This window comes from Mucilaginibacter arboris, assembly GCF_009754915.1.
In the GTDB taxonomy this organism is placed as follows: Bacteria; Bacteroidota; Bacteroidia; order Sphingobacteriales; family Sphingobacteriaceae; genus Mucilaginibacter_A; species Mucilaginibacter_A arboris.
The window spans coordinates 288,358-329,678 of sequence record NZ_WPIK01000004.1 but is presented as its reverse complement, the minus strand read 5'-3'; the positions used below and the strand labels follow the sequence as shown (position 1 = coordinate 329,678).

The following is a 41,321-nucleotide window of genomic DNA, read 5'->3' as shown; positions in this document are numbered from 1 at the left end:
CTAATTAACTTTTTCGATTAAAGTTTTTGCAGCTTCAAAGACAGACTGAACAGTTATATCATTTATATCGAGATCTGAAATATGAAATTTTTGAACATTTGTTTGATACAGCTCGTTTTTATAAAAATTATCAATAGGGTAAAGTGTTATAATATTTTCTGCAAGAGTTGATGGATAAGGGTTAAAACGTCCAAAGTCATTTCCATTAGATATACAAACAGCAGGCGTTTTAAGTGCGGCAGCTATATGGACAGTGCCGGTTTCATTTGAAATTAATAAATCAGAATTATTAACTATTTCTATGGTTTCCAATAGCGTAGTTTTTCCTATTAAATTTTCAATTGTTACATGAGTAGGTATATTTCTGCATATTTGTTCACCAAGATGTATCTCACTTTTACTTCCGGTTAAATAAAAAATACATTTTTTATTATATTCATCATTTAAATTTATAATCAAATCCAAAATATTTTTAGTGCTCCACCTTCTAAATTCTGCAGAAGCACCCGGAACAATAACTATTCTAATTTTCGATGAATTGTTTATTTTTTCCTGTTTATTTTTTGCTAAAGCTATTTCTAATTTGTATTGACTATTATATAATTGTGTTAGGTTTTCGATAAATGCAACATTACGGAAAAATTCAAATGTTGCATCACCTGGAATGTCAATTAGCTCGGTATAACAGCTTTCAGATAATTGCTTTTCTTGGTTCGCAGGTTGCCTGGAATGCCCTTTACTTCCAATAGCTTGTTTTGCATTAATATATTTAATAAATAAATCATTATTAATGTATCTATGATGAACAGGATTGATGATTGTATGATAGGCGCGTAATTTCAACTTACATATTAAAGCAATCTTCTTTAAGTTATTGTTTAATATTTTAGGATCAATCCAAATAAAATTATCAATTTCCTTATTGTCAAAATTTTCGGCAATATCTTTAAATACTTTATTTCCTAATAAAGTAATTTTCCGATTTTTAAACCTATCACTAATTCTTATTTGCTTTAAACCATTTCTGAATAAGATATAATCACCAATATTGTCTAATCTTATAATTAATATATTATTTGTATAAAACGGAAGGTGTATTAAAAATAATGATCTGTAAGCTTTTGATAAAAGTTGTTTAATTTTCATTACTATATAAAGAGGCTAATTACTTATGTTAGTAGTAAGCTTTTTAGCGTAAAATAAATATTAGATTATGCAAGTAAGCCCAATAAAATTTGTAATTAATAAGTTTTAATCTTCAAAACAGCTCATCTACAGCTTTACAAAAAATATGTCCGATCAAAATGTGCATTTCCTGGATGCGGGCAGTAATATCAGAAGGGACAACAATATTCAAATCGCATAAACTATTCATTTTTCCGCCGTCACGGCCTGAAAGGCCAATCGTTTTGCAACCTGCCTTTTTTGCTGATTCCAATGCTTTGAGTACATTGGCACTGTTGCCGCTGGTAGAAATCCCTAAAAAAAGATCTCCCGGAACAGCTAAAGCTTCTAATTGCCTGCTGAAAACGTTTTCAAAACCGTAATCATTGCTAATTGCAGTTAGGGCAGAAGTATCGGTAGAAAGGGCAATGGCAGCCAAAGGTTTCCGTTCTTTCACAAACCTGCCGGTAAATTCGGCAGCAATATGCTGCGCATCTGATGCACTTCCGCCGTTCCCGGCAATTAACAGTTTGTTGCCTTTTAACACCGTTTCGATGATTATGGCGCAACCATTTTCTATCGGTAAAAGAAGCATCTCAATTACTTTGCTGATCGTTTCCTGATGGCTTTTTAATTCTTCTGCTACCATTTCTAATTGTTGTTTTGCTGATCGTTTTCCATGTCTTCCAAAATTTCTTTAACCGAAGTGGTTGCGCTTCCAACCCTCCTGATCACAATTGCTGCTGCGTGGTTGGCCAGTTCGCAGGCTTCTTCTACCGAAAAACCAAGCGCAATAAAATAAGCCAAAGTAGCCAGAACGGTATCCCCCGCGCCGGTTACATCAAATACTTCGGTTGCCTTAACGTCTAATAATTGGTAGCTTTCTTTTGTCAGGATAGCAATCCCTTCTTCCGACAAAGTTACCACCAGGTAAGCGGCATCTGTTAGTTCAAACAAAGCTGAAGCTGCGTTTTGCAGTTCCTGGGTACTGCTGATCTTTTCGAATTTAACCGCCTGCGCCAGTTCTTTTTTATTGGGTTTGATGATAAAAGCGCCTTTGTACTTGGCGAAATCAAGGCCTTTCGGATCAACAATCACTTTTTTATTAAGGGAATTGCAATGCCTGATCACGCGGGCACAAAGGGAAGGGGAAAGCACGCCTTTGTTATAATCAGAAAAAAGGACCATATCTGCTCCGGCAAGATGAGCGTGGATTTTATTGAACAGTTCGTCTTCGGAGCTTTTGCTGATCGGTTCGCTTACTTCGCGGTCGACCCTTACAATCTGATGGCTTCCTGCAATAATGCGTGTTTTGATGGTGGTTGGCCGTTCCGTATCGATCACAATGCCCGTTGGGTCTGCATTTTCATCTACCAAAACCGCCAAAAGTTCTTTTCCGGCCTGGTCATCCCCAATTAAGCCTGCAACAATCACTTCGGCCCCAAAAGAAATTAAGTTTTGGGCCACGTTTCCGGCGCCGCCCAAAGTGCTCGATTCTTTTTTTACGTTTACAATAGGCACCGGTGCTTCGGGCGATAACCGGTTGGCATCGCCCCAGATGTACTGATCGATCATCAGGTCGCCAATAATAAGGATCTTGGGAGGTTTTAAACCGGTCGGCAAAGAACGTATTTTATCGAGGAGCATGCTGTTTTTATCAAACAATTTTAATAATAATTGATGCACACAATATATCAAAGATTGTCGGTTCTCTAAAATTTACTTTAATTTTCAATAATCCTCCATTTTTAAAGGTATAAAACCTTTCCATTTCTAATTACCAGATTAAAACTTGTTAAGCAATTCTTATCTTGGTCACATTATTATTTTGGTAATGATAATAAGAAAGTATTTTTCCTTATGAAAATTATATTAGACATCATGGCTTTAGGCGCTTCATATTTGAATGATAGCAGAAGAACTGGTGTTTTTAGAGTAGCTAATGAACTTACAAAAGGTTTGGTAAATAGTTCTGATTGCGACGTTAGCTTTATTTCACCACATTATCCGTCAGAATCATCACAGTATTTATTAAATGAATATATTTCTAAGAAACCAATATCGTATCCAACTATAAAAGACAGGATAATTAATAAAATAAAAATCAGTATAGGTAATAATAAAATTATAGAAACAATTCTTCCTTCTACAAACATTAATACTTTAGTAAAAAAAGCTGATATATATCATTCTCCGTTTTTTCCTGTTTTAGAAGAAGTAACTGCTAATCAAAAAATCCAATCATTTTTAACTGTTCATGATCTAATTCCCATTATCTATCCTGAATATTTTGAAAATAATACTAATCCCCTTGTTAAAGCTGCTATATTAAGTAATCAAAAAAAGGGCTGGTACTTTTGTGTATCTGATTCAACTAAAAATGATCTTTGCGAGTATTTTTCAATTGATCCTGAAAGGGTTTTTGTAACACCTCTTGCTGCATCTAAAACGCGTTTTTTTAAATGTACAAACACTAAAGAAATTGAAACAGTTAAGGCAAAATATAACCTAAGCGATAAGCAGTATTTTTTAAGTCTGTCAACTCTTGAACCTCGAAAAAACATCGATCATATCATCAGATGTTTTATCAAACTAATTCAGGAAGAACATTTAAACGATGTTTATTTAGTTTTAGCAGGCACTAAAGGATGGGATTTTGATAAGATATTTAATGAAATAGAAAATGCTTCGGCAATTAAATCGAAAATAATACTTACAGGTTATGTTGCAGATGAAGATTTAGCTTTTTTATATAGTGGTGCATTAGCTTTCGTTTATATGTCATTCTATGAGGGGTTCGGGTTGCCACCATTGGAGGCAATGCAGTGCGGTACTCCTGTTATTGTATCAAATACATCCTCGCTTCCTGAGGTTGTAGGTAGTGCTGGCCTATTAATAGATCCTCGTGATACTAATACGCTTTGTAGCGCAATGCTTAATGTTTACGGTAATTCTGCATTAAGGGAAAAAATGTCTGTCGATTCATTAGTTCAGGCAGGAAAATTCAGTTGGGATAATTTTTTGAAAAGTAATGTCGATGGTTACAAACAGGTTTTAGAAAACACTTAAATCAGTTTAAGCTTCTATTTAATAGTTTACCATGCTTCTTTTACCTACTAAAATTAAATTAAATCAGTATGAAAGTTTTTTAATGCTAAAAGAAGCATTATTAATCAGAAAAGTTAAGGAGCTATCTGAAGTTTTATTATCCAAATGCTTTCTTCAATCCATAATATGTCCATCTCAACCCATTACTTAAAGCATGAAAAGGCTTGCCTGAGTAATAAGTGTCTAATAAAAGAAATTTAATCCCGTTAAAATACCTTTTTGCATAAAGACTAGATACAGCCTGATCGGCAATTAATAATTTTTTATGCTCTTTTTGAAGTTTTTGGATGAAGTCCTGGCTTAAATTCAATTTGTTTTCTTTAAGATAATTATTTGTAACCTTTATAATTTCTTTTCGGACTACAATCTTGGATTTGATCATTTCCATACCTTTATGCGTAGTGTTGTTTCCATGCGTTCGGGATAATAGTCTTACTCCTTCCCGGGGATCATGATAAAAAGAAAAACCTTCAAAAGCTATTCTGAAAAAATATTCCCAGTCTTCAAATCCATAACTTGCTTTCATAGTTCCTACTTTTTCATATATTATCCTTCTCATCATAACACAACCTGGCAAAAAAAAGTTAGTAGGTATCAAATTTGCAATAAGTGCTTCGCCTTTTCCTGAAATAAGCGGTTGTGTGAAAAAATTAGCAGGTGTTAGTTTTCTTGTAGGGTCCTTATCTAAAAATCCTAATATATCACTATAAACCAGATCAATGGCAGTATTTTCTTCCATAAGAGCTACCTGAAGATTTAGCTTTTCATTTTCAAGCATATCATCAGCATCTAAAAACTGTATGTACTTTCCTTTTGACGCCTTTAATGCCGTGTTTCGTGCTGCAGAATGTCCAGCATTTTCTTGATAAATATATTTAAAGCGGGAGTCACTATTTTCATACTTTCTTCCGATAACTTCACTATTATCTGTTGAACCATCATTCACAACAATACATTCCCAGTTAGAATAGGTTTGTGCCAATGCGCTGTCTAATGCATCAGATAAAAATTTTCCATAATTAAAACAGGGAATAATAATAGACACTAAAGGAGCAGAAGCCATTTATAAAGTTTAAATTTTTATAAGTTCAAATGTAAAGTATTACAGCGTTATTTATTAAGACAAAAGGTTTGTTTTTATTGATAACGAAGACAAAATATTTATAATGAGTAGAATTGGACTTTACTTTAAAGTATAAAAATGAATAACTGAGCTATTATTAAACAAAAAGCGGAAAGGAGCAGGAGGTTTTATTTGATATTTTTATATATTGCAAGTTGCACTGTTATTAGGATGTAATTAGACTTAAACATGAAAATTTTATATGACTTCCAAATATTTTCCAACCAAAATGTAGGAGGGATTTCAAGATATATTTATGAGCTTATTACTCAATTCGATCAGGATAATTTTATTGATTGGGAAATCCCTGTAATATACTCAAGTAATATTTATTTAAAAAAACATCCTTTTTTTAGTAAAAAATTACTACCGCATCCTTTTCAGTTAAAGGATAATGTCAATTTTATATCTAAAGCAGCATTTGTAAAAGAAAAATTATTATATAAGATCACTAACCAAATTCATAAAGAACGATTTCTGGTTATGGAATATGAGAAAAACAAGGCTCTGAATATTGAAAAAATAAAACAAGGTAATTTCGACATCTTTCATCCCACTTATTTTGATAGTTACTTTATGGATTATATTGGTGATAAAACTTATGTTCTAACCATTCATGATTTAATTAACCAAGTTTTTCCTGAAATGATGTTGTATCAACCGGATAAAAACAAAGCCATGATAGAAAGGGCCGACCGGATCATTACAGTTTCTGAAAATACAAAAAAGGACCTGATTAATATTTTTAATGTGGATGAACAAAAAATAGATGTAATTTATTTAGCAAATTCTTTAGAGGAAAAATCAGGGCATGTATCTGAAGAGTTTAAGAAAAAAATTCCCGAAAAGTATCTGCTGTTTGTTGGGGGAAGGCTTGATTATAAAAACTTTCTTTTTTTTGCGCAAATGTTTGCTTCGCTAAAGCTAAAAAATAACGATCTTAACATTGTTTGCACTGGCTCTCCTTTTAATGCATCTGAGCAATATTTGTTTAATAAATTAGGTATTCAAGATTGTGTTTACAATACATTTGTAAATGATGATGAACTGATTTATCTTTATCAAAACGCTATAGCTTTTGTATTTCCTTCTGTTTATGAAGGTTTTGGGTTGCCTGTGTTGGAAGCATTTAGCTGTGGATGCCCTGCTGTAATCAGCAATTCAAGTTCTTTATCTGAAATTGGCGAAGATGCCGCTGTTTACTTTGAACCTAAAAATCCGGAATCTATTTTAAATGCTTTAAAAAATGTTGTTAATAATCCGGCTTTACGCGAAGAAAAAATTGCAAAAGGATATGAACAACTTAAAAAGTTTTCATGGGAAAAAACAGCAAATCAAACAAAAGAGGTTTATAAAAAAGCTTTGTTAAAGGTATGATGTCTTAAAACTGCTTCCTTCAGGTTTCAATTATTGCTATAATCAATTATTTACTATTAGTTATAACTTACTTCAAGTAGAAATTTTAGTTTAAATTGCTTTGAAATGAAGTTCGGAAATAGTAATTACTGCATTATTATCATTTAAGTTAACTGTAAATTTGGCAGGGGTGCTTTTATTTGCAGAATTATCAAAAGTGGCCGATGTATTATACGTATAACCGGCATAACTAAAAGTGATTATTCCATTTACATTTTTAATGCTAAAGTCTTGCAATGGTTGGGTGAGTATAGTTAGTTCACCGTTAGTACCAGAATGAACAGTAGTGCCATTAAATACTATACCAGCAACATAATTATTGGGGGGATCATATTTTACAGTAAGGTTTGCAATTACCTTTCCGGCAGCATCTAAAACTTGAACATTTGTATTATTTGCGTTCTGGTAGCTTTTTAAACCGACCCATGCAATTTTGCCGGTTAACGTCCAATTGTTTGTATTATTCGTTCCTAAACTTCTGCTTGCCGTTTTGTTTACAAACTGTGTATTACTGTAAACGTATAGATCTGGAAATTGCTTTTTATAAGATAGGATGCTGGTTTTAACGTTCCAATTACCATCGAATGTAGAAGGTGAGAAAACCCATTGACTTCCTGCGTAAGTTGTGTTTTTATAAGGTACGTCAGCCATTAAGTAAGTTGCATCAACATATGGGGTAATTGGGTTGGCCAGGCTTACCGTAACAGCAACAGTTTGTGTACTGATGCTTGCCGTGTTTGATATGGTAAACTCGCCTACGCCACTGTGGTAGCTTTCATCACAATAAACGCCAGTATAGTTATTGCCATTCTTAGAAACTGCTCCTGAATAAGAATTTCCGGCTTCCCATACACCCGCCGTTACGCCTCCCGGGCTTCTTATTTCTTCTCCAAAGTTTTGAAGTAATAGCCCGTTGTCGCTAAACAGGTTCCACATATTTGGTTGTTCAGATCCGCCCTTATAAAACTCACCGTGATCGTGCCAGAAAATTAAATTATCAACATAAATAGCATCGGCGTTATCATTGTTTTTTGTATTTCCAATATCTAAAGTGCCATCTAAAGGATAAGAACCTGAGTAGGAAGTAAATGTTGAAGGTGTTGCCAGCCATTCCCATGTAGTCCCGCCAGCTTTAATGCTCCCTAAATGAAAGCCCTCATAATTAGTGCCTTTCCAGTATATCCATTTAGAGAGTGTTGAATTTACTACCCTTATATCCGTTGTACCATACCCCGGCTGATTGATAGTGGCCGGTGCAGTAGTAAAAACATAGTAACCAGAAGCATAGGTTGGATTGTTGCTTCCGTCAAAACCAGTCCTTAATTTTCTATAAGTTCGACTGGTTTGCCCATTTCCATAAGCGGGTTCACCATAATAAAGGTTTAAATTACTGTCAAACCTATTCCCGTCAGGATAAGCATTACGCAAACCTGTTGATGTCAGTTCAATTATTCCAGGACCACCACCACAAAGATTTGCATAGGTATGCCCATTTACTGTTGCAACCTGATAAAAACCAGCTTCCGAAGCGTTACTTTGGGCCGCCGTTAAACCATAATACCAGTTATTTGCCAAAGCCCAGCTTCCATTTGTGCCAGCTAAAGGCTTTGAGTAATCCCTTCTAAACTCTGAAAAATTAGCAAAAATCCGGGCAGGGTCATTCATATCTATGGTAACAGCCCTTGACCTTCCTAAATAAGCTATTTGCTCCTTATAGGTTTTATCGGCATTAAAATGTAAAGTCCTGAAATTGCCAATATCACCAAACCAAAATGAACCGTCGGGCTGATACGCTATAAATGGTTTTGTTCCATCCATAAAGCCTACCATCATGTATTTATCATAAGTTACGGCAGGGCCACTGGCATAACCTCCGGCCTGGCCTAAAGTAGAATTTAAGGCGCCGGTGGCTGTGTTATAAAACTTAATTTGCTCTGTAACTACATCTGTTAAGGCTAATTCTCCGGTGGTTGGCGAAATTGCAAATTGTTCTACATCTAAGTTAGTCCCATTTTTATAAATTGTATAGTTGTTTATAACCGTAGTGGTAGGCGTAATTGCCCCTGTGGAACTATTTACAGTGTATTTTGTAATCTTACCATTAGCGGATTGTGTTACCCCAAAGGTGCTGCTGATGGGAGTTGAAGTAGCTGTTCCTATCCAAACATTCCCACTATAATCGCATGAAATATAACCTATGTTACTAATGGTCAAATCCTGAACTGTTGCACCTGTGTTTTTATTAAGTATCAAAAGCCTGTTTAATTTATTAAAGGATAGAAACAAGAAATTACCGGATTGCTGAACGCTCAACCCATTTAGTGCCGCATTATATGTACCTGAAGATGTAAGCCCTATAATTGATTTATATACTGTACTTGAGGCGTTTGTTTGATAGGGCTGCCCTGATGAAAAAGAAACCTGGTTATTGTTTAAATCTGTTCCGAAAACAAATAGGTTCATATTGTTTCGCCCCGAATCTGTACCAGTTCCACTATTTGCATCCATGCCACCCCAGTAAACCTTAGTTCCGTCTGTTGCAACCAAATAAGTAGATTGTGTAGTATTTCCGTTTAAGGCATCGCCCCTAACTTGAATATTGTTTAAACTGCCAAAGTGGTTAGCAGATTGCGCTTCACTGTAACCAGAACCATAAAAGAACTTGTCCGAAGTTAAGGCTATACATTGCATTGGGAAGTAGCCTTTGTGGATGTATGGCCCGGTCAGGTTTAAAGAGGTATTGCCAACTGTGCCTTCCCAGGTAACGGCTATATTGTTAGATACTATTTTTACAGTATAAATACCAACAGGTGCAAGGGTGGCACCATCGTCCAGATAGCCATCCCATTGGCCATGATAACAGCTTGCATCATAATGCACTCCACTCCATAAGGTACGTACTAAAACACCGTTAGCATCATAAACGCCAGCAGAGGTATTAGCAGCAGCATCTAATTTGAAATCAAAACCACCATTAACAGTAGTATTGTTAACAAGGGAAGTACTCGCAGCGGTTGAAGCAGTACTATTACCATTAATAATGATGGTGGCCTTAGTTCCAATATCTACGCAACATCCAACATTTGTTACTTGCTGTGCTTTTACGGTTAATGATACAAAAATAAATGATAATAATACTACACAAAACGTTTTAATCGAATTTATATGTAAGCTTTTAATGGTATAATTTTGATTTTTAAACTTGAGTCTTGAAAACTTTATAATTAATTTCTCCATCTAATATCCGGCTCGTTATTAGTAATTTAAGAAAAGTTTCTTAAATTATTTGTTATGTTTTGTTTACTTCTTCTATTATTAAGTTCAAAAAACCTGCTTTCCTATAAGTTTCTATATGGCTAAACCTCTTTTAACGGCAGTTTTCAATAAAAAGTTATCCTATCTTTAGTTTATTAGTAAAAGGAGAGAGAGTATTAGAAACTGAATAACCCCCAGCTATATAAGATTATTTGTAGGAAAAGAAGCATGGAAACCCGATAGAAAATATAATAGATGTATAGGATGCTAAGAGATAAATAAGCTTAATTTATTAAATAAATTAAGCTTAGAAGTTATTTAAACTTATCCTTACGGGATTTTATAGAATGCTTCTTTTATGGGTAAAAATAGATTCATTGGACTTGCCCCCTTCAAAGGGGGAATTGCAGGGCGGCTATCTTTCTAACATTTTTAAGATTGGTTTAGGATAGATTCGTTTGCAAGTTCCCCTTTAAACGGGTTGGGGGATGATTTACTTTATTACTAAAAATCAATTTTTGAATAAAAAAGTTAAACAGCTTCTTATATTATATCAGCAGCATCAATAATCAATTAGTATATATTTACACAGTAAATTGAGATAGAACTTCGAACTTCAGTTAAGCAACGATGAATTATATTTAGCACACATGAGGTGCTGAAAATTAAGATTTGAAACAGCTAATAACTACTTTTATTTTTCACTAAATAATTTGTAATAATATCATGTACGCTTTCGCCCCATTTATCCCAGTTTAATTCTTCTAAATACTTTTTTCTGCTGTCCTGACTTAACTGAGCATAAAGTTCTCTGTCATTTACAATCTTCGTGATTGTATTAAAGTAATCATATTCAGTAGCATCAGGAGGTAGGCAGTAACCATTAATGCCATTTTTAACAATAGAAGAAATACCACCCGCATCTCTGCTGATAACCGGTATGCCATACGCAGCAGCTTCGCAAAATACAATTCCAAAAGCTTCTGCCTGGGAGGGTACAAACAGCAGATGAGATTTAGTTAACAAAGAATCAAATGCTTTAACACCCTCAGGTTTTCTTTTATCTATAAAAGGAATAATTGTGACATCTGTACTACTTAAATCTATTGGAGGAAGGCAGCCACAAATCGTTAAATGAACATCAATTCCCTTGGCTTTTAACAATAGATATGTTTTTAAAACAATATCACCCCCTTTTCTAACCCAGTCAACACCTAAAAAAAGAATTTCCAAAGTTTTATATTTTGCTTTTTTTTCTACATGATAATCAGGCAAAGTGTTGATATTAGCACCAAATGGAACAACATATACTTTATCGGGATTTGCACCATAGGTATTAATAGCAGAACTTGCTGCCCAATCCGAGCAGTATAAACACAATGTTGAACGATTAATGGCTAAGCGTTCAACCTCGTCGCCTTCTTTTTTAGAAAAATCAAAGAGGATTTCAAAACCATATTTTTCTTTAATCAAATCAAAAGTAATGTCAGAGGCATATAGAATAGGTATTTTAATTTTTTTAATCTGGCTTACTTCTCTAGATGCGGCAGGGGCATAGATAAAATCATAGGCACCATAAACCTTTTCTTTGACTTTTTTTAGATTTAATTTCCCAATTAGTTTAGAATGATTGGTATCATAAAATTTATTGAATAGCCTGTGATTTATAGAAGCGTATATTTTAAACATTAAATTCCAAAAACCTGATAAATTTGGGATGGGTCCTACGTTTGTTACCTCAAAATGTTTACTTAATTGTGCATTCATATAATATAATGTACCAGACCAGGCACGTTTATCTAGAGGATCTGCTTCAGATAAAAACAATATTTTATATTTCTTCATTAGTTGAATTAGTAGCTAAAAATTTATTTCACAACTTTCTTAATTATACTAATCAAAACAATAAGTGGCTACACGCTCGAGTAAACCATCCCTTAGTTTAAGCTTGTATTTAAAAACTTTTGTTTTCAAATTTATATTTATTGCTGTTATAATTAGTTTTTTTATAAACCTAACCTGCTTCATTGCATGCCAATAATTATCAATTATAAAATATTGCAGCCTTTCATACAATCCTTTTGTATGCTTTAATTATTTGGTTAGTTATTAATTCTGAACCTTTGATATCGCCTTTAGAAATATTCAAAAGTTTTAGATAACCTAACCCTATCAAATTTTATAAAATTAGGTTTGATGCCGTCGTTTTAATTTTTTTACTATAATTTAATACACGGTTTATTGGTAAAACTTTAATTTGCTCGACAAGAGATAAAGATTTACAATTCCCTATCCTTCATTAAGCGCAGTGAAAAAGCTAATTTTCTATATTTAAAAGTAGTCCCAGTGCTAAATCATAGACTTATATAAAGTCTAATATATTTTTTCAATTAAAATAGTTTTCCCTAAATAGGTTACAGTTAAAAATACTTAAGATTCCAAAAGTTAATTGTAAATTTCTAATGGACTTTATATAATTGTAAATTTCTAATGGACTTTATATAAGGTCTAATTCTAAGGGGATACTTAAAAAAAGCCTAACTATTTTATTTAGTTAGGCTTTTGTAGCAGTCGGGATGGCAGGATTCGAACCTGCGGCCTCCACATCCCAAATGTGGCGCGATACCGGGCTACGCTACATCCCGTTTGGGATTGCAAAAGTAGAATTTTTATCAGCAATCCAAAATAAAAAAATGAAAAACTTTGCAGAAAAATTTAAAGTACGCGTTAAAGGTTTGATTATTAAAATTTTAAATTTCTGTAAGTTTTAACCAAGGCTAATTAAAATACTTCTACTACTACAAATGTGCTTCCACCAACAAAAATAAGGTCGTTTGCTTGTGCCTGAACTTTTGCGGCTGCCAATGCTTCTTTTACACTGCTAAAATTGTTGCCGCTTAAATGAAAACTTTTTGCCTGCTCTTTTAATATTTCTGCCGGTAAACCCCGTGGCATGTCCGGCTTGCAAAAGTAGTAAGTTGCATCTTTTGGCAATAAAGCTAAAATTTTACTGATGTCTTTATCGGCAACCATTCCTAAAACAAAATGCAATTGCTGATGTGGTGTTGCCGCTATGTTTTTTAACACTTCTGCAATTCCTTCGGGATTATGGCCGGTATCGCAAATAATTAAAGGCTGATGGCTTAATGTCTGCCATCTGCCCATTAAACCAGTTAGTTCTTTTACTTTTTTTAAGGCAGTAAAAACAGCATCATCGGTTATTATAAATTCTTGCCGGCGTAATCCATCAATTGCTGACAGGACTGTTTTTAAATTTTTAAGCTGATAAGAACCGGTAAGGTCGAGGTTAAAGGTTAAAGGTTGAAGGTTGAAGGTTGAATCTGCAACTGTTGTCTGGGCTTGTACTTCAATAAAAGGATCAGTTGAAGTTTTGCTTTCAGTTTTTTGCGTAACCCATTCTTCCGAAGCAAACCTTAACGGCGCATTTTCCTGTTTCGCTTTCTCCGTAAAAACTTCGGCTACTTCTTGCTGGTACTCACCAATAACAACAGGAACATTTGGTTTAATAATGCCGGCCTTTTCCGCAGCAATTTCCGGTAAAGTATTGCCTAATAAGTTCATGTGGTCCCAGCCAATGTTGGTGATGATGGAAAGCAAAGGCGTAATGACGTTTGTAGAATCCAGCCTTCCGCCTAAACCAACTTCAATTACAGCAACATCTACTTTTTTTCGGGCGAAATAATCAAAAGCCATAGCTACGGTCATCTCAAAAAAAGAAGGTTCAATAGCAGCGATGTTTTCCTGCTGGGATTCGGTAAAATCAATCACTTCCTGTTCCGGAATCATTTCTCCGTTGATGCGGATCCGTTCCCGGAAATCTTTTAAATGAGGCGAGGTGTACAAACCGGTTTTATAACCTGCCATTTGTAAAACTGCTGCCAGCATGTGCGAAGTAGAACCTTTGCCGTTGGTGCCGCCAACATGAATACTTTTAAATTGATGCTGCGGGTTGCCTAATTTTTCGCAAAGCAACAAAGTATTGGTTAAATCTTTTTTAAAAGCAGAAGCGCCAACACGTGTAAACATCGGCAACTGCTGGTATAAATATTCAAGCGTTTGCTGGTAGGTCATTAAGCGAAGCTTTTAGTAAATGGTTAATAGTTCATGGCTTAAAACCATGCTTGCTAATTTTTAGTTGGTAAAAGAAGCATTGTGTCGATTGTACTTTAAGCTAAAAACTGATTGCTGAAAGCCAAATTCCTACTGAACTTTAAATACAAAAACTACCGTTCCAACTTGTGTATCCGGTGCATTTTCGGACGCGTTTAGTTTTACGCCCAATACAGCGTTTTCGCATTTCTCCAGCAAATCGCTATCGCTAATGGTTGTTCCGCGGGCACCAGCACGTGCATAAACCACATTGCCGCTTTTATCAACCCTGATGTCAACCACAATTTTACCGGCACGGTGGTTATCATCAGAAACGTGAGGTTTAGTTAAAAAACTCCGCTGGGTCATGTTTAAACTTCCGCCATTACCAGAACCTGTTCCATTGTAATTATTGGTTAAGGTTGTTCCGGTTGGCTTTCCCTGGTTTCCGGGTTTGTTGCCCGTTCCATCACCTTCGCCTGTGCCATCATTTTTCTTGCCTTTATATAAAGCATTCTGGTTGATCTGTGGCTTTGCTTCTTTTACATCTGTTTTTGTGGCAACTGTGTTGCTTGGCTTTTTACTGTTCGGGGCCACTTCCGGCGCATCTTCTGTAGTTTGGGTAACTACCTTTTTATTGCTGTTGTCTGCACTTACTTTTTCGGTTGGTTTGGCTTCCGGTTTTACTTTGTCCGGTTTACTTTTATTGGCCTTTTCGGCAACAGAAGGCTCTTCCATACTCATGTAATCCTTTCCCATTCCTTCATCCGTTGTACCATAATTCACCAGAATGCCACCTGTACCTTCCTCTTGTTTTGGTGGCATGGAAAACACGATGAAGTAGGCGAGGAGCAAAAATAATCCCAAAACAATCCCAGTCAGCAAAAATGCTTTCGGATAATTATTTTCTTCCTGCTGCTGTATCATTTTACTTCGGTTCTGTTGCCAGCACTAATTTAATATTCAGTTTTTGGGCCGTGTCCATCACCTGCACTACATCCTGTATGGCTACGGTTTTATCTACATACAAAACAATGGTTAATTCTGTAGCTACTTTGGTGTAAGATTGAAGCGTTGCTGCCAGGTTTTCTACAGGAACTTCTTTTTTATCAACATAATATTTAAGGTCTTTGGTGATGGAAACCGTAATAGTTTTTTTAGAAACTGCTTGTCCGGATGATGATTTCGGCAGCATCAGCTTAATCACATTCGGATTGGTTACGGTAGAAGCAATCAGGAAAAACAACAGCAAAAAGAACATAATATCGTTCATGGCCGAAGTATTTACTTCTGCATGCGCGCGGAGATGTCGTTTTCTTAAATTCATTTGCTGGGTTCTTCTAACAGATCAATAAACTCTACCGAATCGGTTTCCAGTTTCAAAATTACTTTATCTACCATCATTTGTAAAATATTGTAGCCTACAAATGCTACAATCCCGACCAATAAACCTGCTGCGGAAGTAACCATTTTAACGTATAATCCGCCCGAAATTACACCCATGCTAATGTTATCCGTTTGAGAAATATCATAAAAAATTTTGATTACACCGGCAATTGTTCCAAGGAAACCAAACATGGGCGCAATACCGGCAACAATTCCTAAAATTCCAATGTTTTTTTCCAGGCGGGAAACTTCCAGCCGGCCTGTATTTTCAATAGCACTTTCGATATCTTTAATTGGTCGGCCAATCCGCATCAAACCTTTTTGCAACATCCGGCCAAGCGGCGAGTTGCTGTTGCGGCAAATGGCAATGGCCGAATCCAGCTTGCCGGAACTTACATTTGCTTTTACCTGCGACATTAAAGCAACTTCGTTCAATCCGGCTTTTCTTATCGTAAAAAAACGTTCAAAAAAGATAACCAAACCTAATACGGCTAAAATGCCGATCGGGACCATTACCCAGCCTCCTTTAAGTAATAAATCGCCGAAGCGAAGTTCATGCGGTTGTGCAGCACCGGCTTGTACTGCCCGGTTTAAAGTATCGACAGCTCTTTGCGCTGTATCGTTAGTTGCCTGTAGAAATAATAAAATCATTTATTTTATAGTGTAATGTTGTATATGAGCGTCTGAATGAGGGTCTCTTGCCCGCAATTTTTCTAATGCAGCTTGTGCGGGTTCTTTGTCTTTGAACGAACCAAATGTAATCAGCTTTAGCTTGCCTGATGTCTTTAATATTTTGGCATGGTGCATGCCTTTCGCTTTTAGCTGACTTAAAAAAGTTTTTGCTCCTTTTAACGTTTTAAAAGTAGCACCGATTATTTCGTAAGGAGATTTTTCTACTAAATCCGGGTCTGCTGCTTCAGCAACGGAAACCGTATCTTTTATCAGCGGTTTTACGGCTGGTTTTATAACTGCAACCGTTTTTTTTGTTACAGATGGTTTAGCCGTAACTGTTTTTGTTACGTTGGCTGATGTATCTGTTGTATTTTTTGTAAGGCTGCTATCTTCTTTTATCGTTTGTTTTTGTTGAATAGTATCCAGAACAGGTTTTTGTACCACCGTTATCTCTTTCGGCTGGTTATGGTTGATTAAGCGGCTGTAAATATCCGGATAATATAAATACAAAGCGTAGCAACCTAAAATACAAGCTGTAAGCAGTAAAAACACTGCAGACCAGAAACCGATGCTTTTTTGGGGATTGCTTTCCTCTTCTTCCGGCAAATTTTTTGAAAATTCACGGTAAAAGTTTTCTACATAATCCTGCTTCGTTACTGCCTCTTTTTCTGTAAATATTGGTTCTTCTTTAATTACCGGAGGAAGGTTTACCGGTGGCAACCCAAAGTTTTCCCGGTTAAAAACAGTATGCTCTTTTAGGCTTGCTGAAACAGCTTCGCCCGTTTCAGGAAACAATACTTCTTTTACCGGCAAATTTCTGTTAAGTGCATCAGCTTTAAGCTGATCAACAAATTTATCTATAAAATACCTTGCTGCTGTTGCCGAAATATTTTTTTGCCCACTCATGTAGTTTTCTAATGCATCATCCTTTTTTTCTTCCTCCACAAAATCGATCCAGTTTTTAGGCGGATAAAAAAGCTGCTGCCCCTGGTTGTAAACGCTGGCGGTTTTACGCGTTAAAAAAGTACCCAAACCAGGCACATAAACAAAGTGCTCCTGGTAAAGCAGTTCTTTAATATATGCGGCTACATCCATCGGTTAAAAATAAGGGTAAATTCAAAAACATCAAAATAGATCAAAAACCGATGCTTGCACCGCCAAAAATATTAAAACCGTAGGCCGGATAGTAAAGATAAGTCTGGTATTTGTTGTTCAGCAGGTTATTAGCTTGTGCAAACAAGGAAATACGTTTTGTTATTTTGTAATCCACACCGCCGTTCAAATCAGCAAAAGAAGGTAAGGTAACTACTTGAAAAGCTGTTGCAGAAGTAGGTATCCTGTCTTTCGTTTCGCCCCGGATCAATAACGAGCCATTGATGGTAATTTTTTTATTAAGATGGATATTCGTTCCGGCAGTTAATTTTGCAGTAGGCAGGTTCCATGCTTCGGCTTGTGTTGCCATTGCATATTTTCGATATTCCAGCTTTCCAAAAATATCCAGTGTTTCCGATGCTTTAAAATCCAGGTCACCGTTAAATCCTGTTACAGTTGATTTTCCACCATCATATATCACTATAAATTTATTCTGGCCCTTGCTAAAGTTAAAGTTGTTAACAAACAAAGGCATGCTGTTTATATTTTGACGGATAAAAGCAGCTTTAAAGCCTAAGCCAGGCGCTAAAGTTCCTTTTAAACCTGCACTGATGGTGTAACGGTTGATCGAGTTTTTAATATCAATATTCTGATCCAGAAAAGGGTTTTCTTCTGTTAAGTTACGCAGCAAGGTTTTGTTTACATCGCCCTGTAACTCACCAAAAATCCGAACGTATTTAGGAATTACCTGGAATTCAATTTTTGCTGCCGGAAAAATACGGAAGCTGGTATTAAAACCAAACACAGAAACCAGGTTTACACCTAGGTCAATTTTGTAATTATCGCCCTGTAATTTTAAATAAGGGTTTGCCCGAAGAATGTTATTGGTAATGCTGTACGCACTGTCTTTGATGCTTCCGGCATCCAGCGAAGCATTTAAGCCGGCATAAAATTGTTTTATGGTTTGATTGATGGATACATTAACTAAAATGTTGTTTTCTTTAGCTTTGTAAGCATTGTTAAAAACATAACCGCTAACTTTTACTGCATAAACGAAGTCGTTCTCTACATCTTTAAAGTTTTTGGCAATTTCTGCTTCGCCTGCTATCGTATTAAAATGTTGTTTTCCCGGCGTTAATTTTGCCGGAGGATTATCCTGGTCAAAACCATAAAAATAGTTGTTGCGACGATTGTAATCGATGCGGCCGCTTACGCTGTTGTTATCACCAACGCTTTTTCCAAAAATACCAATATCCTGCCTGCTGGTATTCTGTTTTGGTAAACTTCCCTGCTGGGCAAAATGCTTGGCATAACCGCCAACCTGTAAAGCATCATCACGGCCGTTGTTAATATACAATTCTCCGAAAGTAGTTTTTAAATTGCCAACGCCAGCTTTAGCGTAATTGTTATATAAGGTATCGTCAGCAGTTTTTGGAAGCTGGATAGGATCCAGCGGACGAATGCCAGTGTTGTTGTCCAGGCGTTTATCCAATAAATTCGTATAAGTAAAAGCAGGTTTAAAATCCTGCCTGTCGTCCAGGTTTGGATTTCTGCGGATTTTTACGGCATCCGCTAAAACAGGTTTATAAGTGCCGTTTACAATAATTTCTTCGTTCAAGCCTTGCTGTTGTTCCGGTTTTTTAACCGCCGCATTTCCTGCTTTTTTAGTCGTATCTGACGATGCTGTTTTTACCGTACTTTTTTTTGTAGCGTTTGTAGTTTTAACAGGAACTGTATTTTTTGGGGCTACCGTTTTTTTTGCTTTAGCAGAAACTGTTTTTTTCTGTGCCGGTTTTTGTTGCGAAAATGCAGGAACCGAATGAAGCATCAGGCCAAACAACAAAACGGTGAGGATATATTTTAACTTCATTGCTTAGTTCTCTTTCTTAGTATTTGTGTTTTGGTTATTCAGTTGCGCCAGTTTTGCTTTGGCCGTCGGCAAAATTTCATCATTTCCTTTGTAATTCCCGATGATGCTTTGTAAAGTGCTTTTTGCCTGGAAAATATCTTTCAAAGCCACATAATTATCGGCTAACAAAATGAAGGTTTTAGCAACCCAGTAATCATAATCGCCCAGCTTGTTAATCAGCTCAAAACATGTTTTTTGGGATGCTTTATGGTTGCCGCGCAAATATTCCAGGTTGGCTATGTTGTATTTTGCTTCGGCAGCAGCAATAGTTTTGGTATTGCTTACCACATAATTAAATTCTTTGCTGGCATTGGTGGTGTCGCCTTTTTGCAGATATGCTTTTCCGGCGTACAAACCCGTGCGGTATTTATCTTCTTCGGACGATTTTTCGTTGGTACGGACCAAAGCTGCATATTTCAATACATCATCCGGCATCTGCATTTCGGAGTAAGAGAGCAACAGGTTATTGATGGCAAAAGTATAATCAGCTTTATACTCGGAATTGGTTTCGAGGTGTTTTAAAAAGACAACGGCTTCGTTATACTTCTTTTGCTTCAGATACATGTTAGACATACTGATCAATGATTTTTCTGTGTAAACACTTGTCCAGTCGTTTAAAATATAGTTGTAATCTGATACTGCTTCTTCCGGATGGTTCAGTTTAACATAACTTTCTGCACGGATAAAATGTGCCTGCTTATCATTAATTGGTTTTGGGAATTTATCAAAATAAGCATTTACCGCATTTACCGTTCCGGCAAAGTCACCGCGTAAGTACAAATTATTAGCAGCCGTAAACATAATATTGTCCTGCTGGGCAGAACTGTAATTACCAATTGGCGTAGTAGCAGCATAATCAATAAAGGTTTTGGCATCACCTTTATCGGTATAAATTTTTTCTATTTGTTTAAGGGATTGCTTGGCTTCTCCGGTAGAAGGGTAATCTTTTACCACTCTTTTAAATGCTTCGAGGGCAGGTTCGTCCTGGTTGGCATTGTAATCAATCAAACCAATCGTAACCAAAGCACGCGGCACGTAACTGCTTTGCGGATACTTCTGGATCATGGCCGTTAAATCGTTGCGTGCCTGATCGCCGTTGTTTTTCAGAAAGTAAGTATAAGCCATTTCAAAACTGGCATCATCGGCATAATCAGAAGTTGGAAACTGATTAAGCAGGCCTTGCAAAGTTGTGATCTTGGTATCCAATTGTCCCTGTAAACCCTGAATCATGCCACGCTGAAACAAGGCATAATCTTCGCCTTTAGCATGTTGAGACAAAATGCGGTTGTAGTATTCGTTTGCCCTGCTGTAATTCTTCAACACAAAATAACAATCACCTAAACGCAATATGGCATCGTTTACGGTATTCTTGTCACGTTCCGGCCCTTGGATAAAACGCTCGAAATTATTTGCTGCTTTCTGGTATTTTTCATCACCAAAAGAAGCATAACCTAAAGCATAATTTGCGTAATTGTAAACGTTAGTTTGTTTGGCGGCTGGCATGTCCATAAACTTATCAAAGTTATCAACAGACTCATCGTACTTGCGTACTTCGTACATCGATTCGGCCATCCAGTAGGTTGTTAAGGCTTCTATTTTGTCATCCACCGGATCTTTCAGCGATCTTAAAAAGATACCAATTGCATTTTCAAAAGCACGTTCGTTGTAAAACTGCAGGCCGCGGTAATAAGTCACTTTTTGATATGCTTCTTTTGCCGGCCCATTTCTGTTAGGTATTGATTCCAGAATATCAACCGCTTCTTTATAGTTGCTGGTGGAAAGCAAAATCTCACCTAACAATACTTTTGCATCATTAATTTTAGTGGAGCGCGGATAGTTTTTGATATATAAGCGGATGGCTTCCAGCGCTTGGTTGTTAAACTGTAACTCGTAGGACAGCTTCGCATACTCGTATAAAGCATCTTCCTGCAATTGTCTGTCAAAATCAAGCCTGGAGGCTACCTGATAGGCATTACGTGCACTTTGCTTGTTGTTTACCTTCAGGAAAACATTACCTAATGTATAATTGCCGCTTTGGCTGTAAGAATCACTTTTATCAATTAGTTTTTCCAGTTCGTGGATCGCCCTCGGATTATTTCCGGTTTTATAGTAAGCATACCCCATCTGGTAACTGTCCTGGTTGTTCTGGGTTTTGTTCTGGTCCCGGTCCTGGAAACGCTCATAATATTTAAGGGCATCCGGATAATCAACTTTGGCAAAATACGAAGCGGCAATAATGCGCAACATTTCTGTTTCGTTAACCTGTTTGGTATTGTTAATGATTGGAACGGCATAAGCAATTACATCATCGTATCGTTTATCCAGATAATAAACAGCGGTGATATAATACGGATAACTGGCTTCGTATTTCTTCGAGTTCTTCAGCTTTTCAAAGTTGAGCAATGCCAGGTGATAATCCTTGTTTAAGTAAGCGATATAGGCAAAATAATAAGTAGCATCTTCTGAGTAAGGCGTTTTAGCATCTTTAATCTCGCTAAAAATCAATTGTGCATTTTTATAATCCTTCAGCTCAAAATAAGCGTAGCCTTTATCAAATTTATATTCGGCGTTCTCGCGTCCGGTTAGTTCGCCGGCCTTTACCATATCAAACCATTTTAACGCATCCTGGTATTTTTCTTGTTTAAAGTAAGATTTACCGATCTGAAAGTAAGCTACTTTTGCCAGTGGGTTTTCCGGATGTTCTTTAATAAAGCGGCGAAACATGCTTTCTGCATCATCATTTCCTAAATTTAAAGCGCAAACAGCTTCGTAATAGTAGGCGTTTTCTTTTAGGAGAGAAGTTTCCGATTCAAAAAGCGGTTGGTTACTGGTTTTATTTCGCGGCTTTTCTACCAGCCGAAACTGTTCTGCTGCGGCTACATATTTGCCTTTGTCCAGTAGTTCCATTGCTGCATTATAATTTTTATTGAGATTGAAATAAGCAGTTTGTTGTGCGCTGGAAGTAAAAACAGAGAAAAATAGGAGAGCAAAAGAGACGTATATTGATTTAATCATAGGGTGCTTTGTAACAAGGGCGCTAAATTAAAACCTTATGGTTAATAAAGCATAAATATTTTATCGGTAAATTGTTATGACCTTTAACGTAAAGGAAAGTTTACTGTTATTAGTAATTTTAAAAACAGCGATTATTACATCTGTCCTGCCAACAAATACAAAACAGCCATGCGAACGGCAACACCGTTTTCTACCTGATCTAAAATTATAGATTGTTTGCTGTCGGCCACATCGCTTGTAATTTCAACGCCACGATTAATTGGACCGGGATGCATGACGGTGATTTCTTTATCTAAAAAATCTAAAATCTTTTTGTTCAACCCGTAAAGCATCGTGTATTCCCGTAAGGAAGGAAAATACTTAATGTCCTGCCGTTCCAGTTGAATGCGCAGCATGTTGGCCACATCGCACCAGTTTAAGGCTTTAATTAAGTTATGTTCTACTTTTACACCAAGCGAACCAATAAATTTCGGAATTAAAGTAGTAGGACCGCAAACCATCACTTCTGCGCCTAACTGTTTTAAGCAAAGAATATTAGAAAGGGCTACACGCGAGTGCAGGATATCACCCACAATCACTACTTTTTTGCCGCTCACTTCACCATATTTTTCCCGGATAGAAAAAGCATCTAACAAAGCTTGTGTTGGATGTTCGTGCGCACCATCACCGGCGTTTACAATTTGTGCTTTAATATGCCTTGATAGAAATATTCCGGCTCCTGCATATGGATGCCGCATCACCACCATATCCACTTTCATGGCCAAAATGTTGTTTACTGTATCAATCAAAGTTTCACCTTTACTAACCGAAGAAGAAGCTGCGGCAAAGTTAACAGTGTCTGCAGAAAGCCTTTTTTGTGCCAGCTCGAAAGATAAACGTGTGCGGGTAGAGTTTTCAAAAAAGATGTTTGCAATAGTTACATCGCGCAAGGAAGGCACTTTTTTTATCGGCCGGTTTAAAACAGCTTTAAAATTTGCTGCGGTTTCAAAAATGAGTTCAATATCATTTCGGTTGAGGTCTTTGATACCTAAAAGATGTCGGGAGCTAAGTTTTTGCTGATCGGCCATTATTTATTTTTCTGATAACAAAACCACTTGATCTGCTTCGTCTGCTTCTTTCCAGCTTACAATTACTTTTTGTGAAGCCACAGAATCTACCTGAATGCCAATATAATCAGGTTCAATTGGTAAATGGCGCGAATATCTTCTATCTACCAAAACCAATAGTTCTACTTTTTGTGGCCGTCCAAATGCCAGCATGGCATCCATTGCTGCACGAATGGTTCTGCCAGTCCATAACACGTCATCTACCAAAATAACTTTTTTGTTTTCGATTATAAAATCAATCCGGGTTTGGTTTGGGACCAACGGACTTTCCCTTCTGCGGAAATCATCCCTGAAAAAAGTAATATCCAAATCGCCGGAAAAAATGGCTGCACCGGGCAAAATATTTTTCAATTCAGTAGCAATACGTTTGGCTAGAAAAGGCCCCCGCGGCTGGATCCCAAGTATTACAGAGTTTGCAAAGTCATTATGGTTTTCAATTAACTGCCTGCAAAGACGTTGAATGGTGATCTGGAATTTGGGGCCGTCAAGCAGTGTAAGGTTTTGCATTACCGGGTGGATTTGGGCAAAAGTAGGAATTTATTTGTTATTGCTGAACGGGTTTTTAATGGCTTTAAATCGGATTTTATCATAGCATAGATTTTTAGGTGATAAAAGAAGCATTGCAGTTTAGAAAAAACTTCTTTAAAAAGAGGCTGTGGACCGATTTGGATTTTTAGGCGATAAAAGAAGCATGTTGTAATTTTGAAAGAAGTGAGAAATCTTTTTCAAATCATACACTTCTATACACTGCTTAGATGAAGATCCCTCTTTCATCGGGATGACAGCAAGCGATACAGCACAAAAGGTTACAGCATAAAAAAAGCCCCTCCCAGAAAAGGAGAGGCTTTGATATTAAAAAGGAGATTTAATTATTTGTCTTCTGGTTTGCCACCTTTACGGGCATCGTTTTCTGCACCTTCCATCTGCTCTTTTAACTGCGCTAAAACGCTCAGATCGCCAAGAGTTGATTTTTCAACAGAATCTTTTACTTTTTTAACAGCAACTGTCGAAGCTTTTGCTTCTTTTTTGCGTTTATCAAATTCTTCCATACGGGCTTCTGCTCTGGCATCTTCCCAAATACGTGAGTGAGAAATTACAATACGTTTGTTCTCTTTGTTAAACTCAATTACTTTAAATTCAGCAACTTCTTCTGCTTTTAATGGCTGGCCGTCTTCTTTGATGGCATGTTTTGTTGGTACAAAACCTTCAACACCGTATGGCAACGCAACGATAGAACCTTTATCAGTTACTTTTAAAACAGTTCCCTGATGTACAGAATCTACGTTAAAGATGGTTTCAAAAGTATCCCAAGGGTTTTCTTCCAGTTGTTTGTGGCCTAAGCTCAATTTGCGGTTATCAACGTCAAGTTCTAAAACCACAACGTCTAAAGTTTCGCCAACTTTGGTAAACTCATTTGGATGGTTTACTTTTTTAGACCATGAAAGGTCAGAAATGTGGATTAAACCGTCAATGCCGTCTTCCAGTTCAACAAACACACCAAAGTTGGTCATGTTCTTAACAACTGCTTTGTGCTGGCTGCCAACAGGATATTTTGTAGCAGCTTGTTGCCAAGGATCAGGCGTTAATTGTTTAATACCTAATGACATTTTGCGTTCGTCGCGGTCTAAAGTTAAAACCTGAGCTTCAACTTCATCACCAACTTTCAGGAATTCCTGAGGGCTGCGTAAGTTTTGAGACCATGACATTTCTGAAACGTGTATCAAACCTTCAACACCTGGAATAATTTCTAAGAACGCGCCATAATCAGCAACGGTAACAATTTTACCTTTTACTTTAGAGCCAATCTGAATGTCCTGAGAAAGGCTTTGCCAAGGATGAGGTGTTAATTGTTTTAAGCCTAAAGCAATACGTTTTTTCTCATCATCAAAATCTAAAACAACAACATTGATTTTTTGATCTAACGATAATACTTCGCGCGGATGCTCAATACGTCCCCATGAAATATCAGTAATGTGCAGTAAACCGTCAACACCGCCTAAATCGATAAATACACCGAAATCAGTAATGTTTTTAACAGTTCCTTCTAAAATTTGTCCTTTTTCTAATTTAGCAACAATCTCGGTTTTTTGGTTTTCCAAATCATCTTCGATCAATACCTTATGAGAAACAACAACATTTTTAAATTCATGGTTGATTTTAACAACCTTAAACTCCATCGTTTTGCCTACGTAAATATCGTAGTCGCGGATAGGTTTAATATCAATTTGAGAGCCCGGTAAAAAGGCTTCAACACCAATAATATCTACAATTAAACCACCTTTGGTCCTGCTTTTTACATAACCTTCAATGATTTCATCTTTTTCTAATGCTTCGTTAATGCGTTCCCAAGAGCGTTGGGTTTTTGCACGTTTGCGGGAGAGTACCAACTGTCCGTTGGCATCTTCCTGAGATTCAACATAAACATCCACTTGATCGCCTTTTTTCAAATCAGGCATATCGCGGAATTCAGATACAGATACCAAGCCATCAGATTTAAAACCAATGTTCAATACCACATCTTTACTGTTGATGGTAACAACTGTACCACTGATAATTTCTCCTTTGGTGATCGAATGGAATGTACCATCGTACATATGCTCCATTTTTTCGCGGTCTTCGTTAGAATAATTACCGAATTTTTTTTCGTCAGCGTCCCAGTCAAAATCTCCGGCAGGTTGTGCCAGGTTAGATTTGATGGATTCGATTAAGCTCGAATCTGCTTCAGATTCAATGTTTTCTTTCTCCATTAACAGGTGTCCTGCATCCTGAAGTTCAGCTTGTTTTGCTTGTAATTCTTTTTCTGCTTCTTGTTTTTTTGCCATTAAATAATTTATCTCCTTTTCCCAAAATAGATTGGACTGCAAAAATAAAAAAATTTATAGCTACCTCAAAAGATTTTTTTTGCTATTTAGTTGATTTTGAAGTTATTTTAATTTTAACTGATAAATTCTTTAAGTTTTTATGAAGCTTCCATTAGTAAATCGTCCATTTCCCAAAAAACCTGCATAAAATCGGTCGCTAATAAATTAATATAATATTTAACAACTTCACTAACAGCTTCTTCCTGATGTTTGGTAAAAGGATCTTTCCAGATTCGCTTACAAACTCCTTTCAAAGCATACACAACACTGTTTAATTCAATGTAGGAGTACAGGTATTTTTCGTTGATAAACAAAGTATAGAAAGAAAGGAATTTCTGCGGATCAACACCGTTCAATTCTAAAAAAGCACGAATGTTAGCTTCTTCAGCATTTTTTAAGTGGTCATAAAAATCATCTGCAAAAACAGTATGGGTAGTAAGCAGCAAATTATCCAGGATCAGTTCCAATGCAATATGGCCTAAGAAAAAAGGTTTTACTGCTGATCCGGCAACGGCAGGTGTAAGCAATAATTTAAGTTGATGGGCATGATGTTTAAAAAAATCGGACGAGTGAAAATGCCGGTCAATTTCCAAATGCTTTTTCCAGCCAAGTATCAGGGAACAGATTGTAGGATCAGTTTGTGCCGGTAATCGCTCTGGTTTTATCAGCGCTTCTTTATCTGCATTTCGCAATAAATCGGGCATAACAGAGCCTAACACCTGGTAAGCATCGTTACAGTTCCGGTCAAAATAAAAATGAGATAAAAAGTTCATTATATGTAAATATACGAAACCGAACGGAAGAAATAATGAAATTTACCTGGTAAAAGAAGCATTACAAAATCTGTAAAAACCTGCTTTTCTATGATTCTGTTATCTTTGCCGCCTTTAATACAAACCGTTTATGAATTTTGTTGAAGAATTGCGCTGGAGAGGAATGCTCCACGACTCGATGCCCGGAGTAGAAGAGAAACTGCAGACCGGAATGGTTTCCGGTTATATCGGATTTGACCCAACGGCAGATTCGCTGCATGTAGGCAGTTTGGCGCAGATCATGACCCTGATCCATTTTCAGCAGGCTGGGCATAAACCTTTTGTGCTGGTTGGCGGCGCAACAGGCATGGTTGGCGATCCTTCCGGGAAATCTCAGGAACGTAATTTATTGTCTGCCGATAAGTTGCAGCATAATTTAAATGGGATACAAAAACAATTGGAAAAATTTCTCGATTTCAAGAACGGTGAGAATAGAGCAGAGATTGTAAATAATTACGATTGGTTTAAAAACTTTTCTTTTTTGGATTTTATCCGCGATGCGGGAAAGCACATCACCGTAAATTATATGATGGCCAAAGATTCGGTGAAAAAGCGTTTGGAAGGTGAAACCGGCATGTCGTTCACCGAATTTTCTTACCAGCTGATCCAAGGCTACGATTTTTATTACCTGTGGAAAAACCGCAATTGCGTGTTGCAAATGGGCGGTTCTGACCAGTGGGGAAACATGGTAACCGGAACAGAACTGATCCGCAGAAAAGATCAGGGAGAAGCATTTGCCTTAACCACACAACTAATTAAGAAAGCTGATGGCAGCAAGTTTGGCAAATCCGAAGGCGGAAATATCTGGCTCGATCCGTTAAAAACCTCGCCTTACCAATTCTACCAGTTTTGGTTAAATGCCGGCGATGATGATGCTAAAAGCTACATCCGCATTTTTACCTTGCAAAAACAGCATGAAATTGAAGCTTTAGAAACAGAGCATGATGCTGCGCCGCATTTGCGTGTGTTACAAAAAGCTTTGGCAAAAGATATTACCATTCGCGTTCACGGCGAAACTGAATATGAAAAAGCGGTCAAATCATCAGAATTTTTGTTTGGAAATGTTGGAATAGAATTTTTGAATGAATTGGACCATGCAGAAACAGAAGCTTTATTTGCAGGCGTACCAAACTTCAATATCAATAAAGCAGAACTGGAGCAAGGTGTTGCTGTAATTGATCTGTTAGCCGAAAAGTCAAAAGTTTTTCCATCCAAAGGAGAAGCTAAAAAAATGATCCAGGGCGGAGGCGTAGCAGTTAACAAAATCAAAACAACACCCGATGCTGTTTTTACCAGCCAAAATTTGATGAACCAGAAATATTTGGTAGTGCAAAAAGGCAAGAAGAACTATTTTTTGCTAATTGCACATTAACCTAAATTTATTTAAGTTTGATTATGCAAGTTTCAGAAATTCAGCTATTTCAAATTTTGAAGGAAAAGATTGGCGAAGAACAAGCAGGCCTTTAACTGAATAACATGGAAACTAAGATTGAAAAGCAGTTCGATCTAAAAAAAGATGTTCTTGCAACCAAGCAAGATCTTTCTGAAGTAAAAACTGAATTAAAGCTCTTAATTGCTGAATTAAGAACTGATATAGCAAACCAAAAATCAGAAATTATTAAATGGTTGTTTATTTTTTGGGTCGGTCAGTTAGCAGCAATGATTGCAATCGCTGAATTAATCATAAAACGCTAACGCTCTTTTTTCAACTATAACTCGTTCAGCAACACAATTTTTTCTGATTATATTCTTTAATAAAGCGGAGGCGTAACGCTTAATAATGAAGTAAAAATAACGCGTGATACTGTTTTTACCCTGTAAAAGTTTGATCAACCAAAAATATTTGGTGGTTCAAAAAGGCAAGAAGAACTTCTTTTTGCTGATTGCTCAATAATCGTATTTGTAGTTTACTTTTTGTAAGTTTGATTATGCAAGTTTCGGAAATAGAGTTATTTCGGATATTAAAAGATAAAGTTGGCGAAGAAGAAGCTAAAACTTTAACGGAATACATTGAAACTAAAGTTGAAAAGCAGTTTGAAATTAAAAAAGATGTGTTAGCAACTAAGCAGGACCTTGCTGAATTAAAAGGTGAAATTAGACTAGAAATGGCCAATCATAAAGCTGAAATCATCAAGTGGATGTTTATTTTTTGGGTCGGTCAGTTAGCAGCAATGATTGCAATTGCTGAATTAATCATAAAACGCTAACACTCTTTTTTCAACTATAACTCACTCAGCAACATCAACTTTTGGTTATTTTCTTCAATAAAGCGAAGGCGTAGCGGTTAATGAAGTAAAAATAACGCGTGATACTGTTTTTACCTTATAAATTTTAATCAACCAAAAATACTTGTAGGTACAAAAAGGAAAAAGGAATTATTTTTTTGCTGATGGTGGTGTGATTGTATTTTTTGTAAGTTTGAATATGGAGGTTTCAGAAGTTCAGTTGTTTCAGATATTAAAGGAAAGGATAGGCGAAGAAGAAGCCCGGTCTTTAGCTGAATATGTTGAAGCTAAGATTGAAAAACAGTTTGACCTGAAAAAAGATGTTTTAGCAACCAAGCAGGATATTGCCGAATTAAAAATCGAAATTGCAAATGTGAGGAATGAATTAAAGCTTGAGATTGCAGATTTGAGGACAGAGTTAAAAACAGACCTTGCAAATTTGAGGACAGAATTAAAAACAGATATTGCAAATTTGAGGACAGAATTAAAAACAGACATTGCAAATTCCCGGTCGGATGTGATCAAATGGATGTTTATTTTTCTATTCGGCCAGTTAGCAGCAATTTATGCAATTGTAGAGTATATCCTCAAAAAATAATCCTACAACTCGCTCAGCAACTCCAGCTTTTTCTGGTTATACTCTTCCTGTGTGATCAAACCGTTATCGAAAAGCATTTTCAGCTTTTTTAATTTTGCCGTTAGTTCATCGGGTTTATCTTCTTCAACTGGTTTTGGTGCAGCAGCAGGCTGAGGGGAAGGGGCAGGATTTGTAAACCGGTTCACCTCCGAAGTAATTGTTCCGGAAGCTGCACGTTTCTCTTCCAGGTCGCGCTGGCGGCGTTCTTCGCGTTCGGCCTGCTCGCGTTCCTGTCCGTACTGATAGAGTTTCCTGGCCTGTACTTTTGGTAAAAAATCAACCAGCGTTTCCGTTCCGTTTAAAGTTTTTATGCTGAAAACAGCGCCTAAAAGTTCTTCTTTCAGTTTTACTTCGATCACATCTTTCCAAACAAAATCCACAAATTTGATAGACAGGCCAAGGTTTGCCGCAGTAAAAAAGAAAATACGTTTGTTGGTGATGGCCACGCAATCGGGCGTGATGTTAACAAGCGGTTTTTTCTGCACGGCGATGTAAATAATTTCTTCGCCGGTATTGAGTAAATCGATTAAACGCGAATAAACTTTTTCAACGGCTTTCGGTTCTTGCTGGTCTTTCAGAAACTGCTCTATCATCTGATTAAAAATTGCTGGTCAAAAATAGCATTTACATCCAGATTTTTAGGTGATAAAAGAAGCATTAGAGAAAGTCGGAAAGGCCGGAAGCTGGAAAGGCCGGAAGACAAAACCGAAAATATAAATTTTTTGTATAATAAAAGAAGCATCAGCCAACCAGCAAATTACAGCCCCGGATGTCCGAAAAATCAAACCGGCCTAAAACTTCAAAAGAACGGTTTTCATACATCTTTCCTAAATCCTGAGTGGCAATAAAAGAGCAGGAATTGATATTGGCCAGGTCGATCACATTAATGCCACCGGTTTTTCCGTTGGGAAGCAAAGTAAAAGGATCATTGGTATCGCGGATCAAAACCTTCATCCAGGGAACACAATGAAACAAACCTTCGCTTAAAGAATAAGCTTGAGAGAGCAGTTCCGTCATGCCATATTCAGAATGGATTGCCGGAACGCCAAAACCTTGGCAAAGCGTTTGGTGCAGTTCTTCGCGGATCATTTCTTTGCGCCTTCCTTTCATGCCGCCGGTTTCCATAATTATTAATTCAGGAAAATTAAGCTGATGTTTTTCGATAAAATCAAGCAAGGCAAAAGTAACGCCGATTAAAACCGTTGGCTGTTTTTGCTGCTGCAATTGGGTTAATTTCTGATACAGTTCTTCATCGTTGTACAAGTAAAAACCGCTGTCGGGATTTTCTGTTCCTGCAATTAAATCTTCTACCATATAGATCAGCGAAGAACCTGCGCGTTCCAGATAGGAGGGAAGCAGCGCCAGAAAAGCGTAATTTTTAATATCGCCGTAAAACAGTTCAAAACCTTTTCTAAAGCTTTTTTGATACCAGGAAACATCCGTAACCAAATGCCGGCTTGTAGTAATTCCGGTTGTGCCGGAACTGGTAAAAGTTACTTCCGGATTTTGATTATTGCTGATAATAATGTGTGTTTTAAAAAATTCTATCGGTAAAAAAGGTATTGCTTCCAGCGTTTTTATTTCCTCCGGATGGATTTTCAGGTAAGATAAATACCGTTTATAAACTTCGCAATTTTCTGCCTGGAATCGGAAGATCTGTATAGCATTTTCTAAAAAAGTTGCTTCGTTTGCAATAGAAAAAATAGTGTGCTGCTGCGGAAGGATCATCTGCAAAGATAAATCAGAAAATTAGCTTGTAAAAACAGCATGTCGAAGAACAGTTTGGAATTATTGGTAAATAATTTTATTCAGGTTTATTATAATTTTATGGATTTCCCGTTTTCCAGAATTGTAATGTTCAAGCGTAAAAACATAATTATCACCTAAATCAGTGGTTTTAATTATTTTCGGGCCATAAAAAGGACCTAAGGAAAATACTTTAAAAATTGGTCCCTCGTCAGCCGGAGCATCAGTAACAGTAAAAAAATAAGTCTCTGAAATTTCATCATCACCTACAACGTGTGCACTGCCAGAACCATTACTGATTTTGAAAACATTTATTGTTAACTTTTTTCCGCTTATAACAATATGGCTTTGTAAACGGGTTAAAATCTCAACAACAGCCTTATTTGTTATTTCTTTTACTTCGGTTTTTTTTAAATGTTGAGAGTATGATGAGTGGAATAAAGTAAGCAGCAAAACAACAAAAGTGTATTTCATTTTCTAAATATTAGGTGATTATCAGTAAGGCTCTGTTTAAATTGATTCCAGGAAAAATCCTGATGCTTTTTTTACCGCATAAAAATAGGCATTTGCCCTTGCTGCCGCTACAAAAATCAAATGGCTTTACACATTTTTAGGTGATAAAAGAAGCATCGACAATAAATGGAACAAAGTTTAAACCGGCTTCTTAAGGAGAAAGAATTGTGGCTTATTTTTTCTTCGTACGTTCTTTTTTCTTGATAAAAAAGAACCAACGAAATCAAGAATGCCGGATCGCCTCCGGGCGGCATTCGTGCCTGCGCGCCTAAGGGGCTACCTTTCTGCCGCTGCATCAGTTGGCAATTTGGTCGTTTCCAACCGGAAAAAATCCTGATACTTCTTTTATCACCTAAAAATAGGCATTGCCCTTGCTGCCGCTACAAAAAGCAAACAGCCTTGCCGATTTTTAGGTGATAAAAGAAGCATGGCCAATAAAATGAATGGAACAAAGTTTAAACAGCTTCTAAGTAAAACAAAAAATTGAGGCCGTTAGGCCTCAATTTTGATATTTATCGAATCAAAAAACTAAGAAAGCAATTCAGAATCAATCGTAATCTCTGCAGCTTTTAAAACTTTAGAAACCGGGCAGTTTTCTTTGGCATCGGCAACCAAAGCATCAAATTTTTCTTTTGATAAGCCGGTTGCTTTTACTTTTACATCTAAATGAATGGTATCGATTTCGCCTTTTTCTGGGTTTAAGTTTACCGCTGCTTTCGTGGTAATTTCTTCCGGTGTAATGCCTTCCGCAGAAATGTTAAAGCTTAATTTCATAGCGAAACAGCTTGCATGTGCAGCAGCAATCAGTTCTTCGGGATTGGTACCAATGCCGTCTTCAAAACGGGTTTTGAAAGAATATTGGCTATCTTTTAATACGCCGCTTTGGGTGCTTAATTTTCCGGTCCCTTCTTTTCCGGTACCGTTCCAAACGGCAGTTGCATTTCTTTTCATTGTTGGTTTTTGTTGTTTGGTATGATAAAGTTACAATATGCAAAGATTGTTTGAAGCATGATCGGCAATCAGAAAAAATTAGAATTGAATGAAGAAAAACTTAGGCAGCAGCTTTTAAGATCAGCTCTTTTACGTGTGCAGTCATATTTATTTTTAAAGCTTCTTCAATTCCATGCGGCGAAATCTTCTTCAAGGTTTTCTGTAAAATATCAACCATCTTTTCTTCGCTGTGCTGTTTGGCAAAATCATCCAGGTAATATTCCACAAAAACGAGACAGATTACGTCTTCAATCAACTGCGTATCGGGGTTTTGATGCAGCTGTTTTTTCAGCAATAAGGCCTTTACTTTGCTGATCGTTTCTTCATCATAACTACAATCTTTCAAAATCGGTCCTGCAATTTTGGTATGATGCAGTTTAAGCTGACTTCTCCACATCAAATACCCCGCACGGTCCATCGGATAAGAATTACGGGCAATTTCCCAACGGCCAATATGCTGACAACGAACAGCCAGTTGCATGTATTCTGGTGCTTCTGGCGCATAATCGTTTAACTTTTTCGTCATCCTTTCGGCATACAATACTTCTTTTGCATAGGTTTTTCCTTCAAATTCTTCTGTGTTCGGATCAGTTGCATTATAAGCATCAAACTTTGCAAATGCTTTCTGTAATTTTTCGGATTTCTGCATTTATAAATGTAAAAGATTTAAACTGCTGATACTGTTTTTACCGGCTAAAAATTGGTGTTGCTTAAAATTAGTGTGCTTTTAAAACCTTAATGGTTACCAAAAGCTGGCCAACATGCCGTTGTGTATGCTCGGCGGCATGTATCAGCAAACCAAAAACGGTAGAGGGTAATTGTTTCCGGCCTACGCCTCTTGGTTCTGTTAAGGTATCTAAATTGATTGCTTTTAGTTTTTGAAGTGATGTTTCTATTTGATTGTTAAAAATAGTGACCAACTCCTGAACAAAATAGTTTTTATCCAGAATTTTTCCTTCGGATTGCAACCAATTCATTTGATTTTCATTTAAAGCTTTTCCTTCAGCATAAGTAAACATCCGATCAAGAACGCCAGTTAAATGTTGCAGATGAAAAGCGGGAGAAGCTGCGTCGCCAGGACGAAGAAAAAGCAAATCATCAGGAAAACCAAGCGTTATTTCGTTTACATCTTCCCTTGCCTGCATCAAGGCAAAAGCTATAGGTTGAAGGAGGACCGGAAAATCAGGGATCGGGCCGCGAAGCCAGACTTCCGGTTGTTTATTTTCTGCCATAGATACTGCTGGGTTTTTTTGATCAGAAAATATAACGAATACCGCACCAGGGAATTTCTTCCGTTAAAATATTGATGAAAGTATCAATCATCCTTTTTTTCATTTGTACTTTATACCGAATGTTGATCCCGCCAAACATACTGCGTTTCGTTTCCTGAAAATCTGGCATCCAAAGTAAATCTTCTGCCTTTGGGTTAATGCCGAGGTTTACGATATGCTGTGCTTCATTGTGTGTTAAAAAAATGACTTCGCATTGCATTTGCGCTTTCACTTCCGGCCTTACAATTGCATTTAGTTGCCTAAATAACTCTCTGTAATCATCGCGCCAGTCGCGGTCAGTATTTAAAACCCGGTTGTAAACAATTACAGGAGAAAAATTAACATGCACTTCGTAACCGGCATCATAAAATTCATTAATTGCCAAGAGCCTTTTTTCTATGCTGTCTGTCCGCACATCAACAAGTTTACTTACTTCCGCAGGCATTAAACTTAAGCGTATCCGTACTTTTTTCTGCGGATTAAAATCAAGCAAATCCCGGTTTACAAATTTGGTAGCAAAAGTAGCTTTTGCGCGAGGGTGGTTTTTGTAAAACTCCAATACTTCTTTTATGCCCTTAAAAATAGCATAATCAACAGAAAGATCAGAGTTGCAGCCTACATCATAAGTATAATAAACCGCATCAGTTTGGTTTGGAATTTTTGGCCAGGGCAGTTTCATTACGTGTTTGTCCACAGCTGTTAAAATTTCATCTGTATTGGTAAAAATGGTGATCGGGTTAATTTCTTTATGCCGGTCAACATAGCAATAGGCGCAACCACCGTAACAACCATTTGCTAAACTTGGCGCAATAAAATCAGAACTACGGCCGCTTTCCCTGATTTGCTTTGATTTTAATTTCCCCAAAACCAGCAAATCCGACTTGGCTTTGTAATGTTTCAATCCCATATCCGGCAATTTATTGTGCTGTTTCACCTCCTGTAAAACAGCATCCGGAAATTGCGCGGCTACATCTTTTGCCCGGTCATTTAAAGCATCAGGCGTAAAAAGAATTTGTTTCGGATTGAAATCAGGCATAATTACGGCTGTTTATCTAAAGCTGGTTTTTGCGGCGTTTGCGAAACCAACCAGCCGGTTGCATACCACCATTTAGACATTTTAGCGAGTTTGGCCATATCAATACGATCGGGTTCATCTTTTGGTGTATGATAATCAGCATGAAGCAAAGTGGTAAAAAAGATAGATGGAATGCCAACTTGCGCATAAGGCAAATGATCGCTGCGGAAATACCAGCCTTCCGGATGTTTGGCATCGTCCCAGGAAAAATCTACCTTAAAATGAGTAAGCTGAGCATTAGCCTTCATGGCCATATCCACTAACTGAGTTGAGTTTTTATGGGAAGTTGTACCCAATAAAGCAGCAGAATCTGGAGCATTTCGTCCGATCATATCGCCATTTAAAACAGCAACAATAGCTTCTTTAGGTACGGTTGGATGAACGGCATACCAACGCGAGCCCAATAAGCCGCGTTCTTCTGCGCCATGCCAAACAAATAAAGCTGAACGTTTTCCTGGTTTAGCTTTCCAGGCACGGGCAATTGCTAACATTCCTACGGTTACAGAAGCGTTATCATCAGCACCATTCCAGATAGAATCTTTACCAACTATGTTATAGCCTACGCCGTCATGATCGTGGTGGCCGCTGAATAAAACGTATTCTTTACGCAATTGGGCATCTGTACCTTCAACTTTGGCAACTACATTTACCGAAGGATATAAGTAATCATCAATTTTAAGATCAATTTTAGCTGAAGAATTATTTTGCTGCAGCATGTTGGAAGAAACTGAACGAACTAATATTACCGGAATAGGAGTGGCCATGTTAGTACGCGGAGCAGTTATAGGTAAGCCTTCATTTCTGTAAGTGCCTTTCTGGAAATTATTCCCCACAAAATCCAAAGCGTTTTGTGTAACATCATCAGCAATCAAAATAACTGCTGCTGCGCCTTTTCGCCTTAATACCATACTTTGCTGCCTGATTGCTAATGCTGTATAACGATAACCCCACAAGCTCATTCCTGGTGCAGGCAATGGTTTGGGGGCAACTATTTTTACAACTGCTATTTTGCCCTGTAAATTTTGCGTAGTATCAGCCATAGAATTCAGCCAAATTAAAGGAGCTTCTACATGAATTGTAATTGGCTGGGTTACCCAATAATCCTTCCATAACTCAAGCTTTTGGTTGTTAATTTGCAAAGTGCTAAGGCTTGAAGTTTGTGTGCGATGCATATTAAAAAACTGAAAATATGTGCCATCATCTCCGGCAGGTTTCAATCCAATTTCCTGTGCTTTTTGGGCTACCCATGCAGCAGCACGCATTTCATCTAAGGTTCCTGCCCTTCTTCCGCGGAAAGCATCTCCGGCTAATTCAAAAATATCTTTTTTAAGCTCTGCTTCTTTTATTAGGGATAATTCAGGAGGATTGGTTGACGAAGTTTTAGAAGCAACCTGGCCAAAGCTATGCAAAGAAATGCCTGCTAAAAGAAGTATGGTCAATGTTTTTTTCATGGATGCTGTGATTGGATAAGGCTGATACTGGTTTTATTGTTCGTGGTTTACAGGCAAATGAGGTTGATGCTGGTTATTCATCTGCTCAAAAAGCACTTCCCGTTTGGCATGTAAACCTTTTGCCTGCCCGATCGGCGCTTCAAAAACATCATTTTTTAACGCTTCCATCGCTTCTTCAATAAAATCCTTTATCGCCATGCCGCCGTGCGATTGTGTTTTATCTTCCCGACGATCATGCCCTAATTCTGTATCTACTGCAGGAGGCGCGACTTCAAAAACCTTAACCGAAGTATTTTTAAGCTGATGACGAAGCGATAAGGTAAGTGAGTGGACAGCAGCTTTTGTGGCGCAATAAACCGGCATAAAAGCAAGCGGAGCAAAAGCCAGTCCGGAAGAAATATTGATAACTGCAGCTTGTTGTTTAGTAACGAAATGTTGCGCAAATAAAGAAGTTAAATGTATGGGCGCAACTACATTGGTTTCGATTTCGTTTTGCACTCGGTTTAATTCAACCGGCGTTGTCATATCCGTTAACAATTGGACACCTGCATTATTGAGCAATACATTTACTTCCGGATGATTTTGCAAAACCCATTCAGCTAATGCTTTTCGGTCTTCCGCTTTAGAAACATCACAAGTTCTGGTAATTAATTCCGGATGTTTTTCGCTTAATGCCTTTAGTCGCTCTTCGCGCCGGCCGCAAATAATCACTTTGCTGCCTGCTGCCATAAATTTTTCGGCAAAAGCCAAACCAATTCCGGATGTACCGCCGGTTATTAAAATAGTATTGTTGGATAATTGCATATGCTTCTTTTACGAGTAAAATGTATGTAAATGAAAGAAGCAGATGCAAGAATTTGTTTGTAAATTTAATTTTACCGAAAAGATAAGTTATAGTATGAAAATTGAGATTGTTAGGTGAATAATTTTCATTTATATAAATGAATAAATTGGTTGGCCGGATCTTGGTTATAATATCTTTTTCCCAAATAATCCATATAAGGAGAATTATTGGCTGTAGATAAAATACAATCTACTTTTTTATTAAAACGGTAACCGCTATTTTTGGTATAGTTATCTACGTTAAGATAAATAGGGTTGAGTGCCTTGCTGTAACAATCAGTAAAAAAAGCATATACCCAACTTTCTGTCCCCATAATCAACCCAATATTTTGATAACCTGCAGATTTTATCTTATAGTTTACTACCCTATATTCATTATATAAAAATGGTTTACTGATAAAATATTTTTCATATCTGTTTTCTTTAAGTTTAGCATTGTAAGGTGTATTTAGATTACCTAAAACAATCATAAGTGCATAAAGAAAAATGAATGGTGAAAACCAGTAAAATACTTTCTTCAATTTTACATTCACTAAACTTAGTGCGTAAACTATCAGTGGAATCGCTAATAAAAACATAGAAGTATGCAATCTGGTATGAAAAGGTTGATACTTTAAATAGAAGCTGAAGAATAAACCTTGAAATATTATTGTAAAAGCCAGCAATCGTACATATAGGTTCAATTTTCGCTTAAAACTCAGGCTAATGATGATTAAAGAAATCGTAATTAAAATTAAATGTATAAAATTTGGAGCTGCATCTTCATGGTCCGGATTATATAAAGTATCATATTTATCACTAAAAGCATTGTTTGCCGGATCATCAATATCTACTCCGGCAATTTTGTGTAAACGCATAATAGTATGCGCAGCAACGACAGATAATGGTTTTAGGTGGAGCAATCCAATATGAACCCCCGCATTTTTAATTACGCTGGAAAGAAACAATTTGGCATTCATTTTTTCATTGGTATAAGTACCATATTGCTTTTGATCATAGCCAAAAAGATTATTACTGAGTTGATAGTTACGGTGATAAAACCCAATATTAATTGTTAAGAACATTAATCCGGCAAGCAGGGAAAATTTAAGGTAATTATAGTTTTTGGTTTTATACAACTGGATTAGCATACTAATACCATAGATTATTAAGATAGCTGGTAAATAAATGTAGGCAGTAGCTTTGGTTAGTATTCCAAGTCCAACTGCTAAACCAAAAGCAAAAGCATTTTTTAAAGAAAATTGTCTGATTGATTTTATTGCGAAGTAGAAAGCAGCTATAACAAAAAAAGCTACCACCAAATCGTTTTGAGTACTTGTTGCCTGTAGTACAGCTTCAGGAATTGTTAAGGCTAAGAAAATGGTTAAGACTTTATATGAAGTGCTTAAACCCAAAATGTCAACAATAGAAACCAAGCCAACAACTGAAAATATCAATGCTAAAAACTGTACAGAATTTGAAAAATAATCAGCCCGGTTTAAAATATTAAAGTTCATAGCCAGATATTCTGCAAAAGGGGGCATATAAATTTGCCATACCACACTGGTTGGATAATGGGCGACAGACTGATGTCCTATCCAACTTGGAACTCTTGCTAAATGATAATTCATGGAGTCCCAATTATTAGGAGGATAAACAATACCTTGAATAAATACAAGTATGAGAATAAGCAATACAGCCACCAATAAACTTTTTTCGTAAAAACTTCTCGTTTTTATTTTCAGGTAAGTTTCATAAATCCGAAGTTTTAAGTAATTATAAAAAACTTTTAATTTTTCTTTTTCCAAATACAGATAAATAAGATTTATAACCGTGACAGTTGTCCAAGAAAGTAAAATGGCTAAAAAATTTAAAATATAAAACAAACTCAGTATTTCTGTAATCAAAACCAAAAATCCACAGAAAACAAGAACACTGATCAGGATAATTTCCTTCGTGTTACTAAGAGGTTTTAATATGATACCTACATTAAATAGTATTGCAATAAAGCAGATAATCAGTAAAAGTATGGCCATAGTTTTTGTTTATGAAATTGATAGTTTTAAAATAAAATTCCTTGCTAATAATCAAGCTTTTTCTTTTTTACGTAAAATAAGAAATTGTAGATAAAGGAATTTAAAAATTTGAACATTAATCATACGTTCTTAAAACCTTATCTTTGAAACATCCATGGCATTCCTTTATCCCGCATTTCTGTTTGCTTTGCTGGCGCTGGCCATTCCGGTCATCATCCACCTGTTTAATTTCCGGCAGTATAAAAAAGTTTACTTTTCCAATGTTCAGTTTTTAAAGGATGTGCAAAAGCAGCAATCATCGCGCAGCAACCTTAAAAACCGTTTAATCCTGGCAGCACGTTTACTGGCATTGGCTTTTTTAGTGCTGGCTTTTGCAAAACCATATTTACCAGTAGGAAACCAGGAAAATGCAGGCCAGCAGCGCGCAATCAGTATTTTTGTGGATAATTCTTATTCCATGCAAACACTTAACCGCGAAGGTTCTTTGCTGGATGAAACAAAGCGGCGAGCAAAAGAAATTGCTTCTGCGTATTCTATTAATGATCGTTTTCAGTTAATTACACAAGATTTTGAAGGCAAACAGCAACGTTTTCTCAACCGCGAAGAGTTTAACCAGGCGGTTGATGAAGTAAAAATTAGTCCGCAAAGCAGAACTTTGCAGCAAATTTTTAACCGGCAGCAAGGATTATTCGATACTCAGAAAAATACAATTCCAATCATTTATCTCATTTCAGATTTTCAAAAAAACATTGCTAAAAACAGCATCGCCGCAGGTAATAAAACAAAGATTACGCTGGTTCGGATCAAAGCAAGTCCGCTTCCTAATATCGCGGTCGATTCTGTCTGGATGCTTTCTCCGTTACATCAGCCTGATGCCGCCGAAAAATTAGTAGTCCGGTTGCATAATTATGGTAATGAAAAAGCAGGAAAAATTCCTGTAAAATTGGTAATTAACGGGCAAACGAAAGCATTGGGAAGTTATGATCTGACTGCAAAAAGTTCCAGGCAGGACACACTGCGTTTTTCCGGATTAAAAGCAGGCTGGCAAAAAGGCGAGATCAGTTTAAATGATAACCCGGTTACGTTTGATAATCATTTTTATTTTACGTTCCGGGTGCAGCAGCAACTGCCCGTTTTGCAGATCACAGATCAGGTTCCGAACAAATATTTAAGCGCTGTTTTTGCTTCGGATGCTTTTTTTAAGGCAGATTTTTCTTCGGCAGGAAATCTAAACTATTCGAGTTTAAACCATTATCCGGTTATTTATTTTAGTGACGTAAAAGAAGTATCAGTCGGGCTGGCGCAGCAATTGCAAAATTATGTAAAACAGGGCGGTACGCTGGTTATTTTTCCTGCTGCGGATAATGCAAATCTGGTTTCTTATCAAAACCTGCTTCAGCCTTTAAATGCAGATTATCCTGTCAGGTTAATTACTGATAGCACAAAAGTTACGTCAATCAACCTGAGGCATCCGCTTTTTAAAGATGTTTTTGAGAAGATGCCCGAAAACCCGGATCTGCCTCAAG

34 protein-coding genes and 1 tRNA gene (1 of these 35 running past the window's edge) are annotated in these 41,321 nt (G+C 36.9%); 7 read left to right on the top strand and 28 right to left on the bottom strand.

All coding sequences use genetic code 11. From position 1 onward, the window contains the following. The 3 genes from GO621_RS06230 to rfaE1 all read right to left on the bottom strand — a co-directional run bounded on the left by GO621_RS06230 (position 1) and on the right by rfaE1 (position 2,811). Positions 1–1,146, bottom strand: coding sequence for a glycosyltransferase family 9 protein (locus GO621_RS06230; protein ID WP_157565203.1), 1,146 nt, complete (start codon positions 1,144–1,146; stop codon positions 1–3). Positions 1,147–1,258: 112 nt separating this feature from the next. After that, entirely contained in the window at positions 1,259–1,813 is a 555-nt protein-coding gene (gmhA, locus tag GO621_RS06225; RefSeq protein WP_157565200.1) for a D-sedoheptulose 7-phosphate isomerase, read from the bottom strand. Positions 1,814–1,815: 2 nt separating this feature from the next. Further along, positions 1,816–2,811, bottom strand: a complete 996-nt coding sequence (gene rfaE1, locus GO621_RS06220) for a D-glycero-beta-D-manno-heptose-7-phosphate kinase (protein WP_157565198.1) — start codon at positions 2,809–2,811, stop codon at positions 1,816–1,818. A gap of 213 nt (positions 2,812–3,024) precedes the next feature. Here rfaE1 and GO621_RS06215 point away from each other — a divergent pair, with 213 nt between their 5' ends. After that, complete coding sequence (locus tag GO621_RS06215) at positions 3,025–4,233, top strand: glycosyltransferase family 4 protein (RefSeq protein WP_157565196.1); 1,209 nt, start codon at positions 3,025–3,027, stop codon at positions 4,231–4,233. A gap of 136 nt (positions 4,234–4,369) precedes the next feature. Here the strand turns inward: GO621_RS06215 and GO621_RS06210 are convergent, their stop codons facing one another. Then, positions 4,370–5,335, bottom strand: coding sequence for a glycosyltransferase family 2 protein (locus GO621_RS06210; protein WP_157565194.1), 966 nt, complete (start codon positions 5,333–5,335; stop codon positions 4,370–4,372). Positions 5,336–5,584: 249 nt separating this feature from the next. Here GO621_RS06210 and GO621_RS06205 point away from each other — a divergent pair, with 249 nt between their 5' ends. Next, complete coding sequence (locus GO621_RS06205) at positions 5,585–6,772, top strand: glycosyltransferase family 4 protein (RefSeq protein ID WP_157565192.1); 1,188 nt, start codon at positions 5,585–5,587, stop codon at positions 6,770–6,772. A 90-nt stretch (positions 6,773–6,862) separates the two neighbouring features. Here the strand turns inward: GO621_RS06205 and GO621_RS06200 are convergent, their stop codons facing one another. The 14 genes from GO621_RS06200 to GO621_RS06135 form a co-directional block, all read right to left on the bottom strand. Next, on the bottom strand, positions 6,863–10,048 hold the full coding sequence (locus tag GO621_RS06200) for a flagellar hook assembly protein FlgD (protein WP_157565190.1): 3,186 nt from the start codon (positions 10,046–10,048) through the stop codon (positions 6,863–6,865). Positions 10,049–10,747: 699 nt separating this feature from the next. After that, the gene (locus tag GO621_RS06195; RefSeq protein WP_157565188.1) at positions 10,748–11,911 is read right to left on the bottom strand and encodes a glycosyltransferase family 4 protein; all 1,164 of its coding nucleotides are present in this window, start codon (positions 11,909–11,911) and stop codon (positions 10,748–10,750) included. Between the two features lie 726 nt (positions 11,912–12,637). Then, positions 12,638–12,711, bottom strand: a tRNA-Pro gene (locus GO621_RS06190). 136 nt (positions 12,712–12,847) lie between these two features. Beyond that, complete coding sequence (locus GO621_RS06185; RefSeq protein ID WP_157565186.1) at positions 12,848–14,158, bottom strand: bifunctional folylpolyglutamate synthase/dihydrofolate synthase; 1,311 nt, start codon at positions 14,156–14,158, stop codon at positions 12,848–12,850. A 129-nt stretch (positions 14,159–14,287) separates the two neighbouring features. Next, the gene (locus GO621_RS06180) at positions 14,288–15,103 is read right to left on the bottom strand and encodes an energy transducer TonB (protein WP_157565184.1); all 816 of its coding nucleotides are present in this window, start codon (positions 15,101–15,103) and stop codon (positions 14,288–14,290) included. Between the two features lies 1 nt (position 15,104). Continuing rightward, positions 15,105–15,503 (bottom strand): ExbD/TolR family protein, encoded by a 399-nt coding sequence (locus tag GO621_RS06175; protein ID WP_157565182.1) that lies wholly within the window; start codon positions 15,501–15,503, stop codon positions 15,105–15,107. Next, complete coding sequence (locus GO621_RS06170) at positions 15,500–16,213, bottom strand: MotA/TolQ/ExbB proton channel family protein (protein ID WP_157565180.1); 714 nt, start codon at positions 16,211–16,213, stop codon at positions 15,500–15,502. Before GO621_RS06170 ends, GO621_RS06175 begins: the two co-directional genes overlap by 4 nt. Then, on the bottom strand, positions 16,214–17,329 hold the full coding sequence (locus GO621_RS06165; protein WP_157565178.1) for an HU domain-containing protein: 1,116 nt from the start codon (positions 17,327–17,329) through the stop codon (positions 16,214–16,216). A 40-nt stretch (positions 17,330–17,369) separates the two neighbouring features. After that, positions 17,370–19,196: a TonB-dependent receptor gene (locus tag GO621_RS06160; RefSeq protein ID WP_157565176.1), complete on the bottom strand. Its 1,827-nt coding sequence runs from the start codon at positions 19,194–19,196 to the stop codon at positions 17,370–17,372. Positions 19,197–19,199: 3 nt separating this feature from the next. Next, a complete protein-coding gene (locus tag GO621_RS06155) occupies positions 19,200–22,250 on the bottom strand; it encodes a tetratricopeptide repeat protein (RefSeq protein ID WP_157565174.1) in 3,051 nt (1,016 codons plus the stop codon). A 134-nt stretch (positions 22,251–22,384) separates the two neighbouring features. Then, positions 22,385–23,317, bottom strand: a complete 933-nt coding sequence (locus GO621_RS06150; RefSeq protein ID WP_157565173.1) for an aspartate carbamoyltransferase catalytic subunit — start codon at positions 23,315–23,317, stop codon at positions 22,385–22,387. Between the two features lie 3 nt (positions 23,318–23,320). Beyond that, positions 23,321–23,863 (bottom strand): bifunctional pyr operon transcriptional regulator/uracil phosphoribosyltransferase PyrR, encoded by a 543-nt coding sequence (pyrR, locus tag GO621_RS06145; RefSeq protein WP_157565171.1) that lies wholly within the window; start codon positions 23,861–23,863, stop codon positions 23,321–23,323. A 362-nt stretch (positions 23,864–24,225) separates the two neighbouring features. Continuing rightward, positions 24,226–26,178 carry a 30S ribosomal protein S1 gene (gene rpsA, locus GO621_RS06140; protein ID WP_157565169.1) on the bottom strand — a complete coding sequence of 651 codons (1,953 nt, stop codon included), beginning with the start codon at positions 26,176–26,178 and terminating at the stop codon, positions 24,226–24,228. A 137-nt stretch (positions 26,179–26,315) separates the two neighbouring features. Next, entirely contained in the window at positions 26,316–26,990 is a 675-nt protein-coding gene (locus GO621_RS06135) for an ACP phosphodiesterase (protein WP_157565166.1), read from the bottom strand. A gap of 130 nt (positions 26,991–27,120) precedes the next feature. Here GO621_RS06135 and tyrS point away from each other — a divergent pair, with 130 nt between their 5' ends. The 4 genes from tyrS to GO621_RS06115 all read left to right on the top strand — a co-directional run bounded on the left by tyrS (position 27,121) and on the right by GO621_RS06115 (position 29,852). Next, entirely contained in the window at positions 27,121–28,401 is a 1,281-nt protein-coding gene (tyrS, locus tag GO621_RS06130; protein ID WP_157565165.1) for a tyrosine--tRNA ligase, read from the top strand. A 104-nt stretch (positions 28,402–28,505) separates the two neighbouring features. Next, on the top strand, positions 28,506–28,724 hold the full coding sequence (locus GO621_RS06125) for a hypothetical protein (protein ID WP_157565163.1): 219 nt from the start codon (positions 28,506–28,508) through the stop codon (positions 28,722–28,724). Positions 28,725–28,957: 233 nt separating this feature from the next. Then, the gene (locus tag GO621_RS06120; RefSeq protein ID WP_157565161.1) at positions 28,958–29,236 is read left to right on the top strand and encodes a hypothetical protein; all 279 of its coding nucleotides are present in this window, start codon (positions 28,958–28,960) and stop codon (positions 29,234–29,236) included. A 217-nt stretch (positions 29,237–29,453) separates the two neighbouring features. Then, complete coding sequence (locus tag GO621_RS06115; protein ID WP_157565159.1) at positions 29,454–29,852, top strand: hypothetical protein; 399 nt, start codon at positions 29,454–29,456, stop codon at positions 29,850–29,852. 2 nt (positions 29,853–29,854) lie between these two features. On the opposite strand, the gene GO621_RS06110 is transcribed toward GO621_RS06115, so the two are convergent. The 10 genes from GO621_RS06110 to GO621_RS06065 all read right to left on the bottom strand — a co-directional run bounded on the left by GO621_RS06110 (position 29,855) and on the right by GO621_RS06065 (position 39,795). After that, positions 29,855–30,484 carry a PH domain-containing protein gene (locus GO621_RS06110; protein WP_157565157.1) on the bottom strand — a complete coding sequence of 210 codons (630 nt, stop codon included), beginning with the start codon at positions 30,482–30,484 and terminating at the stop codon, positions 29,855–29,857. Between the two features lie 148 nt (positions 30,485–30,632). Next, complete coding sequence (locus GO621_RS06105) at positions 30,633–31,619, bottom strand: acyl-CoA synthetase family protein (protein WP_157565155.1); 987 nt, start codon at positions 31,617–31,619, stop codon at positions 30,633–30,635. Between the two features lie 60 nt (positions 31,620–31,679). Next, positions 31,680–32,111: a hypothetical protein gene (locus tag GO621_RS06100; protein ID WP_157565153.1), complete on the bottom strand. Its 432-nt coding sequence runs from the start codon at positions 32,109–32,111 to the stop codon at positions 31,680–31,682. 567 nt (positions 32,112–32,678) lie between these two features. After that, a complete protein-coding gene (locus GO621_RS06095; protein ID WP_157565151.1) occupies positions 32,679–33,101 on the bottom strand; it encodes an OsmC family protein in 423 nt (140 codons plus the stop codon). A 100-nt stretch (positions 33,102–33,201) separates the two neighbouring features. After that, positions 33,202–33,789 (bottom strand): DUF4202 domain-containing protein, encoded by a 588-nt coding sequence (locus tag GO621_RS06090; protein ID WP_157565149.1) that lies wholly within the window; start codon positions 33,787–33,789, stop codon positions 33,202–33,204. Positions 33,790–33,856: 67 nt separating this feature from the next. Then, positions 33,857–34,372 carry a DinB family protein gene (locus GO621_RS06085; protein WP_157565147.1) on the bottom strand — a complete coding sequence of 172 codons (516 nt, stop codon included), beginning with the start codon at positions 34,370–34,372 and terminating at the stop codon, positions 33,857–33,859. Between the two features lie 22 nt (positions 34,373–34,394). After that, positions 34,395–35,447 carry a spore photoproduct lyase family protein gene (locus GO621_RS06080; RefSeq protein WP_157565146.1) on the bottom strand — a complete coding sequence of 351 codons (1,053 nt, stop codon included), beginning with the start codon at positions 35,445–35,447 and terminating at the stop codon, positions 34,395–34,397. Between the two features lie 2 nt (positions 35,448–35,449). After that, a complete protein-coding gene (locus GO621_RS06075) occupies positions 35,450–36,937 on the bottom strand; it encodes a M28 family metallopeptidase (RefSeq protein WP_157565144.1) in 1,488 nt (495 codons plus the stop codon). A gap of 33 nt (positions 36,938–36,970) precedes the next feature. Then, positions 36,971–37,741, bottom strand: coding sequence for an SDR family oxidoreductase (locus GO621_RS06070; protein ID WP_157565142.1), 771 nt, complete (start codon positions 37,739–37,741; stop codon positions 36,971–36,973). A 125-nt stretch (positions 37,742–37,866) separates the two neighbouring features. Further along, positions 37,867–39,795, bottom strand: a complete 1,929-nt coding sequence (locus GO621_RS06065; protein WP_157565140.1) for an ArnT family glycosyltransferase — start codon at positions 39,793–39,795, stop codon at positions 37,867–37,869. Positions 39,796–39,949: 154 nt separating this feature from the next. Between GO621_RS06065 and GO621_RS06060 the strand changes: the two genes are divergently transcribed. Further along, on the top strand, positions 39,950–41,321 hold the 5' portion of the coding sequence (locus GO621_RS06060; RefSeq protein ID WP_157565138.1) for a BatA domain-containing protein. Its footprint extends 689 nt past the window's final position; 1,372 of the gene's 2,061 nt are visible here — the first part of the coding sequence; the start codon lies at positions 39,950–39,952; its stop codon lies beyond the right edge, outside the window.

Coding starts and splice junctions, on each gene's coding strand:
- GO621_RS06230 (WP_157565203.1), bottom strand. CDS start 1,146: ATGAAAATTAAACAACTTTTATCAAAAGCTTACAGATCATTATTTTTA.
- gmhA (WP_157565200.1), bottom strand. CDS start 1,813: ATGGTAGCAGAAGAATTAAAAAGCCATCAGGAAACGATCAGCAAAGTA.
- rfaE1 (WP_157565198.1), bottom strand. CDS start 2,811: ATGCTCCTCGATAAAATACGTTCTTTGCCGACCGGTTTAAAACCTCCC.
- GO621_RS06215 (WP_157565196.1), top strand. CDS start 3,025: ATGAAAATTATATTAGACATCATGGCTTTAGGCGCTTCATATTTGAAT.
- GO621_RS06210 (WP_157565194.1), bottom strand. CDS start 5,335: ATGGCTTCTGCTCCTTTAGTGTCTATTATTATTCCCTGTTTTAATTAT.
- GO621_RS06205 (WP_157565192.1), top strand. CDS start 5,585: ATGAAAATTTTATATGACTTCCAAATATTTTCCAACCAAAATGTAGGA.
- GO621_RS06200 (WP_157565190.1), bottom strand. CDS start 10,048: ATGGAGAAATTAATTATAAAGTTTTCAAGACTCAAGTTTAAAAATCAA.
- GO621_RS06195 (WP_157565188.1), bottom strand. CDS start 11,911: ATGAAGAAATATAAAATATTGTTTTTATCTGAAGCAGATCCTCTAGAT.
- GO621_RS06185 (WP_157565186.1), bottom strand. CDS start 14,158: ATGACCTACCAGCAAACGCTTGAATATTTATACCAGCAGTTGCCGATG.
- GO621_RS06180 (WP_157565184.1), bottom strand. CDS start 15,103: ATGATACAGCAGCAGGAAGAAAATAATTATCCGAAAGCATTTTTGCTG.
- GO621_RS06175 (WP_157565182.1), bottom strand. CDS start 15,503: ATGAATTTAAGAAAACGACATCTCCGCGCGCATGCAGAAGTAAATACT.
- GO621_RS06170 (WP_157565180.1), bottom strand. CDS start 16,213: ATGATTTTATTATTTCTACAGGCAACTAACGATACAGCGCAAAGAGCT.
- GO621_RS06165 (WP_157565178.1), bottom strand. CDS start 17,329: ATGGATGTAGCCGCATATATTAAAGAACTGCTTTACCAGGAGCACTTT.
- GO621_RS06160 (WP_157565176.1), bottom strand. CDS start 19,196: ATGAAGTTAAAATATATCCTCACCGTTTTGTTGTTTGGCCTGATGCTT.
- GO621_RS06155 (WP_157565174.1), bottom strand. CDS start 22,250: ATGATTAAATCAATATACGTCTCTTTTGCTCTCCTATTTTTCTCTGTT.
- GO621_RS06150 (WP_157565173.1), bottom strand. CDS start 23,317: ATGGCCGATCAGCAAAAACTTAGCTCCCGACATCTTTTAGGTATCAAA.
- pyrR (WP_157565171.1), bottom strand. CDS start 23,863: ATGCAAAACCTTACACTGCTTGACGGCCCCAAATTCCAGATCACCATT.
- rpsA (WP_157565169.1), bottom strand. CDS start 26,178: ATGGCAAAAAAACAAGAAGCAGAAAAAGAATTACAAGCAAAACAAGCT.
- GO621_RS06135 (WP_157565166.1), bottom strand. CDS start 26,990: ATGAACTTTTTATCTCATTTTTATTTTGACCGGAACTGTAACGATGCT.
- tyrS (WP_157565165.1), top strand. CDS start 27,121: ATGAATTTTGTTGAAGAATTGCGCTGGAGAGGAATGCTCCACGACTCG.
- GO621_RS06125 (WP_157565163.1), top strand. CDS start 28,506: ATGGAAACTAAGATTGAAAAGCAGTTCGATCTAAAAAAAGATGTTCTT.
- GO621_RS06120 (WP_157565161.1), top strand. CDS start 28,958: ATGCAAGTTTCGGAAATAGAGTTATTTCGGATATTAAAAGATAAAGTT.
- GO621_RS06115 (WP_157565159.1), top strand. CDS start 29,454: ATGGAGGTTTCAGAAGTTCAGTTGTTTCAGATATTAAAGGAAAGGATA.
- GO621_RS06110 (WP_157565157.1), bottom strand. CDS start 30,484: ATGATAGAGCAGTTTCTGAAAGACCAGCAAGAACCGAAAGCCGTTGAA.
- GO621_RS06105 (WP_157565155.1), bottom strand. CDS start 31,619: ATGATCCTTCCGCAGCAGCACACTATTTTTTCTATTGCAAACGAAGCA.
- GO621_RS06100 (WP_157565153.1), bottom strand. CDS start 32,111: ATGAAATACACTTTTGTTGTTTTGCTGCTTACTTTATTCCACTCATCA.
- GO621_RS06095 (WP_157565151.1), bottom strand. CDS start 33,101: ATGAAAAGAAATGCAACTGCCGTTTGGAACGGTACCGGAAAAGAAGGG.
- GO621_RS06090 (WP_157565149.1), bottom strand. CDS start 33,789: ATGCAGAAATCCGAAAAATTACAGAAAGCATTTGCAAAGTTTGATGCT.
- GO621_RS06085 (WP_157565147.1), bottom strand. CDS start 34,372: ATGGCAGAAAATAAACAACCGGAAGTCTGGCTTCGCGGCCCGATCCCT.
- GO621_RS06080 (WP_157565146.1), bottom strand. CDS start 35,447: ATGCCTGATTTCAATCCGAAACAAATTCTTTTTACGCCTGATGCTTTA.
- GO621_RS06075 (WP_157565144.1), bottom strand. CDS start 36,937: ATGAAAAAAACATTGACCATACTTCTTTTAGCAGGCATTTCTTTGCAT.
- GO621_RS06070 (WP_157565142.1), bottom strand. CDS start 37,741: ATGCAATTATCCAACAATACTATTTTAATAACCGGCGGTACATCCGGA.
- GO621_RS06065 (WP_157565140.1), bottom strand. CDS start 39,795: ATGGCCATACTTTTACTGATTATCTGCTTTATTGCAATACTATTTAAT.